This is a genomic window from Stenotrophomonas sp. GD03654 (assembly GCF_029845105.1).
In the GTDB taxonomy this organism is placed as follows: domain Bacteria; phylum Pseudomonadota; class Gammaproteobacteria; order Xanthomonadales; family Xanthomonadaceae; genus Stenotrophomonas; species Stenotrophomonas africana.
Genome location: NZ_JAOCLC010000049.1, coordinates 1 through 40,828, shown reverse-complemented (window position 1 = coordinate 40,828; position 40,828 = coordinate 1). Strand labels below are relative to the sequence as shown.

Sequence of the window (40,828 nt, the reverse complement as noted above, 5' to 3'; positions counted from 1 at the left end):
CCCAGTAAACTCGCCTTTGCCGTTGCTTCGGCAGTTGCAGTTGACGTTGCTTGAGGCGGGTGCAGGGCGCAGCCCTGCCGATACCCCTCCCCCCGGCCGGGCTGGCAGAATAGGCGTCTCTGCCGTTATCCGAAGCCGACGATGCGCCTCTCCCAGTTCCACCTGCACACCACCAAGGAAACCCCCAGCGACGCCGAGCTGACCAGCCACCGGCTGATGCTGCGCGCGGGCATGATCCGCAAGCTGGCATCGGGCCTGTACACCTGGTCGCCGCTGGGCCTGCGCGTGCTGCGCAAGGTCGAACGCATCGTGCGCGAGGAAATGGACCGCGCCGGTGCCGTGGAATTCCAGATCCCGACCATCCAGCCGAAGGAACTGTGGGAGCAGACCGGCCGCTGGCAGAAATTCGGCCCGCAGCTGCTGAAGATCAAGGACCGCAAGGACCAGGTGTTCTGCTACAGCCCGACCGCCGAGGAAGCCGCCTGCGACTTCGCGCGCAGCGAGCTGTCCAGCTACAAGCAGCTGCCGGTGAACTTCTACCAGGTGCAGACCAAGTTCCGCGACGAGATCCGTCCGCGCTTCGGCGTGATGCGCTCGCGCGAGTTCCTGATGAAGGATGCCTATTCGTTCCACCTGCACGATGAGTGCCTGGTGCGCGAGTACGAGAACATGAAGTCGGCCTACAGCCGCATCTTCACCCGCCTCGGCCTGGATTTCCGCATGGTGCAGGCGGATTCCGGTGCGATCGGCGGTGATGCCTCGCAGGAATTCCACGTGATCGCCGATTCCGGCGAAGACGCGCTGGTGTTCTCCACCGGTTCGGACTACGCGGCCAACATGGAAGCGGCAATCGCCGCCGATCCGGCACCGCGTGCGGCCGCCAGCGAGGCCATGCGCAAGGTCGACACCCCTACCCAGAAGACCTGCGAGGATGTCGCGGCGCTGCTCGGCATCGACCTGCAGCGCACGGTGAAGTCGGTGGCACTGATCGCCGGCGAAGGCAAGGCACAGCAGTTCGTGCTGGTGCTGGTGCGCGGCGACCATGAGGTCAACGAGATCAAGCTGGCCAAGGTTGCCGGCCTGGAAGAACAGCGCTTTGCCAGCGAGGCGGAAATCGCCGAGTACCTGGGCAGCGTGCCGGGCTTCCTCGGCCCGGTCGCCCCGGCCAAGGCCATCCGCGTGGTGGCTGATCGCGAAGTGGCGGCGATGTCCGACTTCGTCGTCGGCGCCAACGAAGCCGGTTTCCACCTGGCCGGCGTCAACTGGGGCCGTGACCTGCCGGAACCGGAAGTGGCCGACATCCGCAACGTGCGTGCCGGTGACCGCGCGCTGGACGGTGGCGAACTGAAGATCGCCCGTGGCATCGAAGTCGGCCATGTGTTCCAGCTGGGTCGCAAGTACGCCGAAGCGCTGGATGCCACCGTGCTGGACGAGAACGGCAAGGCGGCGGTGATGGCGATGGGCTGCTATGGCATCGGCATCTCGCGCGTGGTCGCTGCCGCGATCGAACAGAACCATGACGATGCCGGCATCATCTGGCCGGACGCGATGGCGCCGTGGCAGGTGGTGGTGTGCGTGATCAACCCGAAGGGTGACGCCGCCGTGGCCGATGCAGCCGCCAACCTGCTGCAGGAGCTGCGCGATGCAGGCCTGGACGCGGCGCTGGACGACCGAGGCCTGCGCCCGGGCGCGATGTTCGCCGACATGGAACTGATCGGCATCCCGCACCGCGTGGTGGTCAGCGAACGCGGCCTGGCCGCCGGTACCTACGAGTACCGCTCGCGCCGCGCCAGCGAAGCGGAAAGCCTGGACAAGGCCACCCTGCTGCAGCGCCTGCAGGGTTGATCAGTAAAAGACCGGGGCATGCCCCGGTCTTTTTTTTACCTGACGCCCCCTTGAGCAATATTGCAGCAGACATAATCCGGTCAAAATCGACGCAATGCGGCCGGCATGTCGCCAAGCCTTGTCCTGCCTGCATTTGTACTCTGATTAATTCATCTTTATTCTGTCCGCCGACGCCATGGACTGGCTCGTCCCGTCCACACATTAGTTTCCGGAGTAACCGTAAATGAGCATTGACCTGACCGGCCTGTCGGCACGCGAGCTGGGCGCCCTGATCCGCACCGCCAAGAAACAGCAGACCATCGTCGCCAAGCGCCGGCCGATCACCAAGGTTCGCGCCCAGTTGACCAAGCTGGCCAAGACCGAGGGTTACACCATCGAGGAACTGTTCGGCGACGCCCCGGCCCCGCGCGCCCGCAAGGTAGCCAAGGTCGCCAAGGCACCGTCGAAGACCGCTGGCCGCAAGCTGGGCAAGGTTGCCCCGAAGTACCGCAACCCGGCCAACCCGAAGGAAACCTGGACCGGCCGTGGCAAGCAGCCGCGCTGGATGGCCGAGCTGACCGCCAAGGGCAACAAGAAGCCGGAAGATTTCCTGATCAAGAAGGCCTGAGGCCAGATCGGGATGCAATGAAAAACGCCGGCGAAAGCCGGCGTTTTTTGTTTGTAGAGCCGAGCCCACGCTCGGCTATCCATATCCGAAGCCGAGCATGGGCTCGGCTCTACAGAGTCTTGCGAGCAGGCATCAGCAGGTTGCCGAACAGCAGGCCCGCCACCAGCGCCATCACCACGTTGAGCACGGTGAGGAACACGCTCTGGCCGGCGCCCACGTCCTGCTGCTGGACCAGGGTCAGCACGCCGCGCAGGCTGGTGCTGCCGGGTACCATCATGATGATGCCCGGCAGGCGGATGATCGCACCCGGTCGGCCAACCAGGCGGCCGAACAGATTGCCACCGGCGGTCAGCAGCATCGCCGACAGGAAGATACCGGCGGGCGCGCCCCAGGCGTGGCCACCGAACTTGGAGATCGCATAACCGGCCACCGAGGCGGCGATCACCCACGGGTAATCACGGCGGTTGGCCTTGAACAGCATCGCGAAGGCGAATGCCGCGGTCAGCAGCGAACCCCACTCCACCCAGGGCCCCTGCGGCCGCGTGGCGCGGATCACCGGATCCAGCCCGAGCACGTCGGCCAGGGTCACCGCGATCATCGCGCCGACACTGAGTTTCATGATGGTGGTCAGCGCACCGGCGAAGCGCGCGGTCCCCGACACCCAATGCTGGCTGGCCAGCTCGTTGACCGCATTGGTCAACGACATGCCCGGCAGCAGCACCACCAGCGAGGCGATGATCACCGTATTGAGGTTGAGTGCACCAACAAAGGACGCGACCAGGGTGGCGACCAGGCCGGCCAGCAGCGCGGCCAGTGCCTCGGCGGCTTCGCGGGTTGCCGGGCGACGGTCGGTGACCATGCCGAGCAGGCCGATCATCAGGCCGATGACACCGGCGGTGGCGATGTCCAGCCACGGCAGCTTCCACATGCCGGCCACGCCGGCCGCGCCGAGGGTGAACGAGAGGATGGTGCGCAGCTTGCCGCGGCGTCCCGGGTCCTTGTCCAGCTGGCGCAGCGCGGTGTGGCCCTGGGCGATGCTCATCCGCCCGTTGGCCACTTCCTCGGCGATATGGTCGGCGACGCTGAGCTTGTGCAGATCGTTTTCACCGGGCGCCAGCCGGATCACGCGGGTGATGTCGCTGGAGCCGATCGCCTGCGCCGGGTCGCTGAAGCTGAGGATGATACCGGTGGGATTCGACCACGGTTCACAATCCAGATCGAGCTGGCGGGCAAGTGCCACTACTGCCGTTTCCAGGCGCTGAGCCGTTGTGCCATAGCTGTGCAGGCGTCCGGCGATCTCGGAAACGAAGGCCACGCGCTGCGCGTAGGTGGCCTGGGGCGTGGGGATCGTGTGAGCGTCTGCGGACATGCGCCGTAGTATTACCTAGGCTGGGCCTTACCGGAGAAATTCATCCGAGTTCGACGCGATGCCCAATACAGAACGGTTATGCTGCGACCCGAATGGCCCAAGTGACCCCGAACCACGCCCCCCAGCTCGAACAGGATGCCCATGACCCGGGCGTGATCCACCTGTCCGGCACCTGGACCTTGAAGACCGCGCTGGCCGCGGCCGAAGTCCTGCGCGGCGTTCCCGATAAGCTGACCGGCATCGATGCCACCGCCATCGAGAAGATGGATTCGGCCGGCGTGCTGCAGGTGCTGCGCGTAGCCCATCGCGCCGACCTCGGCGAGGACGCACTGAAGTTCCGCCCGGATCACCAGGCGCTGGTGTGCACCATCGAGGAAGTCGCCGACGACCGGCCCAAGCCCAAGCGGGACTTCGGCGTGCTGGCGGCGCTGGAACGGCTGGGTGTCAGCGTCCATGCCACCGGTCACAACATCAAGGCGCTGTGCAGTTTCCTCGGCGAGAACCTGGTCAAGGCCGCACGCCTGGTGAAGGAACCGCGCCGGTTCCGGCTCACCGCCACCGTGCACCAGATGGAACAGGTGGGCCTGGATGCGGTGCCACTGGTAGCGCTGCTGTCGTACCTGGTCGGCGCGGTGATCGCCTTCCTCGGCTCGACCATCCTGCGCGACTTCGGCGCCGAAATTTACGTGGTCGAACTGGTCAACATCGCCTTCCTGCGCGAGTTTGCCGTGCTGCTGACCGCAATCGTGCTGGCCGGCCGCACCGCCAGCGCCTTCACCGCGCAGATCGGTGCGATGAAGGCGCGCGAGGAAATCGACGCGATGCGCACCCTGGGCCTGGATCCGATCGACCTGCTGGTGCTGCCACGGCTGCTGGCGTTGCTGGTCACCCTGCCGCTGCTGACCTTCATTGCAATGGTCGCCGGCCTGGCCGGCGGCATCACCGTCGGTGCGTTCGACCTCGACATCCCGCCGCAGATGTACATCGCGCGCATGCACGAGACGATGGAAGTGCGGCACATGCTGGTCGGCCTGTCGAAGGCGCCGGTGTTCGCGCTGGTGATCGGCCTGATCGGCTGCCTGGAAGGCCTGAAGGTCGAAGGCACGGCGCAGTCGGTGGGCGAACGCACCACCTCCAGCGTGGTGCAGACGATCTCGCTGGTGATCATCATCGACGCCTTCGCGGCGTTGTGGTTCATGCACATGGACTGGTGACATGAGCACGCATCCGACACCCGAAGAAATTCCCATGCAGGACGACGACGGCCACGACCTGGCCATCCGCGTGCGCGGGCTGGTCAACCGCTTCGGCAGCCAGACCGTGCACGAAGACCTGGACCTGGACGTGCGCCGCGGCGAGATTCTGGGCGTGGTGGGTGGTTCGGGTACCGGCAAGTCGGTACTGATGCGCTCGATCCTCGGCCTGCGCGTGCCCGATGCCGGGCAGATCGAAGTGCTTGGCCGCGACGCGCGTGCCGATGATACCGAGAGCCGGCTGCACATCGAACGCAATACCGGCGTGCTGTTCCAGGACGGCGCGCTGTTTTCGTCGCTGACCGTGGGCGAGAACGTGCAGGTACCGCTCAAGGAACACCACCGCGAGCTGCCCGAGCGCTGGCATTACGAGCTGGCGCTGTTGAAGGTGAAGCTGGCCGGCCTGCCCGCCGATGCGATCAACAAGCTGCCCTCGCAGCTGTCCGGTGGCATGCGCAAGCGCGCCGGCCTGGCCCGGGCGCTGGCACTGGATCCGCCGCTGCTGTTCCTGGACGAACCGACCGCCGGTCTCGACCCGATCGGTGCGGCGGCGTTCGACCGCCTGATCAAGACCCTGCAGGAAGCGCTGGGCCTGACTGTTTTCCTGATCACCCACGACCTGGACACGCTGTATGCCATCTGCGACCGGGTGGCGGTGATCGCCGACCGCAGGGTGGTGGCCAACGCCCCCTTGCCGGACATCGAGAAACTGGATCATCCGTGGATCCAGGAATACTTCCACGGACCGCGCGCGCGTGCCGCGCGTGGCGAACAGATCGAGAGTGCCTGAGCCATGGAAACCAAAGCCAACTACGTGCTGATCGGCGCGTTCACCCTGATCACCGGCCTGGCCCTGCTGGCCTTCGGCCTGTGGGCCGCCAAGTACTCCTCCGACCGCACCTGGCAGGAGTACCGCGTGGTGTTCCGCGAAGCCGTGACCGGTCTGTCGGTGGGCAGCCCGGTGCAGTACAACGGCATCGCGGTGGGCTCGATCACCGAGTTGAACCTGGTGCCCGACGACCCGCGCCAGGTCGTCGCGCGCATCCGCCTGAACTCCAACACGCCGGTCAAGACCGATACCCGCGCCAAGCTGGCGATCACCAGCCTGACCGGCCCGTCGATCATCCAGCTCAGCGGCGGCACGCCGCAGTCGCCGGCACTGACCACGGTCAACAAGGATCCGGCGCCGATCATTCCGACCACGCCGTCGGCCCTGCAGAACATCACCGACGTCGCCAACCGCATCGTCGAGCGCATGGACCAGATCCTCAGCGACCGCAACGTGGCCTCGATCAACGCGACGCTGGCCAACCTGGAAACGATCAGCGGCGGCCTGGCCGACCGTGATCAGGGCACGCAGGCGCTGCTGCTCAGCGCGCGCGATGCCGCCCGCAGCCTGGACACCACGCTGAAGACCACCAACGGCACCATCGAGCGCCTGGACAGGAATCTGGTGCAGCAGCTGCCGGGCATCATCGACAAGCTCGACGGCACCCTGGCCAAGCTCGATTCGGCCGCCGGCAACGCCGATTCGATCCTTGGCGAGAACCGCGCCGCGATCAACAGCTTCGCCAACGATGGCCTCGGCCAGCTGGGCCCGACACTGACCGAGCTGCGCGGTCTGATCCGCGACCTGCGCCGGGTCAGCGACCGCCTCGAGAACAACCCCGCGCGCTACCTGCTGGGCCGCGACGCACCGAAGGAGTTCGAACCCAAATGAGCCCGACCACCCTTCCGCGCCGGCTGCTGGCCGCTTCGATGGTCACCCTGCTGGGCGGCTGCTCCATCCTTGGCAGCAGCGAGAAAACCGCGGTGACGCTGTACTCGCCGTCGGTGCAGGTCAAGGCCGATCCGGCGTGGCCGCAGGCCAGCTGGCAGCTGGTACTGGCAAAGCCCAGCGCCGCGCGCATGGTCGACAGCCCTCGCATCAACGTGCGGCCGACACCGTCGCAGATGGAGATCTACAAGGGGGCCAGCTGGGCACAGCCGGCCACCGACATGATCGAAGACACCCTGCTGCGCGGCTTCGAGGACTCCGGCCGCATCCGCGGCGTGGCCCGCAGCACTGCCGGCATCCGCGCCGACTACAAGCTGTCCACCGACGTGCGCCGCTTCGAATCCGATTACCAGGGCCAGGCGACGCCAACGGTGGTGATCGAGGTCAACGCCAAGCTGATCCATGTGGCCGACCAGCGCGTGGTCGCCGACCGTACCTTCCGCCAGGCGCAGCCGGTCGGCAGTACCGACGTACCGGCGGTGACCGCGGCCTTCGAGCGTGGCCTGCAGCAGCTGGCACAGGACATGGTGGGCTGGACGCTGCAGAGCGGGCAGGCCGACCAGCCGACTGTCACGCGCTGATCGATCAGCGCGGCGTAATCCAGCGGAACGTCAGGTTGATCCGTTCACCCTGCACCCGCGCCATCTTTGGCAACGCGTGCTGGTAGAACCTCTGCGTCTGCCCGGCCATCACCAGCAGATCGCCATGGCCGAGCAGATACTCGGCCTTCCGCGCCGGGTCGTCGCGCCGGCGCAGCAGGAAGCGCCGTGCCGCGCCCAGGCTCAGTGAAGCAATCACCGGCATCGGGCCCAGTTCGGGTTCGTCGTCACTGTGCCAGCCCATGTAGTCGCCGCCGCCGCGATAGCGGTTCAGCAGTACGCTGTTGAAGCGGCCGAAGCCTTCCGCCTGCAGGCGCTCGCGCATGGCCTGCAACGTGGGTGGCCACGGGTGCGGAACGAATTCAGCCCCGGAATAGCGGTAGCGCGCCTGCGGGTCACCGATCCAGCAGCTCAACCTCGGCGAATCCACCCAGCTGCCGAACATGCGGATGCGATGGATCTCCCAGGCCACGTCGGCCTGCAGCGCGGACAACAGCCCGTCGGCATCGGCGGCAGCCAACCAGCCCGGCAGGTGCTGGACATCAGCATCGGGGAGATCATGGGGAAACAGCATCAAGGCCCCGCAGGATGGGGGCGGCACTTGACCGCCCTCACGGCATCAAGCGCGCTGGAACGTCACGCCCGTTTTTTCTTTCAGTTCGTCGTCGCTGACACCCGGCGCTGCTTCCACCAGCAGCAGGCCCTTGTCAGTCACGTCGAACACGGCCAGGTCGGTGATGATGCGGTCGACCACGCCCACGCCGGTCAGCGGCAGCGTGCATTCGGCCAGGATCTTGTGCTCGCCGTTCTTGGCGGTGTGCTCCATCAACACCACCACGCGCTGCACGCCGGCCACCAGATCCATCGCACCGCCCATGCCCTTGACCATCTTGCCGGGCACCATCCAGTTGGCCAGGTCACCCTTGTCGGTGACCTGCATGGCGCCGAGGATGGCCAGGTTGACGTGGCCACCGCGGATCATCGCGAAGCTGTCATGACTGCCGAAATAGCTGGCACCGTCACGCGCGGTGACGGTCTGCTTGCCGGCATTGATCAGGTCGGCGTCCACTTCGGCGTCGGTCGGGAACGGGCCGATGCCAAGCAGGCCGTTTTCCGACTGCAGCCACACGTCCACGCCTTCAGGGATGTGGTTGGCGACCAGGGTCGGCAGGCCGATGCCCAGGTTCACGTAGGCGCCATCGGTCAGTTCGCGGGCGGCACGCGCCGCCATCTCATCGCGGGTCCACGCCATGTCAGTTGCCCTCCGCGCGGATGGTGCGCTGTTCGATACGCTTCTCAGGATGCGGGTTGTGCACGATGCGGTGCACGTAGATGCCCGGCAGGTGCACCTGGTCCGGGTCGATGGCACCGACCGGCACCACCTCTTCCACTTCCACGATGCAGACCTTGCCGGCCATCGCACAGGCGGGGTTGAAGTTGCGCGCGGTCTTGCGGAACACCAGGTTGCCGGCCTCGTCGGCCTTCCACGCCTTGACCAGCGCCACGTCGGCGCGCAGCGCGGTTTCCATTACGTAGTGCTTGCCGTCGAACTCGCGGGTTTCCTTTCCTTCAGCCACCACCGTGCCGTAGCCGGTGGCGGTGAAGAACGCCGGAATGCCCGCGCCGCCGGCACGCAGGCGCTCGGCCAGGGTGCCCTGTGGGTTGAACTCCAGCTCGAGCTCGCCGGCCAGGAACTGCCGCTCGAACTCTTTGTTCTCGCCCACATAGGACGAAATCATCTTCTTGATCTGCCGGGTTTCCAGCAGCTGGCCCAGTCCGAAACCATCGACGCCGGCATTGTTGGAGATCACGGTCAGGCCCTTGGCACCGCTGTCGCGCAGCGCGGCGATCAGGGCCTCGGGAATGCCACACAGGCCGAAGCCGCCCACGGCCAGCGTCTGGCCATCGGCGACCACCCCTTGCAGGGCCTCCGCCGCACTGGCGAAGCGCTTGCCGCGCTTGCCGGTGGAAGTCGATTGCTGCATTGCTGTACTACCCTGCACGTTGAGGATGACCGCATTCTAGCTGGAGGGCGGCGGAGGGCCTGGATGCGCCGCAGCATTGCACGGGCATCGCACAGGGTTCCGTAGAATGCCGGGTTCCCCTGCCAATGGCCGGCCCCGTGCCCGCCCCACCCTCGTTGATGGCCCATACCTACACCGAAGAAGACCTGCTCCGCTGGATGGAAGGCCGGACGCTGGAGATGAGCGACCATGGCCTGTCGGAAGTCCACAGCATGCGTCTGTTCGGTGACATTCTGGTCGCTGAGGTAAAGATCCCGGCCAATTACTCCTACCGGGTGGAGATCGACCTGGCCGCCAGCCTTCGCCATCCGCGCAGCCTGCTGCGCAATCGGTGTTCCTGCCTGCTCGGCCACGACTGCATGCACGTGGCGGCTGTGCTGGCGCAGATGCTGCAGCAGATCGACCATACGCCCCCCATGCCCGACGACAGCAGCACGCTGCCAACGCTGCTGATCCGTTCGATGACGCCCGTCCTGCGCCTGCACACGGTCGAGTTCCGTCCGCCGTGGCTCGGCCCCCGCGACCCTTCGCAATGGGCCGATATCGCGACCGTGGCCTTCGAATACGACGAGCACGTGCGGTTCCTGGATGATCCGAGCCTGTTCGCACACGATCCGGAGGGCCAGCTCGCCCTGCTGCCCCGCGACCTGGTTGAGGAGTCACGGCGCGAGGCCGAGCTGCGCACGGTGGGACTGCATCGCGACGTGGAACCACGGGCGCCATTGGACGGCGCAGGCCCGCAGTTCCAGCTGCGCACCCATGACTGGACACGGTTCCTGCTGGACGACGTGCCGCGCCTGGAAGCCCTGGGCTGGAAGGTGGAGACGGACGACGATTTCCGCCATCGCATCACCCGGGTGGATGAGATCGGCCTGGACATCCAGGCCGACCCGGCGGATGCGGGCTGGTTCAACCTGGGCCTGGACATCCAGGTGGAAGGCCGCAACGTGTCGATGGTTCCGCTGCTGCAGCAGGTGCTGCAGTCCGATCCCCGCTGGATGCGTGGCCAGCTGGACGCCATCGGCGATGACGAGAACATCCTGTTGATGGCAGGCGACAGCACCCGCCTGGCACTGCGGGCCGCTCGATTGAAGCCGATCATGGCGCTGTTGGCGGACCTGTTCGCCCAGCGTGGCGCGCCGCTGCGCTTGTCAGCGCTTGACCGTGGGCGCCTGCAGGCGCTGCGGGATACGGCGCGCCTGCAGTTCCGGGGGCGCAAGGACACCCAGGCGCTGGTGCAGCGCCTGATGCAGGCACCCGCACTGGGTGAAGTGCCGCCACCGGCGGGACTGGTGGCGACGCTGCGTCCCTATCAGCGTGAAGGCCTGTCGTGGCTGCAGTACCTGCGCCAGCAGGGTCTGGGCGGCGTGCTGGCCGATGACATGGGGCTGGGCAAGACCCTGCAGACGCTGGCGCATCTGCTGGTCGAAAAGGAAAGTGGCCGCCTGGACCAGCCGGCGCTGCTGGTGGTGCCGACCTCGCTGCTGCACAACTGGCAGAGCGAAGCCGCACGCTTCACCCCTGGCCTGCGGGTGCTGCCCCTGCACGGACCGACGCGCGAAGCACTGTTCGAGGCGATTCCCGAGCATGATCTTGTGCTGACCACGTATCCCCTGCTGTGGCGCGACGAGCAGGCGCTGCAGGCACATGCCTACCATCTGCTGATTCTGGATGAAGCCCAGCAGGTGAAGAATCCGAAGTCACGCGCGGCCATTACCCTGCGCACGCTGCAGGCCCGCCATCGCCTGTGCCTGACCGGCACGCCACTGGAGAACCATCTGGGCGAGCTGTGGACGCAGTTCGACTTCCTGCTGCCCGGCCTGCTCGGCAGCGAGAAGCAGTTCAACCAGCATTGGCGCCATCCGATCGAACGTGGCAGCGACCACCGTCGCGCCACGTTGCTGGCGCAGCGCCTGCGTCCCTTCATCCTGCGCCGGCGCAAGGACCAGGTCGCGTCAGAGCTTCCGCCCAAGACCCTCATTACCCGCGCGGTGGACATGGAGGGCGGCCAGCGTGATCTCTATGAAACCGTGCGTGCAGCGATGGAAAAGCAGGTGCGCGAGGCCATCAGCGGCAGCGGGCTGGCGCGCAGCCATATCGTGGTGCTGGATGCCCTGCTGAAGCTGCGCCAGGTCTGCTGCGATCCGCGCCTGCTGCCGGGCGACGCCCCGGCACGCAATGCCGGCTCGGCCAAGCTGGAGCTGCTGCGCGACATGCTGCCGTCGATGGTCGAGGAAGGCCGGCGGGTCCTGGTGTTCTCGCAGTTCACCGGCATGCTGGCACTGATCGCGCAGGCGCTGGAGGAGCTCGGGCTGGCCTATGTGACCCTGACCGGCGACACCCAGGACCGGGCTACGCCGGTGCAGCGCTTCATGCAGGGCGAGGTGCCGGTGTTCCTGATCAGCCTGAAGGCAGGTGGCGTCGGGTTGAACCTGACCGCCGCCGACACCGTCATCCACTTCGACCCCTGGTGGAACCCGGCGGCCGAAAACCAGGCCAGTGACCGCGCCCATCGCATCGGCCAGCAGCAGCCGGTGTTCGTTTACCGGCTGATCGCCGCAGGCAGCATTGAAGAACGGATCGCCGAGCTGCAGGAACGCAAGGCCACGCTGGCCGACTCGATTCTCGAAGGCGGCGGTGCTACGGGGCCACGCTTCAGCGAGGAAGACGTGCAGGCGCTGCTGGCGCCGTTGCCGGGCCTGCCCGGCAAACGTTCCCGTAAAGCGGGCAAACGGTCGACGCGAGCCTGACCCCCGAACGCCAGTCAGGTGGCGTTCCCCGATGGAAACGATTCCCATACGGGACTGGGACTACAATTGGGGGCTGAGCTCACAAAGGATCTGATCGATGCCCCTGCCCGCCTTCAAGGCCTACGATATCCGCGGCCGTGTGCCGGAAGAACTGAACGAAGACCTGGCCCGCCGCATCGGCGTCGCCCTGGCCGCACAGCTCGCTCCCGGTCCGGTGGTCCTCGGCCACGATGTGCGCCTGACCAGCCCGGCGCTGCAGGATGCGCTGGCCGCAGGCCTGCGTGGTACCGGCCGCGAGGTGATCGACATCGGCCTGTGCGGTACCGAAGAGGTCTACTTCCAGACCGATCACCTCGGCGCGGCCGGCGGCGTGATGGTGACCGCCAGCCACAACCCGATGGATTACAACGGCATGAAGCTGGTCAAGGAGAATGCCCGTCCGATCAGCTCCGATACCGGCCTGTTCGCGATCTCCGATGCGGTCGCCGTCGATATGTCCGAGGCCCAGCCGCCGCGTGCCGGGCAGACCGCCCAGCATGACAAGAGCGCCTACATCCAGCACCTGCTCAGCTATGTCGATGCCAGCAAGCTCACGCCGCTGAAGCTGGTGGTGAATGCCGGCAATGGCGGCGCGGGCGCCATCGTCGACCTGCTGGCCCCGCACCTGCCGTTCGAGTTCATCCGCGTCTGCCACGAACCCGACGGCAACTTCCCCAACGGCATTCCCAACCCGCTGCTGCCGGAAAACCGTGCCGCCACTGCCGACGCCGTGCGCGAGCATGGTGCTGACTTCGGTATCGCCTGGGACGGCGACTTCGACCGCTGCTTCTTCTTCGATCACACCGGCCGCTTCATCGAGGGCTATTACCTGGTCGGCCTGCTGGCCAAGGCTATCCTCGCGCGCAATCCCGGCGGCAAGGTCGTGCATGACCCTCGCCTGGTCTGGAACACCGTGGAGATGGTGGAGCAGGCGGGCGGCGTACCGGTGCTGTGCAAGAGCGGCCATGCCTTCATCAAGGAAAAGATGCGCGCCGAGGATGCGGTGTATGGCGGTGAGATGAGCGCCCACCACTACTTCCGCGAATTCGCCTATGCCGACTCCGGCATGATCCCGTGGCTGCTGATCGCCCAGCTGATTTCCGAAAGCGGCCGCTCGCTGGCCGACTGGGTCGAAGACCGCATGGCGGCCTATCCGTGCAGTGGCGAGATCAACTTCAAGGTGGCCGATGCCAAGGCCGCTGTGGCCCGCGTCATGGCGCACTTCGCGGCGCAAGCGCCGGTACTGGACCACACCGACGGCATCAGTGCCGACTTCGGCGACTGGCGCTTCAACCTGCGCAGCTCCAACACCGAGCCGCTGCTGCGCCTGAACGTTGAAGCCCGCGGCGACGCAGGGCTGATGCAGGCCCGCACTGATGAAATTTCCCACCTCCTTCAGCAGTAACCAAGGACGACCATGAGCATCATCCAGCCCGTCATTCTGTCCGGTGGCTCCGGCACCCGCCTGTGGCCGCTGTCGCGCGAGTCCTACCCCAAGCAGTTCCTGCCGTTGGCCAGCGAGCTGACGATGCTGCAGGCCACCTGGCAGCGCGTCGCTCCCATCGCCGCGCATGGCCCGCTGGTGATCGCCAACGAGGAGCACCGCTTCGTCGCTGCCGAGCAGCTGCAGCAGGTCGGCGCCGAGCCGGCTGGCATCATCCTGGAGCCGGTGGGCCGCAATACGGCGCCGGCGATCGCGGTCGCAGCCCTGGAGGCCACCCGCGACGGCGCCGATGCGCTGCTGCTGGTGCTGCCCTCGGACCATGTGATCACCGATGAGGCCGCATTCCGCGCAGTCGTGCAGGCTGCAGCCAGCGCTGCCGAGGCCGGCAAGCTGGTGACCTTCGGCATCGTCCCGACCGGTCCGGAAACCGGCTACGGCTATATCAAGGCCGCCGATGGCCAGGGCCTGCGTGCGGTCGAGCGCTTTGTCGAAAAGCCCGACCTTGAGACCGCCACCGGTTACGTCAGCAGCGGCCAGTATTACTGGAACAGCGGCATGTTCCTGTTCAAGGCCTCGCGCTACCTGCAGGAACTTGAGCACTTCCAGCCCGACATGCTGGCCGGCAGCCGCCAGGCCTGGCAGCAGGCCCGTCGCGATTCGGATTTCACCCGTCTGGACAAGGACGCCTTCGCTGCGGTTCCTTCCGACTCCATCGACTACGCGGTGATGGAAAAAACCGCAGACGCCGTGGTGATTCCGCTGGACGCCGGCTGGAACGATGTCGGCTCGTGGACGGCGCTGCGCGATGTCTCGCAGCAGGACGGCGATGGCAACGCCCACCAGGGCGATGTGATCGCCATCGACTGCCGCAACACCTATGCCTATGCACAGCGCCTGGTGGCACTGGTCGGCCTGGATGACGTGATCGTCGTCGAGACCGACGACGCGGTGCTGGTCGGCAAGGCAGACCGCATGCAGGAGGTCAAGACCGTTGTCGCCCAACTGAAGGCCGAAGGCCGCAGCGAGGCCGCCTGGCATCGCAAGGTCTACCGCCCGTGGGGCGCCTACGATTCAATCGATAACGGCGAGCGTTTCCAGGTCAAGCGCATCACGGTCAAGCCCGGCGGCACGCTCAGCCTGCAGATGCATCACCATCGCGCCGAACACTGGATCGTGGTCAGCGGCACCGCAGAAGTGACCCGCGGCGACGAAGTGATCCTGCTCAGCGAGAACCAGAGCACCTACATCCCGCTGGGCGTGACCCACCGCCTGCGCAACCCCGGAAAACTGCCGCTGGAACTGATCGAAGTACAGTCGGGCAGCTACCTGGGCGAGGATGACATCGTGCGGTTCGAGGATACCTACGGGCGCAGCTGAGGTGGGTTGCCAATCCTGCAACCGGCCAAGGGCGTTACAGAGAAAAGCCAGGGTCAATGACCCTGGCTTTTTCGTTGATCAGTTGCAAAGTTGAGACCACTAAGGGTGTGTCAGGCTGACAACCAAAAAAGCGACACTATTGGCACCGGTAGTCTTTGCTCATCTGACTGTTTCGGAATGGATCAGTAAGCGCATCGGTGTACTGACCCATCAACAGCCTATGAGTCGGCAGCAGATTCTGCCTATAGAAACGACTGAATGATGCCAACCTCTCACCGCGCTCCGTCAGCTTCACGCAACCGCGCTGGATCTCGATGGTGCCGGACTGCAACTGCTCCGTCAGGCGCACTTCTACCAAGTGGTGCTCTCGCACGTACTCATCCGTAAAAACCTCACGGAACGCATCCTCCCGGATCCCTCCCCCTCGCTGCTGCAACTTCTCAAGAATGTAAAACGACAGCGAACGATCAATGACAGTCGGCACCGAAATTGCGAACAAGTACCCACCAAGCAACCAGATCGTAGCGAGCTGAATCAACTCAAGCTTGCTGAATTCACTGAACCATTTGAAGAAATGAAGCGTGCCAAACACGAGAATCAATGCGATCACCGCATCAAGCACGCTGGCATAGAACACTACGTTGACTCGAAAGTACCGCATATGGATGTAGTACGTGAGCAGCAGCGCAACAATGAAGACGGCAGTTGCCAAACCTGCCCGCAAGCACTTGTTCATTTGAACACCAAAAGTTTGTTCGCTATGAAACTGAAAGCCATCTGCACCGCAGTTGCTATGAGAAATCCAATGCGATAGTCGTATCCCAATCGATCTGCCCAGATGTACATCACCAGGGCATGCAACGCTGCTATCGCAACATACACACCCAAGAACAGCGAGCCTTGCTTGAGCAGACTGCCCTGCTGACCATGGAAGACGAAATAGCGATTACCGACGAAGGATACAGCGATGCCGAAAACTGCGGCTATCGCATTGGCAATGCCCGCAACAGGAATTTGGAGAACTTCAATGTTGAAATGCAGCACCCCATAGTGCACGACCGTAGCTACGACTCCGTTGATGACGTAGCGAACGAGCTGGCCGGACAACGGTCGCTCACTGCCGGCCGGCATACTGAATCTCTGCAACGAACTCCCGGTAGCTCCCTGCAACCAAGACGCCCCCGCTACGGATCATGCCCGAAAGCATCAGGATGATCAGCGTCAACGCAGCGGTCTGCAGGAACACTAGCAAGAGGATTCCAAATGCAAGAGAAAACCAACCCGGAGTCGCAAACCCGAGAGCTTTAAGGAGCAGAGCAACAACGCCACCGCAGACCGATAGTCCTGCGACCAGTGTGCACGCAATACCCACACGCACGAGCACGTCCTCTGCAAAGACCATCAGCGCACGGAAGCCATGCAATGCCAAACCGACGAAATTCATCTTGCTGCGGCCCGCATAACGCGGCCCCCGATCCAGCGAGCAGGTCTGCACCCGCAACTTTGACCCTAGCACAGCAGCAGCAACGTGAGTCCACAACTCCTGCATTGAGGTCAGTCGACGAACTGCAGGCATCTTGGCTGCCATGAAGTTGCCAAAACTGATCCGGCGCCCACTGAGAAGCGAGAACAGCATCTTGTATACAACATAGAAAGCCTTGAACTTCAAGGATTCCACTCGACTTTTCCGACTCGCGACGACCACATCTACCTCGGGCGAATCCAGCGCTGAAACCAGCTCGGTCATGCTTTCCGGCGTATCCTCGCCATCGGAATCCATGGCAACTACAACCACATCATCCCCAAAGTGCTCGGCGACATAACTAAGACCAATTGCGATCGCGCGTTGATGCCCTACATTGCGACGCAACTTGATCACCACACCATCGAGAGCCGCAGCCCGAATTGCCGAAACATCAAGGGGCTGACGCACGGATCCGTCATCGACAGCCACGATGTAGGTCTCGAGCCCTTGCGTTCGGGCAATCTCAAGGAACAACTTGGATGACGCTTCCAAGTCCTCGTAAACGGGCATCACCACGACCTTGCGCATCAGTCCTTCCTCATGCCTGCAGGCGGTGACGGAAATATGCGATGGTTTCCTTCAGGCCATCCTCAAGACAGACCTTCGGCTCCCAGTCGAACGTTGACTTTGCAAGACTGATGTCGGGCTGACGCTGCTTCGGATCGTCCGAAGGCAACGGGCGGAACTCGATGGTCGAGTGCCCGCCGACAAGGCGCAAAACCGTCTCAGCCAGCTCCAGCATCGTAAATTCGCCAGGATTCCCGATATTGACTGGACCAGTGAAACCGGCAGGGGAATCCATCAGACGCAACATCCCCTCCACCAGGTCATCGACATAGCAGAAGCTACGGGTCTGTTTACCATCGCCGTAAATCGTAATAGCCTCACCCTTGAGCGCCTGTACGATGAAATTACTCACCACCCGCCCATCACTTGGATGCATACGCGGGCCATAGGTATTGAAGATCCGCATCACCTTGATCTCCAACTGATGTTGACGCCAGTAGTCGAAGAACAAGGTCTCCGCACAGCGCTTGCCCTCGTCATAGCAGCTACGGATGCCAATCGGATTCACGCGTCCCCAGTAGCCTTCGACCTGCGGATGGATCTCGGGATCACCGTAGACCTCGCTGGTACTTGCCTGGAGGATGCGCGCCCCAACACGTTTGGCCAGGCCAAGCATGTTGATTGCTCCGTGAACACTGGTCTTGGTGGTCTGCACCGGATCGTACTGATAGTGCACGGGCGAGGCGGGGCAAGCCAGATTGAAGATGCGGTCCACTTCGACATACAGGGGGAATGTGACGTCGTGCCGCATCAACTCAAAGCGGGGATGATCCAGCAGCCCCTGAACATTGGCCTTGCTTCCGGTGTAGAAATTGTCCACGCAAAGAACATCGTGCCCAGCCTCGATCAGCCGATCGCAAAGATGGGAACCGAGGAAACCGGCACCACCGGTAACCAGAATGCGTTTTTGCTCTTCAAGTTTCAAAGCTTACCTCGGCATTTTGAAGTTGCGACCATGGAGGCGAACGGGCCTGTGCACATGGATAGGCACAGACTGATCGCGGTGATTGTATGCGAAAACAAGGAGTCGCCCCGGAAAATCGAGCGTACGCTCCACGCCTCAGCCGCTGGCCGGTACCAACTCAGCCATCACCCGCTTCAGGCCATCCTGCCAGGCCGGCAGCACGATGCCGAAATCCTGCTGCAGCTTGCGGTTGTCCAGCACCGACCAGGCCGGACGTTTGGCCGGGGTCGGATACTCGGAACTGGGAATCGCCTCGACCGACGGCGCCTTCGACAGCACGCCCGAAGACAGAGCCTCCGCGAAGATCGCCTCGGCAAAACCGTGCCAGCTGGTCTGGCCACTGGCGGTCAGGTGCCAGGTACCGGACAACGGATCCGGATACTGCAGCGCCTGCGCAGTGACATCGGCGATCAGCGCGGCCGGGGTCGGCGTGCCGATCTGGTCGGCCACCACACGCAGCTGGTCGCGCTCGGCGCCCACCCGCAACATCGTGCGCAGGAAATTGGCACCGTGCGAGGCATACACCCACGCCGTGCGGAAGATCAGGTGACGACCACCGGCGGCGCGCACGGCGTCTTCGCCATCCCGCTTGCTGGTGCCATAGACGCCCAGCGGCGCGGTCGCTTCGTCTTCGCGGTAGGGCGCACTGCCCTGACCGTCGAACACGTAGTCGGTGGAGTAATGCACGAAGGGCACGCCATGCGCCGCGCACCAGCGCGCGATCACACCCGGTGCCTGCGCGTTGGCCGCGAACGCGGCCTCGGCGTCCTGTTCGGCGCGATCCACCGCCGTGTAGGCCGCGGCATTGACCACCACCGACGGCTGCAGCCGGTCCAGCAGGGCTGTCAGGCTGTCAGGCTGGCCGAAATCAGCGGTTTCACAGGGGCTGCCATCAGGCAGGACGCCGCTACGGGTGGTTGCAACCACCTTGCCCAGGGGCGCCAGCGCGCGCAGCAGCTCTTGGCCGACCTGGCCGTTGCCGCCAAAGACCAGCACGGTCATGGCGCGTAAACCGGCAGGCGGTCTTCGGCAATGTCCTTCAGGAAGAGCGCGTTCTCGTCCTTGGCCGACAGCGTCGGTGCACTGACCGGCCAGTCCACGGCGATATCCGCATCGTTCCAGCGCACGCCTGCATCGAAGTCCTTCAGGTAGACCTCGGTGCACAGATAGCTGAACACCGCGCGCTCGGACAGTACGGCAAAGCCGTGGGCGAAGCCTTCCGGAATCCAGAACTGCTTCTTGTTCTCCGCGCTCAGCACCACCGCTTCCCACTGGCCGAAGGTCGGCGAGCCGCGGCGGATGTCCACGGCCACGTCATAGACCTCGCCTTCCAGCACGCTGACCAGCTTGCCCTGCGGGCGCGGCCACTGGTAATGCAGGCCACGCAGCACGCCCTGCGCCGAGGTGGACACATTGCTCTGCACGAAACGATCCGGCAGGCCCAGCGCGGCGAAACGCTCGGCATTCCAGGTTTCAAAGAAATAACCGCGGGCATCGCCGAACACGGCCGGCTCGATCACCACGCAGCCGGGCAACTTGGTTTCAATCACTTTCACGGAACGACTCCACGCAGGGCGAGCGAGTGCAGGTACTGGCCGTAGCCATTCTTGATCAGCGGCGCAGCCAGTGCTTCCAGCTGCTCGGCGCTGATCCAGCCCTTGCCGAAGGCGATTTCTTCCGGGCAGCAGACCTGCAGGCCCTGGCGGGTCTGGATGGTCTCGATGAAGTTGGAGGCTTCCAGCAGCGACTGGTGAGTGCCGGTATCCAGCCACGCATAGCCACGGCCGAGCGCTTCCAGGTGGAGGTTACCCTCGGCCAGATAGCGATTGTTGAGATCGGTGATCTCCAGCTCGCCACGCGGCGACGGCTTCAGTTCGGCGGCGTGCGCGCTGGCGTTGCTGTCGTAGAAATACAGGCCGGTGACCGCATAGTTCGAGCGCGGGTTTTCAGGCTTCTCCACCAGGTCGATGACCTTGCCGCTCTTGTCGAACTCGGCCACGCCGTAGCGTTCCGGGTCGTTCACCCAGTAGCCGAACACGGTGGCGCCATCCACGCGCTGGTCGGCACGCTTGAGCACGTCGCGCAGGCCGTGGCCGTGGAAGATGTTGTCGCCCAGCACCAGGCAGCTCGGCTTGCCGGCGACGAAGTCGCGGCCGATCAGGTAGGCCTGGGCCAGGCCATCCGGACTCGGCTGCACCGCGTACTGGATGTCCATGCCCCATTGCGAACCGTCGCCCAGCAGCTGCTGGAACAGCGCCTGTTCGTGCGGAGTATTGATGATCAGCACTTCGCGGATGCCCGCCAGCATCAGCACGCTGAGCGGGTAGTAGATCATCGGCTTGTCGTACACCGGCAACAGCTGCTTGCTGACGCCCTTGGTGATCGGATACAGCCGGGTGCCGGAACCGCCGGCCAGGATGATGCCCTTACGTTGCGTCATGTTATCTCCCGGCCTCAGGCGGCAGTGCCGATGCGCTGCAGGCGGTAGCTGCCATCCAGCACGCCGTTGACCCATTCCTGGTTGTCCAGGTACCAGTCGACGGTGAACGTGATGCCCTGCTCGAAGGTGTAGGCCGGTTCCCAGCCCAGGTCGTTCTTCAGCTTGGAGGCATCGATCGCATAGCGGCGGTCATGGCCGGGGCGGTCGGTGACGTAGGTGATCTGGCTGCTGCGCGGCTGTCCATCCGCGCGCGGGCGGCGCTGGTCCAGCAGCGCACAGATGGCCTGCACCACTTCGATGTTCTGCTTTTCCGAGTTGCCGCCGACGTTGTAGGTCTCGCCGACCTGGCCCTTGGCCAGCACGGTGCGGATCGCTTCGCAGTGGTCGGACACGAACAGCCAGTCGCGCACCTGCTTGCCATCGCCGTACACCGGCAGCGGCTCGCCAGCCAGCGCCTTGGCGATCACCAGCGGGATCAGCTTCTCGGGGAAGTGGTACGGGCCGTAGTTGTTGGAGCAGTTGGTGGTCAGTACCGGCAGCCCGTAGGTGTGGTGGAAGGCACGGACCAGGTGGTCCGAAGCGGCCTTCGACGCCGAGTACGGCGAATTCGGGGCGTACGGTGTGGTTTCGCTGAACTTGCCGGTCTCGCCCAGGGTGCCGTACACCTCGTCGGTGGACACGTGCAGGAAGCGGAAGGCCGCGCCCTGTTCGGCCGGCAGCGCCTTCCAGTAGTCACGGACCGCTTCCAGCAGGCCCAGGGTGCCCACCACATTGGTCTGGATGAAGGCACCGGGACCGTCGATGGAGCGGTCAACGTGGCTTTCGGCGGCGAAGTTCACCACGGCATCCGGCCGGTGTTCGGCCAGCAGGTTCGCGACCAGGGCCTGGTCGCCGATATCGCCCTGCACGAACAGGTGGTTGGGGTTGCCGTCCAGGCTGGACAGGGTCTTCAGGTTGCCGGCGTAGGTCAGCACATCGAGGTTGATGACCTTGACGCCGCACGCGACGGCCTCGAGAACGAAGTTACCGCCAATGAATCCGGCGCCGCCGGTGACAAGCCATGTGGGCACTACCTGTTCTCCTGATCGAAATTCATCCAAGGAGCGCCCACGGGCGCCCCAGCGCAGCGTGACAGGATACATCCCGATGGCCTTCACGACCGCCTGCGTGACGTGAACACGAGCTCGCGAAGTGCATTTTTGCCGCGCCGCAACATAACCATACGCATTCGCATGGTCACCCGAAGCCAGCTAGAATCGGGGTCCCACCCCCGAACCGGTTGCTGTTCCAGGACCGGACGTTCTCCCTGTTACTGAAGGACCCCGTACCAGATGAAAATCCTCGTCGCGTACAAGCGCGTGGTGGACTACAACGTCCGCATTCAGGTCAAGCCGGACGGTTCCGGCGTGGTCACCGACGGCGTCAAGCTGTCCCCCAACCCCTTCGATGAAATCGCCCTGGAAGAAGCCTTGCGCCTGCGCGACAAGGGCATCGCCAGCGAAGTCGTGGTTGCCACCATCGCCCCGGCCGACGCCCAGGCGCACCTGCGCAATGGCCTGGCCATGGGCGCCAACCGCGCCATCCATGTCGTCACCGACCAGGCCATCCAGCCGCTGACCGCTTCGCGCACCCTGCTCAAGCTGATCGAGAAGGAACAGCCGGACCTGGTGATCCTCGGCAAGCAGGCCATTGACGACGACGCCAACCAGACCGGCCAGATGCTGGCCACGCTGTGGGGCCGCCCGCAAGCGACCTTCGCCAGCAAGCTGGAGATTGCCGACGGCAAGGCCACGGTGACCCGTGAAGTCGACGCCGGCCTGGAAACACTGGAAGTGGATCTGCCGGCCGTGGTCACCACCGACCTGCGCCTGAACGAGCCGCGCTTCATCAAGCTGCCGGACATCATGAAGGCCAAGGCCAAGCCGCTGGAAACCCTGCAGCTGGCCGACCTCGGCGTTGAAGCCGCCGACACCTTCAAGACCACCCAGTACGCCGCGCCGTCCAAGCGCAGCAAGGGTGTGATGGTCAAGGACGCGGCCGAACTGGTTGCCGCACTCAAGCAGAAGGGGCTGCTGTAATGAGCAAGATTCTCGTCATCGCCGAGCACCACGACGGCAAGCTCAACGCCGCCACCGCCAAGACCGTCAGCGCCGCTGCTGCCATCAGCGGTGCCAGCATCGATGTGGTGGTGCTGGCCGCCGATCCGGCCGCCGTCGCCGCTGAAGCCGCGAAGATCGCTGGCGTCGCCAAGGTCCTGACCGTGACCAATGCCGCCAACGCGCAGGCCATCGCCCAGGTACTGGCACCGCAGATCGCGCAGCTGGCCAAGGGCTATACCCATGTGTTCGGCCCGTCGACCACCTTCGGCAAGGACCTCATGCCGTGCGTGGCCGCCCTGCTCGGCGTCAACCAGGTCTCCGACCTGATGACCGTCGAAGGCAGCCACACCTTCAAGCGCCCGATCTACGCCGGCAACGCGATCATCACCGTGGAAGCCCCAGCCGACCAGATCGTGGTTGCCACCGTGCGTGCCGCGTCGTGGCCGGAAGCCGCCCAGGGCGGCAGCGCCGCCATTGAAGCGGCGAGCGTCGACGCCACGCTGCCAACCCACACCCGCTTCGTCGGCCTGGCCGCCGGTGCCAGCGACCGCCCGGACCTGCAGAGCGCCAAGCGCGTGATTTCCGGTGGTCGTGGTGTCGGTTCGGAAGAGAACTTCAAGGTCATCTTCCAGCTGGCTGACAAGCTCGGTGCCGCCGTCGGTGCCTCGCGCGCTGCGGTCGATGCCGGCTACGTGCCCAGCGACCTGCAGGTTGGCCAGACCGGCAAGATCATCGCGCCGGAACTGTACGTGGCCGTGGGTATCAGCGGTGCCATCCAGCACCTGACCGGCATCAAGGATGCCGGCACGATTGTCGCAATCAACAAGGACGGCGATGCGCCGATCTTCGAGATTGCGGATATCGGACTGGTAGGGGATCTGTTTGCGATCCTGCCGGAGCTGGAAAAGGCACTAAGCTGATGCTTTGGGCAGGGCACCCCCAGGGTGCCCTGCTTCCAGCAGATTCAGTTGTCTCCGAACAGGTCCCGGGTATAGACCTTGTCTGAGACGTCATCAAGTTCGGAAGACATACGATTGCTGATGATCACATCGGCCTCGCGCTTGAAGAGAGCCAGATCATTGACGACTCTCGACCGGAAGAATTCTGGATCCGGGCAGTTCGGTTCATGGACAATTACCTCTACTCCCTTGCTCTTTATGCGCTTCATCACGCCTTGGATGCTTGAAGAGCGGAAGTTGTCTGAACCGCTTTTCATGATCAGACGGTAGACGCCAACAACCTTGGGCTTGCGCTTGAGGATCTGCTCGGCAATGAAATCCTTTCGCGTGGTATTGGATTCAACAATCGCGCGGATCAGATTCTGAGGAACGCTGCTGTAGTTCGCCAACAACTGCTTTGTGTCCTTCGGAAGGCAGTAGCCGCCGTATCCGAAAGAAGGGTTGTTGTAGTGTCCACCAATGCGTGGATCCAGGCTTACGCCCCGGATGATCTGCTTGCTATCCAGCCCGTGGCTGACAGCATAACTATCCAGTTCATTGAAGTACGATACCCGCATGGCCAGGTAGGTGTTGGCAAAAAGCTTGATTGCCTCCGCTTCGGTTGGATCAGTAAACAGGATGGGAACATCCTTCTTGATCGCCGCATCGCTCAGTAGGGCCGCAAATATCTCCGCGCGCTCGGACTTCTCGCCAACGATGATCCGAGAAGGATGCAGATTGTCATGTAGAGCACGCCCTTCTCGCAGGAACTCTGGCGAGAAAATGATGTTCCGGGTCCCGAACTTGGCTCGCACACTCTCCACGTAACCAACCGGAATGGTGGACTTGATGACCATGGTAGCCTCAGGAGCAATCTGTAGCACCTGAGAAATCACCGATTCGATCGACGAAGTGTTGAAGTAATTTGTTTCGGGGTCGTAATCGGTAGGCGTGGAAATGATGACGAATGCTGCTCCAGCATACGCATCGACCGGATCCAGTGTCGCCCGGAAATCAAGCCCGCCGCCCTGCAATGCGGCCTCGAGCTCAGGGTCGGCAATCGGAGACACGCCTCTGTTGAGCAACTTGACTTTTTCTTCAACGACATCGACAGCAACAACTTCATGCTGGCGAGCAAGAAGCACACCATTGGACAATCCCACGTAACCCGTACCCGCAACCGCAATCTTCACAATAGTCTCTCTATCAGTATTGCCAAGCATCAGATGACCACGAGCATCCCAGGCACTCTCATGCCTTCGTCGTGGAACCAGAAGACCAACTCCTGAACCAAGCTTACTTCAAGCATGTAGTGATCGGGAGGCGCCTCAGCGTTGAAGGAAACATCTACCGCCTTCCCGGGCGATAGCTCAAGCGAAAGATCCTTGCGTGCGTCCCAACCCGGCGGCGCGCAATTACCTTCAACAGGCACCCAGCGCCAAGAAAGCCGAACATTTCACCCTTCAGTCTCGATGGTTTTCAAGATCGAATCTGAACCATTTCTTATCCGAACCCTAGCGCTGACACCACCGACCACTGGTGAACACTCCATGATAAGAAGCTCAATTCTGGCCGCCACATCCAGTGCAATTCGACCAGCGAAGGGAACTACATTGAAGTAGGGATCCGCGACGAAACCTTGTTTCAACTTGGAAATAAACACAACGTCCTCACCCGCCACCTGCTTCCGGAAATACTCTTCGTAGCCCCCTGAAAAGCACGAATCCGCGCAAATCGAACCGCCACGATAGTTGTCAAGAATGAACTCTGGTCTCGCATTATCATTTACAATGACCACGCGCTTTCGATAATCCGGTGGCATATCCAGCAACGCCATATCAAGTGGTGTCCTACTGACGGCCTTTATTGAAATCAACCGTCCACCCTTCAGATCAACTACAGACTCGATCGCGGATCTGTTTGCCAGCCCCCAGTAATCGACCTCAAATCGTCGCTTCCAATCAGAGCCCGCAAGAAGGTTGAAGTAGACGTTCTGCAGGGGGTGCACCATCACCATCCAACCGATCTGCACGGCGAATAAAGATAGGCGATCGCCAGTTCAATCCTCTCGCCCCGACGCACTATTTGGACCAACGCAGAAGCAGTACCAATCGCGGCCAGAACTAGGACTGCCGGCGGCGTGGTTATTGCTATCCAGACCGGGAGGTAGTGCCAAGGTAGATCAGTTGCTTGGTACACACGACCGAGGTAGAGGACCTCATTATCCCACCGGAGATGCGCCATTCGTTCAAAAGCGAAATGAAATTCCGAACAGGCGCCCCCCAGAGGAATGTAAACATTACGTAGACGGCAGCCACAGTGCAAAAGGTGTAAAGCAGGAACAACCTGAACACATGGCCGCCGGATCTCTTTGCCTGTACCATCTGAATAACAAGTAGAATAATAGTCAGGGGCAGAAGCACGACCGCCATGATTCGGATATCGATAGCAAACCCCGTGGCCACTCCATGGAGGACCATTGCTTCGACACGCCCGGAAATCAGCACCCTCGTCAACGTCCACGTCGATATGGCCATTGCAGCCATGAACGCAATATCCTTGGAATTGTAAAACGACTCAGCAAAAACTCTGGGAGAAAGCGCCATTAAAATCGCCGCTGCGAGCGCGACGGCCTGGTTCGCGTATGCAAGCCGGGCTGTTCGATAGATGGCGAAAACACCCAAGGCAGAGAGCAGGAATGTCAACAGATGCCTTAGCGACCAGATCCGCTCCCCCTCTACCCCAGTCAACCGCTCTGCCGCGGCAAGCGGAAGCTCAAAGGCTACTGCATAATCTCTGTCCTGCCACGTTGAAAGGTCGGGTATCGATCTGAGCTCCTCCTGCAAAGCTCCCGAACCCACCACGCCATCAACATACTTGAGGTTGACCAGTCCATTCATCCGGGACGTTGGCTCATCCCAAGAGACAGCGTAATCCGAGTAAATCAGGACTCCCGCCAACAGGTAGACCACGAAAGCCGCTGCAGCGAAATACCTTCCTGAGACCCGCATCCCTCCTCCCCTGACCGCATGAATGAGGCCCGCAGAGGCTGGAGCCAACCGCGTTCCCTCAGCGGTTCAGCGGGGTTGAGGCAACCGTCATTCCCTCGTCGCTGAACCAGAAAACAGTCTCCTGAACCAAATTCGCCTGCAAGGTTCCTGCCCCACGGTTCAATCCACTGGCGTGGAATTCCACGTTGGCCGATTCACCCGGCGCCAACTGTAGCATCAAGTCCTGGCGGGTATCCCATCCCGGGGGTGCCTTGTCCTCACCGGGCTGCACGACCCGCCATGAGAGGCGAACATTGCGTCCAGCCACCTCAAGGGTACTGATGTCCTGGGAAGATCCGTTGTGGATAGTTACAGTGACCCTCGCCCCGCCCTCATCATAGATCACACTTGCGATTGCAATGCTGACATTGCGCGCGACCCCTGCCGGGATCCGGCCCGAAAATCGTGCCAATCGTCCGCCAACGCATTCTTGCTTGGGAACCATCACGATCCTATCCAGAAGCTGCTGCGCCTGAGTCGCATTCACTCGCCCAAACTGAATCTGTGTGCGGACGAAACTCTCCGCGCTTTCACAGCTTCCAGCCACGCCAGCGCCAGGCGGCACGTAGCCGGAATATCCATTAATGGAAGCCATTCCATGATCCTGAGCATAGATCATCGCGTCCAGGTCATCGAGATATGGAGAATCTGATGATCGATCCGCCATGATCACGCTCCCGCGAACCGCCCCGGCAGGCACCCTCGATTCAAAGTTCGCCTGTCTGGCCCGCCAGGCAGCGAAGCTTGCGTTGCCCGCCTCAAAGGTACTTGACTCTGCAACCAGAAGAACGACCGCCAGCAGACCTCCAATGCAAAGACGAAGGGCACCGCGTCGCTCAAGAAGCGTGAGAACACGCTGGAAACCAATACCTGCAAGGATACCGAGAGGCACGACCATGACCAGCATCACACGGGTTACAGCTCGTATTGAGTCGATCCCAGGAACGTGCAGGAAGAGTCGATAGATGGAGAAATTACTAACATTCAGGGTTCCAGCCACCAGCAACAGTAAGGACACAAACGCCAACCGGCCAATATCGGTGTACTCGATCCTGCGAAGCGCAACCAGTGCACCCACCAAACAGAAGAGCAGAACGCCCACTCCGATGAAAAGCTGATGCTCATGCCGCATTGAAATGTCGGTGATCGATCCGCCGACAACATGGCTTAGCTTGGAAAAATCTGAAATCAGGTAGCTCCAGACCCTCGGGAGCATACCGAGAATCTCATCGCGAGGTCGCTCAAACCCATGGGCGAGCGTGACTTGCTTGTATTTTGCGAGCAATGCAAACACAGCCGCGCCGCACACAAGTACTACGGATGCAGATGCTAGCGTCCCAAACAAATTGGTTCTACTGACACTCTGCATGACGCTCCGGCGGATAGCCCCTGCCTTGCCCAGTAACAGCCAGCCGACAACCATCGCGATCAGAAGATAGACAGCGAAGACACCGGTATAGATTGCACAGTAGAACTGCGCCATGAGCCAGACGGCAGTCCACGCCAGAGATGACGTTTTTCCTGACTCCAACCAGGCATAGAAGGTGACAAATACCAACGGCACGAACATGCGAAACGCAAATTGCGCGTGGGCCTGCTGGGCCAGAACCGGGAGGGAGAACGCGAAGACAAACGCAGCAGCCGCGGCACCTGAATGCCTGAGCTTCAAACGTCTGAATGCGACGTATGCAAGCGCATAGTTCAGAATACCTCCAAGCATCAACCAGAGCGCAAGCGCCGGCTCCCGCTCAAACCCAAGAAGGCGAAGCAGGGCATAAGGAAGAATAGAACCGAAATGGTTATCGCTGAGCGCCAGGACGTCCTTCACAGGATAGAAGAACCCCGGACTCCACAGAGACTCTACGTCTCCTCGCAGCCATTGATAGACGTGCTCAAGCACCACCGAGTTGAATCTTGCGTCGATCAGATCGCCCGGCACTGCCGTGAGATAAGAATTTGCCCTCAATTGATAGAAGGCGACACCAACAAACAGGAAAAGTGTGAATGCAATCAGGCCCCTAGCCTTCTCGCAACCGACCGAAATTGCATTCATCAAGAATCTCTCTTCGCTAACACACTTATACTCTACGAATGGCGGAAATGCACGTTGCGTAAACTTTCAGGCAATCAAGCCCGACCAATGCAGTCCTTTAACCGCCTACCCACGGAACAACGCGCCAGCGCACTCCTCCTCCGCAACTGTCAACGACGGCGCATGATTTTCATGAACCCGTTTCGAAAACTCGAATTTGAGTACTTGGCCACGCTCTGGCGGGCCCTCTCGGCCAGTTCGATCTGCGCTCCGGTTCCGTACAGCGCCATCAAATCTCGGGTTTTCAAGCGCAGGTCATCCGCACTACGGAAGTGGAATCCGTCGACGCCATCTGTGACGATTTCCTTCGGCCCCCCCATAGGAACAACGATTGGGATTGCACCAGCAGCCATCGCCTCGCATGCTGTCATGCCGAAGTGCTCCAGCTTCTCCGGTTCGATAGTTTCCGACTCACCCCAGCCAGCACCATGCCAAAAGATCGAGGCCACGGAGTACTCCTCCAGCAACTCTCTGGCAGTAAGGTTGCCCATGATTCTGATAGGGTAACCGCGAGCAAGCTCATTCACCCGCTCAAAGTACTCTCGATGGGCGGCTGTATCCGCATGTACACTGCCCGCGAGGTGGTACTCCCACCCCTCTGGCACCATGCCAGCGTCGCACATACCCCTGAAGGCACCAATGAGTTCCACGTGCTTTTTGTTATGCCCACCGGCAAAGAAACGCCCGACGCTCAGGATTACCCTTTTCTTGCCGTCGAGTTCAATTCCAGCGAATCGTTCGGTATCGATCGGGGGCGGTAGAACATCCGCTTTACGCGCCCAACGCTTCTCTACCCAGGCAGCCGTGAATTCTGAATTGGCCAACGGTACATCGTAACTGTCGATAAAAGGGCGCAGGTCTTTCGAGACATGGCCTCGAACGAGCTTTCTTGCATTATTAGCAATACGCCCAAAGCGCGGAAATCCCTCGCGACTCAACTTTCCTGCCGCCCGCTGCAGGAAGCGAGCGACGCGTGAGCTTTCAACCAACTCGTGGGGGAAGAACACCAGATAGATCGACCTGGCTGCCTGCGAGACCATCGACGAACAATAGGTTGAATTGATGAACAAGTCATAATCAGCACTTCTGGGCGCGAGCTCGGCGCACGACTGTGCAGGCCAGTCCACCCATCGCGCGCCATCAAGCTTCAGATTCATACGCTGGCAGAACTCGACCTCATCAACTGGACCAACGCGAATCAGGTCAACCTCGTAGCCCTCAGACAACAATACTTCTGCGATGGTTCCGACGTGCTTCTCGCCACCACCCATCGTGGACCAATAGCGATTATAGATACCAACTTTCATCGTGCTCTAGCCCCAATCATATCAGTCGCGCGCAAGTGTCCGGTCCAGCGGTGCAGCAAGGCCAGGGGGGCGAGCTTGAGCAATCCATACTGGATGCGAAGTCGAAGACGAAGCTCTGCATTGCATCTCTCGTTCCGGAATCCGCGCCGCACCGCAGCGACGGACGCCCGCAGGCACCGGGCGGACTCCCTCGCATATGCGGCTGCCGCTACATATACATGAGCATGCTTGATCTTGATCAAGACGTGGTTTCTCGACACATAAAAGATGAACGTCGGTGACCATTCGACACTGGACCCGGTATGTACATGACGAACCACACTATCAGGAACATAACGGAGACTGCCTCCCGCCTTGCGAAGACGCCAGCAGAGATCTGTATCCTCGTAATACATGAAGAAGCTGGAATCGAACAAGCCGGCCTCGATCAATGCCGATCGCCGCATCAGCATCGATGCACCACACAGCGCGTTGACGTTCTCAGCGGCGTCAAACTGGCCGGTGTCCACCTCGTAGATGCCACGATCGCCAGCTTCACCGCTGTCATTCAAGTTGGTTCCAGCATTGTTGATCACATCAAACGCCAGACCCGTCAGGAAGCTTGCATCACAGTCAAAAACGAATTCTTTGAAGCCTGTCTCAAGCCGCCCAGATGCCAGCTGACGCCCGCCTGCCTTGACAGTAAACTCGCCGCCCCCTCCCATCTCAGAGCCAGAGAGCACCAGCTTCAACTTGAAACTTCCGCCCGTCGGTTCTGGCGGCAAAGGGATTCGTAGCGTTGCGTCACCATTTGTCCAGTTGACCTTTCTGGAACCGTGATACTCCGGACCCCAGAAGCCGTCGGAATATATCAGCTTTCGGTAACCACTTCCGATGAAGCAACTCTCATCGTCAACAAGCACGCCAAGTTCTCGAGTGTCGCCCGAACCACCTGCTTCGCTCGGGCGGAATGCCCCGCTCTGGATGTTGAGCTCGACATACCGCCGGAAGAAAAGAATCTTCGATCCAGCAGCTGATGCCGCCGGATGGGACATCAGCTCCTCGACCAAAGCCGAGAGCCACAGCGGATCGACTACGGTATCGTTGTTGATCAGCCCAATCAGCTCACCATTTGCGTGGGTCATGCCAAGGTTGTTTCCACCTGCAAAACCCAGATTTTTCCTTGATTCGATGATGCGAACCCAAGGGAAGGCAGATCCAACATAGCCCACGGAGTCATCAGCCGACGCATTATCGACGAAAATTACTTCAAATCGGGGATACTCGAGCTTCTCGATGCTCTCCAAGAGCGGCTGCAGGAAACGCTTGCCATTGTAATTGACAACAATAAGGCTCACCAAAGGGAGAGATTTCTCGAACTGCGCCCTTTTAGCTTGTGACACCTCATTGAGATGACGCTGCGCCTTCTCTTCATGGACAGCATAATCACGCGCACCCTCCATACTCCGCAGCATCTCCTGATACTCAGCTGCGACCTTATTTACTTCAGCCTTCCAATCACTGTCCTTGGCCAGAAGCGCCTGGTCGCGCTCAATTGAGATTCGTTCAATCTCCATCCTATAATCTGCGGCGACCTGCTCAACTCGCTGCCCCCACGCCTGATCCTTGTCGACAAGCATCTGGTCGCGCTCAAGAGCTATCCTCGCAATCTCGCACTGATAGTCATTGGCCACCTGTCGAACGCGCGCCTCGACGTAGCCAGCAACCTCAAACACGGACTGAGGTAACCGCGGGATCTCCCCCGCAGACGCAAGCGCAACGAAGTAGACGGGCTGGCGAGGCATCTGCGCATTCTGCGCTTCTTCAAGAAGCCCGCCCTCTTCGCTCCAGTAGTGGCGGATCGCATCGGCACGATCCGAAGCAACCGGGCTGATCGGCCTGATCCGCCCGATCATCGAAGCCATGGTGGTGCGCTGACCGTAAAGTTCGAAGGCTGGGAAGTACTGAAGAATCAACTCCTCGAGCTCGGCACGATCCAACTCCTTGACATGGAATTCATTGTGGAATGCCGGTTTCTCCGAATACTCGACACGATCCGGACTGGATATCATCAGCACTCCGTCGGGACGAAGGACACGGACGATTTCCCTCATCATTTCATGGTGCTGATCATGGTGCTCGATTGTCTCGAAACTGACGACGACGTCGACGCTAGCATCAGGCAAAGGGATTGCTGTGCAGGAGCCGCAATGGAATTCGAGATTGCCGGACCTGTATGCGTCACGAGCGTGGTCTACGGCACCAGGATCAATGTCAACGCCAATTACTTTCTGAGCATGTCGGGACATCAAGGCGGAGCCGTAGCCTTCTCCACATGCAATGTCCAGCACGTGCTTACCAGCAATGATTTCGCAAGCTAGGTGATATCGATGGTAATGTTCCATCTCGATCTCACCGGTCACACCCGGGATGAAGCGTTCTCCGGTGAAGTCCAGATGGTGTTCGGACATGGGCACAGAACCATTAATCACGACTTCATCTCCATTTCGATCCTGCGCATTGGTACGCCAAACAGGCCGAGACATACGGCACTCGATTGAACGTGGAGGATCAGGGCATCATGAATCCACTGGTGCTGGACATGATCAGCCTGGGTGCCTTCTGCGACCGCAGGTGAAATACTGTATTCCCCACCAGGTAATACTGGGAAGGTAAAATTGAAGGAGGCAACCAGCGTTGTTTCCGGTGGCACCTTCATATCCAGGTCTCGCTGTGACAGGTAAGTATTGTCCGCGAAGATGATCTGGCCCAGTTTATCCTTGACAACAAACCCGACAATCGGCCGATGGATCTCGTCCCTAGTCCGGACAGTGACCTGCAGAGTAACGTCCTGCCCTCCAACGGCCCAGTTAACCGGATTGCCACCAGCATCCAGCAGTTGCACAGAGGTGATGGTGGCGGCACCTGTTCCGAACGAGGCCCGGTTCTCGTCGAACTGGAAAACCTGAATGTCGTTGCGCAGATTGGACGCATCGATCAGCGACTGCCTCATGTCCACGTATTCAACAGGTGCGACCTCGACAAAGGCGTCGGTCGCAGCACGTGGCTTCTCCGCTGTTTCTTCCGACTCATCCAGAATAGGTTCAGCCGCAACCACCGGCGTGCCAGCAGATTCTGGCTCGAAAAGCGATGCAAGATACGCCTGGGACAGCTCCTTGGGCGCACCATTCATGCGGAGATCGCCCTTGTCCAACCAGATTGCGCGTTCGCAGAGATTGATGACAGCCCCCATATCATGACTGCAGAAAAGCAGAGTCCCGCGCTTCATGAATGACCGGAGGAATCTCATGCACTTCTGGGTGAAATAGGCGTCTCCTACGGACAACGCTTCATCGACGACGAGGATATCCGCATCGACATGTGCAATAACCGAGAATGCCAAGCGCACAACCATACCACTTGAATATGTCTTGACCGGCTGATCTATGAAATCGGAAATTCCGGAAAACTCAACGATGTCAGGGTAGCGACTCTCCATCTGTTCGGCAGTCAGTCCGAACAACGCGCCACTTAGCATTACATTTTCTTTCCCGGTGAACTCAGGGTTGAACCCTGATCCCAACTCAAGAAGCGCCGCGATTCGCCCGGTTGTTTTTACCTCACCCACAGACGGACTCAACGTGCCACAGACAAGCTGCAGCAGAGTCGACTTTCCCGAGCCGTTGCGACCGATGATGCCAACGGTTTCGCCACGACGCACACTGAACGAGACATCCTTCAGCGCCCAGAATTCGCGATAGTAGTGCTTGGGTTCGCCACCCAGCGCTCGATCCAGCGCGGGCAGGACGAATTGCTTCAACCTATCCTTCGGATCTGCGTAGATTTCGTAAAACTTGCCGAGGCCTGATACATCGATCACTACTTCCGGCGACGGGTCGGGCGAATTGTCAGAGGACATCAGCGAAGCCTTTACGCATTTTTTGGAATACAGCGAATCCGATGAAAGCGAAAGCGGAGGCAATCATCAAATAGACGATCAGCCCCTTGAAGTCAGGCAACTTGCCCCAGATCAACACCTGCCGGGATTGCTCCATGATGAAGGTCAGAGGATTCAACATGAACAGCTTCTGGTATTTTTCGGGCCACGCGGACTGCGGATAGAAGACCGGCGAAAGAAACAGCATTGCAGTTGTGATGAACGTCGTTGTCTGCTTCAAATCACGAATGAATACACCCAGCGCGGCGAGGATCCAGGCAATACCGACCGCAATGACAAGCAGGGGCGCCAGAACGACAGGAAAGAACACAGCCTGCCAATGCAAACCGCCGTTGCAGAGTACAAGACCCGCAAGCAGGACACATACGCTGGCAAGACAGTGAAAAAGGGCGGATCCGAGGCTGATGACTGGCAGCATCTCGAGCGGGAAAACGACCTTGGTCACATAGTTTGTATTCTCAAAAATGATACCCGGGGCGCGATTGATCACCTCGGCGAAAAGGCCATGGATAATCACGCCTACGAACATCACCAGTGCAAACTGCGCCCTGCTGTCGCCCACCTGACCATGCCAGCGCGCCTTGAAGATTACAGCGAAGACAAATGTGTAGATGAGCAGCATGAGCAGCGGATTGATGAAAGCCCAGAGCAGGCCTGCAAATGACCCCTTATATTTGCTCTGAACGTCTCTCTTTCCAAGCAACCACACGATTCCACGATTTGTCCAGAGCGAATTCAACAACGCTCCGGGAGAAATTCGATTCATCTGAAAATTTTCCCAATGAAGTCATGCGTAAGCACATGAAGTGACGCTACTGCGTTTCAACCCAGCGCCCGTTCCAGATCCACCTGCAGATCCCCCAGCTCCTCCACGCCCACGCTCAGCCGCACCAGCGCATCGCTGATGCCCAGCTGTTCCCGCCGCGCAACCGGGATCGAGGCGTGCGTCATCACCGCCGGATGGTTGACCAGGCTTTCCACGCCACCCAGCGACTCGGCCAGGGTGAACAGCTCGGTCTTCTCGCAGAAGCGCTTGGCCGCCTCGAAACCGCCCTTGAGGACGATCGAGACGATGCCGCCGTAGCCGCCCATCTGGCGGGTCGCCAGCTCATGCTGCGGGTGCGACGGCAGGCCCGGGTAGATCACCTTTTCCACGGCCGGGTGCTTCTCCAGCCACTGCGCCAGGGCCAGCGCATTGGCGCAGTGCGCCTTCATGCGCAGCGGCAGGGTCTTCAGGCCACGCAGGGCCAGGAAGCTGTCGAACGGGCCCTGCACGCCACCCACCGAGTTCTGCAGGAAGGCCATCTGCTCGGCCAGTTCGGCGTTGTCACCGACCACGACCATGCCACCGACCATGTCCGAGTGGCCATTGAGGTACTTGGTGGCCGAGTGCAGCACCAGGTCCGCGCCCAGCTCCAGCGGGCGCTGCAGCATCGGCGAGGCGAAGGTGTTGTCGACCACCACGATCAGGCCGTGGCGCTTGGCGATGGCGGCCACCGCAGCGATGTCCACGATCTTCAGCATCGGATTGGTCGGGGTCTCGATCCAGACCATCTTCGTCTTTGGCGTGATGGCTGCCTCGAACGCGGCCAAGTCGGTCAGGTCGACGAAGCTGAAGTCCAGCCCGGCGGTGCGGCGACGCACGCGCTCGAACAGGCGGAAGCTGCCGCCGTAGATATCGTCCATCGCCACCACGTGGCTGCCGGCGTCCAGCAGTTCGATCACGGTCGAGCTGGCCGCCATGCCCGAAGCGAAGGCGAAACCACGGGTACCGCCTTCCAGGGACGCCACGCACCGCTCATAGGCGAAGCGGGTCGGGTTGTGGGTACGCGAGTACTCGAAGCCCTGGTGCTCGCCCGGGCTGGACTGGGCATAGGTCGAGGTGGCGTAGATCGGTGGCATCACCGCGCCGGTGCTGGGATCGGGCGACTGACCGCCGTGGATGGCCAGCGTGGCCAGGGCCAGGGCGCGATCCTGGGAAGTAGCGTTGGACATGTTCTTTCCTGAGGGGCGCCGACACGCGGCGCCATCGAAGGTGCGGAAGTCTACCAGCGCGGCCTTAACGACCTTTGACGCGGATAAACCGGGATTCAGCAGCGAACGTCTTCGATCAGCGGCTTACTGCACGCGACGGCGCAGGTAGTTCAGCAGGTCGATACGGGTGATCAGGCCCAGGAAGGCGTCGCCGTCCATCACGATCGCCACCTGGCCACGGTCGAACACCGGCAGCAGGGCCTCGATCGGCGACTTCACATCCAGCCGGTCCAGCTTGCTGACCATCGCGGTGGCGACGCTGTCGCGGAAACGGGCCTCATCGCCATAAACATGCAGCAGCACGTCGCTTTCGTCGACGATGCCGACCAGCTGGTCACCGTCCATCACCGGCAGCTGCGACACGTCATACAGCTTCATGCGCTGGTAGGCCGTGGTCAGCAGATCGTTCGGGCCGATCACGACGGTATCGCGCTGGCCGTACGGGCGCAGGATCAGGTCGCGCAGGTCGCCGTGCTGTGGGCGCTCCAGGAAGCCGTTGTCCAGCATCCAGTAGTCGTTGTACATCTTCGACAGGTACTTGTTGCCGGTATCGCAGACCAGTACCAGGACCTTCTTCGGCGTGGTCTGTTCCTTGCAGTACTTCAGCGCAGCCGCCAGCAGGGTGCCGGTGGACGAGCCGCCGAGGATGCCTTCCTTCGCCAGCAGCTCGCGCGCGGTATGGAAGCTCTCACCGTCGGTGATGGCGTAGGCCTTCTTCACCCGGCTGAAATCGGAGATGGACGGCAGGAAGTCCTCGCCGATGCCTTCCACCAGCCAGCTGCCCGACTTGTCGTTGAGCACGCCGTCATTGATGTATTCGGCCAGGATCGAGCCGACCGGGTCGGCCAACACCAGCTCGGTCTTCGGCGACAGCTTGGCAAAGGCGCGCGACAGGCCGGTCATGGTGCCGGAGCTGCCGCAGCCGAACACGATGGCGTCCAGATCGCCGCCCATCTGTTCCAGGATTTCCGGGCCCGTGCCAAATTCATGCGCAGCCGGGTTGTCCGGGTTGCCGAACTGGTTGATGAAGTAGGCGCCCGGGGTCTGTTCGGCGATGGTCTTGGCCAGATCCTGGTAGTACTCGGGATGGCCCTTGGCCACGTCCGAGCGGGTCAGACGCACTTCAGCGCCCATCGCCTTCAGGTTGAAGATCTTTTCCCGGCTCATCTTGTCGGGAACAACCAGAATCAGCTTGTAGCCCTTCTGCTGGGCGACCAGGGCCAGGCCCAGGCCGGTGTTGCCGGCTGTGCCCTCGACCAGGGTCGCGCCCGGCTTCAGGTCGCCGCGCTGCTCTGCCGCCTCGATCATCGACAGGCCGATGCGATCCTTGATCGATCCGCCCGGGTTGGCGCTCTCCAGCTTCAGGTAGAGCTCACAGACGCCGGTGTCCAGGCGCTGGGCCTTGACGATCGGGGTCTGGCCGATGAGTTCGAGGACGGAAGAATGGATGGGCATTCGGAGGACTTTCGGTTCGCGCCACACAGGGCCGGACCGATGATTATCCGTCGGATGGCGATGAATGTCAGGTCGGCGCGGCGCCGGGCCGCAAGCCCGCAAAAAGAGATGCGGACGGCCCCGGATCGACGAGGAGACCGGTACCGCCCGCATCGGTGAGTCGTACCTGCAGGCCAAGGCACCACCGCTTGTGGTGCCTTGGCGCGGCCGCCTCATCGGCGGTGCCGCGATGCCGGGGCAGGAGCGCCCGGCGGGGCCATCGATGGCCGGGTCACGCCGTTCCGGGCGTGACGGGGTGCGTCAAAGTGTGGGGGACGTCGTTGGGAGCGGTGTTTCGTACATTCGCAGAAGTCGTTGCTTGGCCAGCAGCTTCTCACGCTTCATGCGACCCAGGGTGACATCATCGATCGGGAGTACACCCAACTCCGCGTCCATGCACTTCTTGTTCAACTTGCGGTGCTGGTCATGGAGTGCCCTGAACTCCGGATCACGCGCGCGGCGGGCGTCGATCTCGCTCTGGGGCTGATCTTCAAACATGATGGACCTCCTTCGACAGATACACGAACGCCCCGGCCGCGAGGCACGGGGCGTTGTTCATGGAGGAGCGCCGGTCGATGGCCACCTGGACGCCTGCAACGACCTGCGGCACTGGCCTGCGCACGTCGATTCGCTGCGGTTCGCGCCCTGTTTGCATCGGCCCGGCCCTCCCATCGTCCGGTCCGCGGCATTGCGTCCCGGACGATTGACCCTACGCCTGCTCAAGGCGGGGTACAAGACCCCTGCGGCAAAAAGACCGAACCCCGCCGGGGCGGGGTTCAGGCTGAATGCTCATCACAACGAAAAACAAACAATATCAAGCAATTACGGGGCGATGATGACCTCGGCCGAGCGCGCCCGGGTGGACGCCGCCTTCTTGCCGCTGACCTGGATCCGGTTGCTGGCGACACCCGCCGCGACCAGAGCATCGCGCAGCGCTTCGGCACGCTTCTGACCCACACCATTGGCGCTGTCATAGGCCTCGATACGCAGGCGCCCCTTCTTGCCGATGTTCAGGTACTCGGCCAGGGCCTTGGCCTGGTTGCGGGCCCCGCCGGACAGGCTGGAGGCGCCAGTGGCGAAGGCGTCACCATTGAAAGTGAAGACTTCGCCACGGCCGTCGAACTTCGAGCCCGGCAGCTTCTGCCCGGACACCAGCTCGGCTTCCTCGCGGGCCAGCTTGGCGGCGTTCTGCTGGGCGGCGCTGAGGCGCTGCTGCTGCTTGCCGGCCACGCTGGTCAGGGCGTTCTCGGCGTCCTGGCGGGCCAGGGTTTCGGCTTCGGCGGCCTGGCGCAGACGCTCAGCCTCCTCGGCCTGCATCTGCGCCTGCATGCGCAGCTGCTCGGCTTCCTGACGGGCACGGGCGGCGTCGCGGCGGCTGGCCTCGATCAGCAGGTCGCTGCGGGTCCGCTCCAAGCGGTCGACCTCGCGCGCGGCCACCGCGGCGCGCACGGCGGTCTCGGCAATCTCCACCCGGCGCTCGGCCAGGTAGGTGGCCAGCTCCTGGTCGCGGCGCTTGGCCTTGTCCAGGGTGGCGATGGCCTGCTGGGCCTGCATGCGCTCGAAGGCACCCAGCTCAGCGGTGTCGGGATTGGCCTGGATGGCCATCAGGCGCTGGCTCAGCTGCGCCACCATCGGGTTGTCGGCGGCCAAGGCCAGGGTCGGCAGCGCCAGCAGCGCGGCCAGGGTTGCGGCAGTCATCGGCTTCACCGGCGGTCCTCCCCGGTCGACAGCTGGCGTTGCAGCTGGTTGACCTCGTTGCGACGCAGCTGCAGCTGCGCGGTGACGGTGGCCTCCTCGCTGCGGACGCGGGCCAGGTCGGCATCGGCGGCGGCGCGCTGGGCCATCGCCGGGGCGTTCTTGCGCTCGCGGCGGTCGCCGGCGGCGCGCTGGGCCTGCTCCAGCCCCTGGCGGGCCAGACCGATCAGGTCCGGGGCGTACTGGTCGGCATCGGCCTGGGTGGCCTTGTCGACCGCCTGCCGGGCCTGCGCCAGTTCCAGTGCGGCGTCCTGCGCCCAGGCGGGGGCAGACAGTGCGAATGCAAACGCCATCACATACAGGCCATGGCGCATTCGTGCGAAGCTAAGTCGTTTCATTGGGGAGGCCGTACCGGTTGTCGGTTCACGGCCATTGTCGTCAAGCCGACACCGTGCTGGCAACGGGCGTCGGCCGTTTCGTTGGGGAAAATTCGCAATGGATATCGGCTACTTCCTGAAGCTGATGACCGAAAAGAACGCTTCGGACATGTTCCTGACCACCGGGGCACCGGTCTATATCAAGATCGAGGGGAAGCTTTATCCGCTGGGCAACACCGGCCTGCCGCCCGGCATGGTCAAGAAAATCGCCTACTCGTTGATGGACGAAGGCCAGGTGCCGCAGTTCGAGCGCGAGCTGGAGCTCAACATGGCCATCGCCCTTCCCGAAGCCGGGCGCTTCCGCGTCAACGTGTTCAAGCAGCGGGGCGAGGTCGGCATGGTCATCCGCGCCATCCGCAGCCGCATCCCGAGCATCGAGGAACTGAACCTGCCGCAGGTGCTGAAGGACGTCATCATGACCCCGCGCGGGCTGGTGCTGGTGGTGGGGTCCACCGGTTCCGGCAAATCGACGTCGCTGGCATCGATGATCGACCACCGCAACAGCACCACCACCGGTCACATCCTCACCATCGAGGATCCGATCGAGTACCTGCACAAGCACAAGATGTCGATCGTCAACCAGCGCGAGGTCGGGCTGGACACCCATGCCTTCCACAACGCGCTGAAGAACGCGATGCGTGAAGCGCCGGACGTGATCCTGATCGGCGAGATCCTGGATGCGGAAACGATGGAGGCGGCCATCGCCTTCGCCGAGACCGGCCACCTGTGCCTGGCTACCCTGCACTCCAACAACGCCGACCAGACCATCGAGCGCATCCTCAACTTCTTCCCGGAAAGCGCGCACAAGAACGTGCTGATGAACCTGGCACTGAACCTGCGCGCGGTGATCAGCCAGCGTCTGGTGAAGAACAAGGAGGGCCGTCGCCTGCCGGCCACCGAGGTGCTGATCAACACGCCGATGATCCGCGACCTGCTGCGCCGCGGCCAGGTGCACGAGATCAAGGCGGCGATGGAAGGCTCGCTGGAAGAAGGCATGGAGAGTTTCGACCAGTGCCTGTTCCGGCTGGCCAAGGCCGGCGTCATCGATCAGGAGGAAGCACTGCGTGCGGCCGACTCGCGCGATGGCCTGGCGCTGAAGTTCCGCCTGTCCGAAGGCAGCAGCGGCGAACACGACCCGTACGCGGATTTCTCGGCCGGCGCGCCG

General features: G+C 62.0%; 37 protein-coding genes. 12 read left to right on the top strand and 25 right to left on the bottom strand.

Translation table 11 applies throughout. From position 1 onward, the window contains the following. Positions 1-141: 141 nt before the first annotated feature. Positions 142-1,845 carry a proline--tRNA ligase gene (locus N5J73_RS17010; RefSeq protein WP_049446182.1) on the top strand — a complete coding sequence of 568 codons (1,704 nt, stop codon included), beginning with the start codon at positions 142-144 and terminating at the stop codon, positions 1,843-1,845. 223 nt (positions 1,846-2,068) lie between these two features. After that, on the top strand, positions 2,069-2,452 hold the full coding sequence (locus N5J73_RS17005) for an H-NS histone family protein (RefSeq protein ID WP_005415203.1): 384 nt from the start codon (positions 2,069-2,071) through the stop codon (positions 2,450-2,452). Between the two features lie 109 nt (positions 2,453-2,561). On the opposite strand, the gene N5J73_RS17000 is transcribed toward N5J73_RS17005, so the two are convergent. Further along, complete coding sequence (locus N5J73_RS17000) at positions 2,562-3,821, bottom strand: threonine/serine exporter family protein (RefSeq protein WP_004142069.1); 1,260 nt, start codon at positions 3,819-3,821, stop codon at positions 2,562-2,564. 92 nt (positions 3,822-3,913) lie between these two features. Between N5J73_RS17000 and N5J73_RS16995 the strand changes: the two genes are divergently transcribed. The 4 genes from N5J73_RS16995 to N5J73_RS16980 are packed head-to-tail and all read left to right on the top strand — an operon-like array spanning position 3,914 to position 7,432. Then, on the top strand, positions 3,914-5,035 hold the full coding sequence (locus N5J73_RS16995) for an ABC transporter permease (protein WP_049446184.1): 1,122 nt from the start codon (positions 3,914-3,916) through the stop codon (positions 5,033-5,035). Between the two features lies 1 nt (position 5,036). Continuing rightward, positions 5,037-5,864, top strand: coding sequence for an ABC transporter ATP-binding protein (locus N5J73_RS16990; RefSeq protein ID WP_049446185.1), 828 nt, complete (start codon positions 5,037-5,039; stop codon positions 5,862-5,864). 3 nt (positions 5,865-5,867) lie between these two features. Further along, a complete protein-coding gene (locus tag N5J73_RS16985) occupies positions 5,868-6,794 on the top strand; it encodes an MlaD family protein (RefSeq protein WP_057500367.1) in 927 nt (308 codons plus the stop codon). Beyond that, the gene (locus tag N5J73_RS16980; RefSeq protein ID WP_088480381.1) at positions 6,791-7,432 is read left to right on the top strand and encodes an ABC-type transport auxiliary lipoprotein family protein; all 642 of its coding nucleotides are present in this window, start codon (positions 6,791-6,793) and stop codon (positions 7,430-7,432) included. The genes N5J73_RS16985 and N5J73_RS16980 overlap by 4 nt, the downstream gene beginning before the upstream one ends. A gap of 4 nt (positions 7,433-7,436) precedes the next feature. On the opposite strand, the gene N5J73_RS16975 is transcribed toward N5J73_RS16980, so the two are convergent. Genes N5J73_RS16975 through N5J73_RS16965 form a run of 3 tightly spaced genes read right to left on the bottom strand, consistent with a single transcriptional unit; the run spans position 7,437 to position 9,435 of the window. After that, on the bottom strand, positions 7,437-8,024 hold the full coding sequence (locus N5J73_RS16975) for an alpha-ketoglutarate-dependent dioxygenase AlkB (RefSeq protein ID WP_164078707.1): 588 nt from the start codon (positions 8,022-8,024) through the stop codon (positions 7,437-7,439). A 45-nt stretch (positions 8,025-8,069) separates the two neighbouring features. Beyond that, positions 8,070-8,702: a CoA transferase subunit B gene (locus N5J73_RS16970; protein WP_164078706.1), complete on the bottom strand. Its 633-nt coding sequence runs from the start codon at positions 8,700-8,702 to the stop codon at positions 8,070-8,072. Between the two features lies 1 nt (position 8,703). Continuing rightward, a complete protein-coding gene (locus N5J73_RS16965) occupies positions 8,704-9,435 on the bottom strand; it encodes a CoA transferase subunit A (RefSeq protein ID WP_012509993.1) in 732 nt (243 codons plus the stop codon). Positions 9,436-9,593: 158 nt separating this feature from the next. Here N5J73_RS16965 and N5J73_RS16960 point away from each other — a divergent pair, with 158 nt between their 5' ends. The 3 genes from N5J73_RS16960 (at position 9,594) to N5J73_RS16950 (ending at position 15,084) form a co-directional block, all read left to right on the top strand. Beyond that, the gene (locus N5J73_RS16960) at positions 9,594-12,224 is read left to right on the top strand and encodes a DEAD/DEAH box helicase (RefSeq protein WP_164078708.1); all 2,631 of its coding nucleotides are present in this window, start codon (positions 9,594-9,596) and stop codon (positions 12,222-12,224) included. Positions 12,225-12,321: 97 nt separating this feature from the next. Then, positions 12,322-13,668 (top strand): phosphomannomutase, encoded by a 1,347-nt coding sequence (locus N5J73_RS16955; RefSeq protein WP_107379085.1) that lies wholly within the window; start codon positions 12,322-12,324, stop codon positions 13,666-13,668. Positions 13,669-13,680: 12 nt separating this feature from the next. Then, entirely contained in the window at positions 13,681-15,084 is a 1,404-nt protein-coding gene (locus tag N5J73_RS16950) for a mannose-1-phosphate guanylyltransferase/mannose-6-phosphate isomerase (protein ID WP_107379084.1), read from the top strand. 136 nt (positions 15,085-15,220) lie between these two features. Here the strand turns inward: N5J73_RS16950 and N5J73_RS16945 are convergent, their stop codons facing one another. The 8 genes from N5J73_RS16945 to rfbB form a co-directional block, all read right to left on the bottom strand. After that, entirely contained in the window at positions 15,221-15,820 is a 600-nt protein-coding gene (locus N5J73_RS16945) for a hypothetical protein (RefSeq protein WP_107379083.1), read from the bottom strand. Beyond that, positions 15,817-16,191 carry a GtrA family protein gene (locus N5J73_RS16940; protein ID WP_234367980.1) on the bottom strand — a complete coding sequence of 125 codons (375 nt, stop codon included), beginning with the start codon at positions 16,189-16,191 and terminating at the stop codon, positions 15,817-15,819. Before N5J73_RS16940 ends, N5J73_RS16945 begins: the two co-directional genes overlap by 4 nt. A gap of 7 nt (positions 16,192-16,198) precedes the next feature. Beyond that, on the bottom strand, positions 16,199-17,137 hold the full coding sequence (locus N5J73_RS16935) for a glycosyltransferase (protein ID WP_107379081.1): 939 nt from the start codon (positions 17,135-17,137) through the stop codon (positions 16,199-16,201). 10 nt (positions 17,138-17,147) lie between these two features. After that, positions 17,148-18,101 (bottom strand): UDP-glucuronic acid decarboxylase family protein, encoded by a 954-nt coding sequence (locus N5J73_RS16930; protein WP_107379080.1) that lies wholly within the window; start codon positions 18,099-18,101, stop codon positions 17,148-17,150. Positions 18,102-18,236: 135 nt separating this feature from the next. Continuing rightward, positions 18,237-19,142: a dTDP-4-dehydrorhamnose reductase gene (gene rfbD / locus N5J73_RS16925; protein WP_107379079.1), complete on the bottom strand. Its 906-nt coding sequence runs from the start codon at positions 19,140-19,142 to the stop codon at positions 18,237-18,239. Further along, positions 19,139-19,696, bottom strand: coding sequence for a dTDP-4-dehydrorhamnose 3,5-epimerase (gene rfbC, locus N5J73_RS16920; RefSeq protein ID WP_049410527.1), 558 nt, complete (start codon positions 19,694-19,696; stop codon positions 19,139-19,141). The genes rfbD and rfbC overlap by 4 nt, the downstream gene beginning before the upstream one ends. Next, entirely contained in the window at positions 19,693-20,580 is an 888-nt protein-coding gene (rfbA, locus tag N5J73_RS16915) for a glucose-1-phosphate thymidylyltransferase RfbA (protein ID WP_107379078.1), read from the bottom strand. The genes rfbC and rfbA overlap by 4 nt, the downstream gene beginning before the upstream one ends. A gap of 14 nt (positions 20,581-20,594) precedes the next feature. Continuing rightward, positions 20,595-21,650 (bottom strand): dTDP-glucose 4,6-dehydratase, encoded by a 1,056-nt coding sequence (gene rfbB, locus N5J73_RS16910; protein ID WP_107379077.1) that lies wholly within the window; start codon positions 21,648-21,650, stop codon positions 20,595-20,597. Positions 21,651-21,911: 261 nt separating this feature from the next. Between rfbB and N5J73_RS16905 the strand changes: the two genes are divergently transcribed. Together N5J73_RS16905 and N5J73_RS16900 are read left to right on the top strand one after the other, a co-directional pair. Next, the gene (locus tag N5J73_RS16905) at positions 21,912-22,658 is read left to right on the top strand and encodes an electron transfer flavoprotein subunit beta/FixA family protein (RefSeq protein WP_012509979.1); all 747 of its coding nucleotides are present in this window, start codon (positions 21,912-21,914) and stop codon (positions 22,656-22,658) included. Further along, complete coding sequence (locus N5J73_RS16900) at positions 22,658-23,599, top strand: electron transfer flavoprotein subunit alpha/FixB family protein (protein ID WP_107379076.1); 942 nt, start codon at positions 22,658-22,660, stop codon at positions 23,597-23,599. The genes N5J73_RS16905 and N5J73_RS16900 overlap by 1 nt, the downstream gene beginning before the upstream one ends. A 44-nt stretch (positions 23,600-23,643) precedes the next feature. Here N5J73_RS16900 and N5J73_RS16895 read toward each other — a convergent pair whose 3' ends face one another. The 13 genes from N5J73_RS16895 to N5J73_RS16835 all read right to left on the bottom strand — a co-directional run bounded on the left by N5J73_RS16895 (position 23,644) and on the right by N5J73_RS16835 (position 39,600). Next, the gene (locus N5J73_RS16895; protein WP_049410588.1) at positions 23,644-24,810 is read right to left on the bottom strand and encodes a nucleotide sugar dehydrogenase; all 1,167 of its coding nucleotides are present in this window, start codon (positions 24,808-24,810) and stop codon (positions 23,644-23,646) included. 263 nt (positions 24,811-25,073) lie between these two features. Continuing rightward, complete coding sequence (locus N5J73_RS16890; protein ID WP_159054935.1) at positions 25,074-25,628, bottom strand: hypothetical protein; 555 nt, start codon at positions 25,626-25,628, stop codon at positions 25,074-25,076. A gap of 139 nt (positions 25,629-25,767) precedes the next feature. Then, a complete protein-coding gene (locus tag N5J73_RS16885) occupies positions 25,768-26,589 on the bottom strand; it encodes a glycosyltransferase family 39 protein (RefSeq protein ID WP_164078705.1) in 822 nt (273 codons plus the stop codon). 97 nt (positions 26,590-26,686) lie between these two features. Next, on the bottom strand, positions 26,687-28,720 hold the full coding sequence (locus N5J73_RS16880) for a hypothetical protein (protein ID WP_107379073.1): 2,034 nt from the start codon (positions 28,718-28,720) through the stop codon (positions 26,687-26,689). 149 nt (positions 28,721-28,869) lie between these two features. Next, positions 28,870-30,066, bottom strand: a complete 1,197-nt coding sequence (locus N5J73_RS16875) for a glycosyltransferase family 4 protein (RefSeq protein ID WP_100050639.1) — start codon at positions 30,064-30,066, stop codon at positions 28,870-28,872. Continuing rightward, a complete protein-coding gene (locus N5J73_RS16870; RefSeq protein WP_159054933.1) occupies positions 30,063-32,516 on the bottom strand; it encodes a methyltransferase domain-containing protein in 2,454 nt (817 codons plus the stop codon). The genes N5J73_RS16875 and N5J73_RS16870 overlap by 4 nt, the downstream gene beginning before the upstream one ends. Before the next feature lie 17 nt (positions 32,517-32,533). Further along, positions 32,534-33,964: an ABC transporter ATP-binding protein gene (locus N5J73_RS16865; protein WP_107379071.1), complete on the bottom strand. Its 1,431-nt coding sequence runs from the start codon at positions 33,962-33,964 to the stop codon at positions 32,534-32,536. Beyond that, positions 33,954-34,769: an ABC transporter permease gene (locus N5J73_RS16860; RefSeq protein ID WP_049410495.1), complete on the bottom strand. Its 816-nt coding sequence runs from the start codon at positions 34,767-34,769 to the stop codon at positions 33,954-33,956. The genes N5J73_RS16865 and N5J73_RS16860 overlap by 11 nt, the downstream gene beginning before the upstream one ends. Before the next feature lie 56 nt (positions 34,770-34,825). Continuing rightward, positions 34,826-35,998 carry a cystathionine gamma-synthase gene (locus N5J73_RS16855; RefSeq protein WP_107379070.1) on the bottom strand — a complete coding sequence of 391 codons (1,173 nt, stop codon included), beginning with the start codon at positions 35,996-35,998 and terminating at the stop codon, positions 34,826-34,828. Positions 35,999-36,121: 123 nt separating this feature from the next. After that, entirely contained in the window at positions 36,122-37,492 is a 1,371-nt protein-coding gene (locus N5J73_RS16850; protein WP_049446235.1) for a pyridoxal-phosphate dependent enzyme, read from the bottom strand. Between the two features lie 300 nt (positions 37,493-37,792). Continuing rightward, positions 37,793-38,029, bottom strand: a complete 237-nt coding sequence (locus N5J73_RS16845) for a YdcH family protein (protein ID WP_005407964.1) — start codon at positions 38,027-38,029, stop codon at positions 37,793-37,795. A gap of 324 nt (positions 38,030-38,353) precedes the next feature. Beyond that, positions 38,354-39,238: an OmpA family protein gene (locus N5J73_RS16840; RefSeq protein WP_080354833.1), complete on the bottom strand. Its 885-nt coding sequence runs from the start codon at positions 39,236-39,238 to the stop codon at positions 38,354-38,356. Then, on the bottom strand, positions 39,235-39,600 hold the full coding sequence (locus N5J73_RS16835; RefSeq protein ID WP_049446237.1) for a DUF4398 domain-containing protein: 366 nt from the start codon (positions 39,598-39,600) through the stop codon (positions 39,235-39,237). The genes N5J73_RS16840 and N5J73_RS16835 overlap by 4 nt, the downstream gene beginning before the upstream one ends. Before the next feature lie 121 nt (positions 39,601-39,721). On the opposite strand from N5J73_RS16835, the gene N5J73_RS16830 reads away from it, so the two are divergent. Then, positions 39,722-40,828: PilT/PilU family type 4a pilus ATPase (locus tag N5J73_RS16830; protein WP_279941214.1), on the top strand; the 1,107-nt coding region annotated here is incomplete at its 3' end.

Bases quoted from the DNA above. Each gene is read 5' to 3' on its own strand.
- N5J73_RS17010 (WP_049446182.1), top strand. From the start codon at position 142: ATGCGCCTCTCCCAGTTCCACCTGCACACCACCAAGGAAACCCCCAGC.
- N5J73_RS17005 (WP_005415203.1), top strand. From the start codon at position 2,069: ATGAGCATTGACCTGACCGGCCTGTCGGCACGCGAGCTGGGCGCCCTG.
- N5J73_RS17000 (WP_004142069.1), bottom strand. From the start codon at position 3,821: ATGTCCGCAGACGCTCACACGATCCCCACGCCCCAGGCCACCTACGCG.
- N5J73_RS16995 (WP_049446184.1), top strand. From the start codon at position 3,914: ATGGCCCAAGTGACCCCGAACCACGCCCCCCAGCTCGAACAGGATGCC.
- N5J73_RS16990 (WP_049446185.1), top strand. From the start codon at position 5,037: ATGAGCACGCATCCGACACCCGAAGAAATTCCCATGCAGGACGACGAC.
- N5J73_RS16985 (WP_057500367.1), top strand. From the start codon at position 5,868: ATGGAAACCAAAGCCAACTACGTGCTGATCGGCGCGTTCACCCTGATC.
- N5J73_RS16980 (WP_088480381.1), top strand. From the start codon at position 6,791: ATGAGCCCGACCACCCTTCCGCGCCGGCTGCTGGCCGCTTCGATGGTC.
- N5J73_RS16975 (WP_164078707.1), bottom strand. From the start codon at position 8,024: ATGCTGTTTCCCCATGATCTCCCCGATGCTGATGTCCAGCACCTGCCG.
- N5J73_RS16970 (WP_164078706.1), bottom strand. From the start codon at position 8,702: ATGGCGTGGACCCGCGATGAGATGGCGGCGCGTGCCGCCCGCGAACTG.
- N5J73_RS16965 (WP_012509993.1), bottom strand. From the start codon at position 9,435: ATGCAGCAATCGACTTCCACCGGCAAGCGCGGCAAGCGCTTCGCCAGT.
- N5J73_RS16960 (WP_164078708.1), top strand. From the start codon at position 9,594: ATGGCCCATACCTACACCGAAGAAGACCTGCTCCGCTGGATGGAAGGC.
- N5J73_RS16955 (WP_107379085.1), top strand. From the start codon at position 12,322: ATGCCCCTGCCCGCCTTCAAGGCCTACGATATCCGCGGCCGTGTGCCG.
- N5J73_RS16950 (WP_107379084.1), top strand. From the start codon at position 13,681: ATGAGCATCATCCAGCCCGTCATTCTGTCCGGTGGCTCCGGCACCCGC.
- N5J73_RS16945 (WP_107379083.1), bottom strand. From the start codon at position 15,820: ATGAACAAGTGCTTGCGGGCAGGTTTGGCAACTGCCGTCTTCATTGTT.
- N5J73_RS16935 (WP_107379081.1), bottom strand. From the start codon at position 17,137: ATGCGCAAGGTCGTGGTGATGCCCGTTTACGAGGACTTGGAAGCGTCA.
- rfbD (WP_107379079.1), bottom strand. From the start codon at position 19,142: ATGACCGTGCTGGTCTTTGGCGGCAACGGCCAGGTCGGCCAAGAGCTG.
- rfbA (WP_107379078.1), bottom strand. From the start codon at position 20,580: ATGACGCAACGTAAGGGCATCATCCTGGCCGGCGGTTCCGGCACCCGG.
- N5J73_RS16905 (WP_012509979.1), top strand. From the start codon at position 21,912: ATGAAAATCCTCGTCGCGTACAAGCGCGTGGTGGACTACAACGTCCGC.
- N5J73_RS16900 (WP_107379076.1), top strand. From the start codon at position 22,658: ATGAGCAAGATTCTCGTCATCGCCGAGCACCACGACGGCAAGCTCAAC.
- N5J73_RS16890 (WP_159054935.1), bottom strand. From the start codon at position 25,628: ATGGTGCACCCCCTGCAGAACGTCTACTTCAACCTTCTTGCGGGCTCT.
- N5J73_RS16880 (WP_107379073.1), bottom strand. From the start codon at position 28,720: ATGAATGCAATTTCGGTCGGTTGCGAGAAGGCTAGGGGCCTGATTGCA.
- N5J73_RS16875 (WP_100050639.1), bottom strand. From the start codon at position 30,066: ATGAAAGTTGGTATCTATAATCGCTATTGGTCCACGATGGGTGGTGGC.
- N5J73_RS16870 (WP_159054933.1), bottom strand. From the start codon at position 32,516: ATGTCCGAACACCATCTGGACTTCACCGGAGAACGCTTCATCCCGGGT.
- N5J73_RS16865 (WP_107379071.1), bottom strand. From the start codon at position 33,964: ATGTCCTCTGACAATTCGCCCGACCCGTCGCCGGAAGTAGTGATCGAT.
- N5J73_RS16860 (WP_049410495.1), bottom strand. From the start codon at position 34,769: ATGAATCGAATTTCTCCCGGAGCGTTGTTGAATTCGCTCTGGACAAAT.
- N5J73_RS16855 (WP_107379070.1), bottom strand. From the start codon at position 35,998: ATGTCCAACGCTACTTCCCAGGATCGCGCCCTGGCCCTGGCCACGCTG.
- N5J73_RS16850 (WP_049446235.1), bottom strand. From the start codon at position 37,492: ATGCCCATCCATTCTTCCGTCCTCGAACTCATCGGCCAGACCCCGATC.
- N5J73_RS16845 (WP_005407964.1), bottom strand. From the start codon at position 38,029: ATGTTTGAAGATCAGCCCCAGAGCGAGATCGACGCCCGCCGCGCGCGT.
- N5J73_RS16835 (WP_049446237.1), bottom strand. From the start codon at position 39,600: ATGCGCCATGGCCTGTATGTGATGGCGTTTGCATTCGCACTGTCTGCC.